Here is a 50,272-nt window from a genome sequence, read left to right as displayed (position 1 = left end):
GGCTGGGCTATCAGGATTCGAACCTGAGAATGGCGGGATCAAAACCCGCTGCCTTACCGCTTGGCGATAGCCCAACAGTGATACAACGTATCAGGGTTCCTTCGGTAGCGAAGGATTGTACTCAACGAGAGGATGGTGGCTATAGCGGGACTTGAACCTGCGACCCCGGCATTATGAGTGCCGTGCTCTAACCAGCTGAGCTACATAGCCATGTACTTCCTCGTTGGGAACGCGGCGTATTATGCTGAGTTGCCCTTGGAGCGTCAACCGCTTTCCCAGTAAAAAAACACGAAGTTGATTTGTTCGTTGGGAATTTAGACAAGTCTGACAAAAAACGCACTGTCACGTCGATCTGATGGTGAAAAACCGAACGCACAATGATGAAATTTATGGGCAGGCAACAGCATAGGCTGTTGCTTGCCCAATCATTTACAGCATCAACGGTTGCTGATTCAGCGTCAGTTGGCCGTCGGTGAAATTGATTTCGCTGACTAATTCGCCATTTTCACGCTTTAAGTAGCCCGATTGCTCGAAGCCATCAATTTGTGGCGCTAATGGGTGTTGTTCAAACATCGCTTCACTGAAGCCAAGATTGAATTTGGCGCTGATGGCACTGATGATGGCGGGAGTTTGCAGTTGCTCCAAGCTCAGGGCCGGCAGATCAATGGTGCCCTTGCTGTGGTAGTGGCCATTGATTTTATCGCCACTGCTGCTGAGGCTCAGCTCACCATCAATTTGGTCAACCGTGAGCAGCAACCCTTGGGACAACAGGCTGTCGAGGTGCTCCATTATCACCATCAGATCCGCTTGATTGCTTTTGGCCAGGGCAAAGTAACTGGCGGACGGCAGCTTACTTAAGGTCAGATCAAAGTTGCTGTTATTGAGCTCCATCTGCTCGTCACCATCAACAAAGTGGAGGCTGTCGATGTGATTGTTGCTGATCACGGAGGTAAAGCCTTGCTCGTGGTTGACGCTGCTGTTCATCAGCAGATTGGTTACTTTGGCTTTGCCGCCGGTGCGCTGAGACATGTCGCCATTGGCTAAATGCAACGATGAGTGGCTGATGTCGTAGATCCCTTCGGTCAGCACCAGCTGCAGATCGGCACTGAGCTTACCGGCCGTTATGGTGATCTCATCATCACTAAAGCCGAAGTGGGCGAGGCTGATCAGGCTGTTGTGATGGCTTAGATCTAAATTGAAGTCGCCTGTGGCGGTGAGATCGCCCACCGTTAGCTCGGCGTTGTCTTGGGCGGCATTAACACCATTTAGCCGGTATTGGTAGGTGGCGAGGCCGGTGAAGACATTGGCTTGCCACTGGCCTTGATCCGACAGCGGCTTGGCGAGCTTTTGGTTAAGCGCTTGCCATTGAGGGGTATCAAAATTGAGTTGGAAGTTGCCTTTGATGATTCCGGGTAAAAAGTTGACCCGCTGTTCAAACACCAATTCGAATGCATCATCCGCTTGCCCCATTGGGGCATAGCTGATCAGGTAGCGTTCGGTTTCGCCAAATAGCCCTTGTTCACTGGTGTTCAGTTCGATGGTCAGCTCTGGCCCATACTGCAGTTCAGTTAAGGCGATGCTTTGTTGTAAGTAGCTTTGGTATTGCTGGCCGCTGTACCAGGTCGCAGCCAAGCAGCTGCTCAATACAATGGCCGATAATGCGGCGACTTTGGTGAATCCGTTCACTGATGCATCCTAATGTTGTTGGAAAGCTAACCACTGTGGCACAGACCGTAGCTACAAAAAAGCCCAGCATGAAGCTGGGCTTAGTAAAAAAGATAACGCTTACACGTTAAACAGGAAGTGGATTACGTCGCCGTCGGCTACCACGTAACCTTTACCTTCAGAGCGTTTCTTACCCGCTTCTTTGGCGCCGTTCTCGCCCTTGTACTGGATGAAATCGTCGTAGGCCACCACTTCGGCACGGATGTAACCGCGTTCAAAGTCGGTGTGGATCACGCCGGCGGCTTGCGGGCCGGTGGCACCTACTGGCACGGTCCAAGCGCGCACTTCTTTTACGCCGGCAGTAAAGTAGGTCTGCAAGCTCAGCAGTTCATAGCCAGAACGAATCACGCGGTTCAGGCCCGGTTCTTCGATGCCTAAGTCTTCCATAAACTCGTCGCGCTCTTCGTCGTCCAGTTCGGCGATTTCAGATTCAATTTCAGCGCAGACTGGTACCACAACTGCATTTTCATTGGCGGCGATGGCGCGAACTTGATCCAGGTATGGGTTGTTTTCAAAGCCATCGTCGTTAACGTTAGCGATGTACATGGTTGGCTTGAGTGTCAGCAGGCCCATGTATTGGATCAGTTTCTTCTCATCGACGGTCAGTTCTACTGAACGGGCCATGCCACCGTTTTCCAGTACAGGCAAAATCTTGTCCAGCACCAGGATCTCGGCTTTGGCGTCTTTGTCGCCGCCTTTGGCGCGCTTAGCCAAACGCTGCAGAGCGCGTTCTACCGCGTCCATGTCAGCCAACGCCAGTTCGGTGTTGATCACGTCGATGTCGTCGGCAGGGTTAACGCCGCCGGCAACGTGAACGATGTTGTCGTTTTCAAAGCAACGCACCACGTGGCCGATGGCGTCGGTTTCGCGGATGTTGGCCAAGAACTTGTTGCCCAAGCCTTCACCGGTGGAAGCGCCCTTTACCAAACCGGCGATGTCGACAAACTCCATAGTGGTTGGCAACACGCGTTGTGGGTTTACGATTTTGGCCAATGCGTCCAGACGCGGATCGGGCATTGGTACCACACCGGTGTTTGGTTCAATGGTACAAAACGGAAAGTTAGCCGCTTCGATGCCCGCTTTGGTCAGCGCGTTAAACAGGGTGGATTTGCCTACGTTTGGCAGGCCCACGATGCCACATTTAAAACCCATGGTAGTGTTAACCTTTATTCGTTAATTAGGCCGGTTGGGCCGAGAAAGTGTGGAGACGGCTTTGCGCCTTGGCGATGCCATCGCGCAGCAAAATGTCGATGCAGCGACTGGCTTCGTCAACGGCCTCATCCATGGCCTGTTGTTCGTTGGCTGGGGCTTTGCCCAACACATAACCGGACACGCGGTTGCGATCACCAGGGTGACCAATACCAATACGCAGCCGGTAGAAATCTTTGTTATTGCCCATTTTGGCAATGATGTCTTTCAGGCCGTTGTGGCCACCGTGGCCACCGCCTTTTTTGATGCGCGCGATCCCAGGAGACAAGTCGAGCTCGTCGTGGGCCACCAAGATCTCTTCAGGGGCGATGCCATAAAAGTTGGCGAGCGCCGCTACGGACTTGCCGGAGAGGTTCATGAAGGTGGTGGGGATCAACAACCGCAGATCGTTACCGCCACTTTGTATGCGGGCGGTTAAGCCAAAGAACTTACTTTCGGCTTTTAGACTGACGTTATGCATGCGGGCCAGTTCATTGACCAGCCATTCACCCGCGTTGTGGCGGGTTCGAACGTATTCGGGGCCTGGATTCGCCAGGCCCACGATTAAACGGATATTACTGCTCACCGTTACTCTTTACTCTGCTTCGCCTGATTCGGCAGTTTCTGCTTCGTCGCCGTCTTCGCTGCCGCCTTTCGGAGGCTGAACGCTAACAACAGACAGGTCGTGGCTTTCTTCGCCTTTGCCCAGCTCGGTTAATTCAACGCCTGCTGGCACGATAATGTCATGCAGGTGCAGTGAATGGCCGGCGTCTAGGCCTTGAATGTCGACTTCAATGAACTCTGGCAGATCCGCTGGCAGACATTTCACTTCCACTTCATTCAATAGGTGCACAATGGTGCCACCGGCTTTGGCGCCCAAGCAGGTATCTTCGTTTAAGAAGTGCAGGGGCACGGTGGTGGTCAGCGCGCTGTTTTTAGAGACGCGCTGAAAATCAATGTGCATCAGCTTAGGCTTGTATGGGTGACGTTGGATCGCTTTGACAATCACGTCTTCCTGTTTGCCTTCCACGTTTAGGGTTAACACGTGGCTGTAAAATGCCTCTTTTTCCTGCGCCATGTTAACGGTGTTATGCGACAGCGTTAGGGCAACAGGTGGCTTGTCGCCGCCATACAGAATGGCTGGCAACTTGTCAGCATGACGCAGGCGGCGGCTCGCTCCGGTCCCATGGTCATGACGAACATCGGCATTAAAGATAAAATCGGACATGTAGGTGTTTCTCCAAATTGTGGTGTCTGGGTGCTTCCACTGCTGCGATATGCGCATCTACTGCATGAGACGTTCGCGACCAAACGGCTCTGACTCGCTACCGACAACCAACAACGGGCCCTGTATCTTTAGACAAAGGCGCCGCAGTTTACCACCTAAACTGCGGCGCGCTCAAATGTCGCCGCGATGCGGCTTGGCGATTGCCTTGTTGTGGCTAGGGGGCGGTTGCCACTTCGCAGCCTTCGCTGTTGTTGGAATTGATGAAGGTCAGTTCACCCGCAGGGGCAAAACTGGCTACATCAACACTGCCGCCTAGAGCGTTTTCTAAGTAATCGGCCAGCACTTGGGCATCAACAAAGCCAGAGTCAATCACCCCGTCAATGGCCGGATAACCGTCCCCACCGCTGGCGCTGAAGCTGGGGATGGAAAACACGTAGTTGGCGTTTACATCAAAGGCAGCGCCACCCAATTCGCTGATGCTGACGCTTTGATTGGCGCAGTCGATGGTCATGTTGATCCCCGCAAATTGCGGGTAACCGCCGTTTTCCCCAAAATTGGCTTGGCTGGCCACCTGGCCCAGATAGGTAAGCAGCTGGCTGCCGGACATGCGGGCTTCGGCCACGGTATTGCCAAAGGGTTGCACGGTTAACACGTCCCGATAGGCGATGTCGCCCGCCGCGATAGAGGCGCGCACGCCACCGGAATTCACGATGCCAAACGCCGCCCCTTGGATCACCGAGGATTGAGCGGTGGCGATCAAGCGGCCCAAATTGGTTTGCATGCTACGCACCACTGCTCGATCGCCCTCGAGCTTGCCATTGGAGCTGGCAATCACCACATTGAGTTCTTCCCCGCCGGCATCTTGATATGGCTGCAGTGCCGCGAGGACATCCGGATCCTCGGCAATGGCGGCGCCGATAAGCTGGTCATCACCATCGAGCAGATTCACTGGCACCAGGCCATAGCTGGTCATGGTGAGGTTGCCGTTTAGGTATTCAAAATCGGCGCGGCCAACATAGCGCCCCCATTCGTGGGCTTGCATGATGTAGGTGCCGTTTTTCATGTCGGGCATGCAGTCATCGCCAGGGGTAAAGTCGCTGTAGCTGCCATCCGCTTCAACGCACACCGGGTTTTGTGAGTGGCCACCAACAATCACATCCAGCAAGCCAGCATCCAGCGATTCCGCTAAGGCGACATCGCCGGGGGCATTGTTGCCGCTGTTGCCGTTGGCGTAATGGCCCATGTGGGTTACCGCAAACACCAGATCGGGGCTTTCGGTTTCAATCAATTGGGGCAGTAAAGTGGCGGCTTCGGTTTTGGGATCGCGAAACTCTAAGCCGGCAACATAATCGGGGTTGGACTTAATGGGGGTGTCTTCGGTAGTAAACCCCACCACGGCGATTTTTAAGCCGTTAATGGTGAACAGGGCATGGCTGTCAAACAGGCGCACGCCAAAGCGGTCATCGTAGATATTGGCCGACAGAAACGGAAATTCAGCCAAGGCTTGCTGGGCTTGCAGCACCGAGCGGGGGTTGTCGAATTCGTGATTGCCTATCGCCATGGCGTGGTAGCCCAGCAAGTTCATGCCGACAAAGTCGGGTTCAGCATCAAGCAGATCCGATTCTGGCACACCGGTGTTGATGTCGCCGCCAGAGAGCAATATGACTTCGCCGCCCGCTTGTTCAACTTCTGCGCGGATCTGATCAATTAAGGTTTTGCGGGCGGCCATGCCGTATTCGCTGTCGCGGTTACGCCAAAAGCGGCCGTGGTGATCGTTGGTGTGCAGCAGGGTGAATTTAACCGGTTGTTCTATTACCGGGGCGTCATCGTCGTCATCGTGGCAGCCACCGATGAACGTGACCGCAATACTGAGGCCGATAAGCGGAATGAGGTTGGTGCGTTGCATGGCTTTCTCCTTTTGCGTGCAGGGCGAAATATAGAGTAGCCAATGGGTTGAGTATTGTTGGGTGGAGGCAGTGGAATAAACCGACAGTGTTTCAGTTTACAAGGGCGGCGTTGTGGTGCTGAGGATGGATACGAGTTGCGCCTGATAGCCGAGCGATTGCGGCTGGACTGAGTTGTCGCAAGGTTCGAGGTTATGATTAGGCTAGCAAAATAGTTTCAAGAGTTAATTTTGATACACCATAAAAAACGGCCTCCGAAGAGGCCGTTAAGTCACCCTTTAAGTGTGATTGAGCTTATTCGGCGCTAGCAGAACAACCCGTGGTGATGTCGGAGTTGATGTAAGTGATATCGCCATCGACTGGCGCAAAATCAGTTACGTTGATTACGCTCAGCTCTTTCATGAAACCGTACATTACGTCAGCGTCTACATAACCAGTTTGTACCGCATCATCCAGAGCGGGGTAACCGTCACCGCCGGCAGCGTTGTAGCTTGGCACAGTGAAGCTGTAGGTATCGGCAGCGTTAAAGGTTTTGCCGTTGATTTCATGAATTTCAACGCTTTGCGCATCACAGTCGACAGTCAGCTTGATGCCAACAAGCTGAGCGTATGCACCAGAACCACTGGTGAAGGTAGCAACGGTGTTTAGGTATTCAGTGATTTCAGCGCCGGTCTTAGTCGACAGGGTTACCATGTTGCCAAATGGCTGTACGGTCAGCACGTCACGATAGGTTACATCACCTGCTTCGATGGAATCACGTACGCCACCAGAGTTCATTACGGCAAAGTCAGCATCCACTTTATCGGCGTGAGCAGAAGCAATCAGGTGACCCAAGTTGGTCTGTTGGGCACGAACAGTGTTTCGATCGCCTTCCAGCTTGCCGTTGGTTTCAGCAATTTTTTCATCCAGCTGCTCTTGGCCTGCCAGTTGGAATTCGTACAGCGCAGTACGAATTTCTGAATCTTGGGCGATCTCTTCGCCAACCAGAACTCGGTCGCCATTCTCATCTTTTACTTTCAGGTTTACTGGTACCAGCTTGTAATCAGCTAAGTGCAGTTCACCGTCGTAGTATTCGAAATCAGCACGGCCAACGTATTTGCCCCATTCATGAGCTTGCATGATGTAGGTACCGTTTTGCTGATCGGGCTTACAGTCGGAACCTGGAGCGAAGTTCTCGTCGTAAGACTTGCCATCTTCTGCCATACAAACAGGGTTTTGCGAGTGACCACCAATAACTGCGGCCAGCTGGCCTTCTTCCAGTGCGCGAGCCAGAGCGACATCACCAGGAGCGTTGGAACCGCTCGCACCATCGGCGTAGTGGCCCATGTGTGTGGTAGCAAATACCAGATCGGCGCTGCCAGCTTCTTCAATTTCTTTAATGACCTTTTTGATCTCTTCCTTTGGATCGGTAAAGGTCAGTTCAGAGATGTACTCAGGGTTACCCAGTTTGGCAGTGTCTTCGGTGGTCAAGCCCACAACCGCAATGCGTACGTCACCTACGAAGAAGATTTTGTATGGCTTGAAGTAGCGATCGCCATTTTTGTCGTAGATGTTGGCAGCCAGCATTGGGAAGTCAGCCCAATCACGCTGGTTCTCTAATACTGATAGTGGATTATCAAATTCGTGGTTACCTACCGCCATGGCGTCGTAACCAATCAGGTTCATGCCGATGAAATCTGGCTCTGCGTCTTGTAAGTCAGACTCTGGCACGCCGGTGTTAACGTCGCCGCCGGACAACAACAGAGAGTAGCCGCCGTTGGATTTTACTTCAGTACGGATCTGGTCAATCAGGGTTTTACGAGCGGCCATGCCGTACTCGCCGTATTTATTTTCCCAGAAACGCCCATGGTTATCGTTGGTGTGCAAAATGGTGAACTTGGTACATTCAGCAGCAGCTTCACAGCCTTCTAATACAGGGTCGTTATTTGAATCGCCATTACAGCCTGCTAGTGCAAGTAATAAAGAAGCCGTAATCAGGGAATATTTTGTTTTCATTATCATCATCTCATCTGGATTATTTGCCCACCAACCTCTGTGAGCGTTCGTAAGACTAACAAGTGAGTTCTCTGAGACGAGCCAATTTGTGATGGTGTGTGACTCGGGTCACATTAAAAGTCGGGCTTGGCTTGAAGTTTTGTGAAGATTGAAATTGAAGTGAATTCAGTTTCAGCTAAATGGTTACAAAATCGCATAAAAAAACGCCCCGCAGGGCGGGGCGTTTTCACAAAACTTATCAGCGTAGGGCGAGGCTTAGTGCTCGAACATGGCCGAGATAGACTCTTCGTTGCTAACGCGACGAATGGCTTCAGACATCACACCAGACATGGTCAGCTGAGTTACTTTGCCGGTGGCCTTGATCTCATCACACAGTGGGATGGTGTCGGTCACAATCACTTCATCAATCACGGATTCAGCGATGTTCTTAGCGGCATTGCCAGAGAACACAGGGTGAGTGGCGTAAGCAAATACGCGACGGGCACCGTGGGCTTTCAGCGCTTCAGCAGCCTTACAGAGGGTACCACCGGTATCGATCATGTCATCAACGATGATGCAGTCACGATCTTTGATGTCACCAATAATGTGCATGACCTGCGCGACGTTAGCGCGAGGGCGACGTTTATCGATGATGGCCAAGTCGGTGTCATCCAGCAGTTTGGCAACCGCACGAGCACGGACGACACCACCGATATCAGGGGAGACAACAACGGGGTTATCCAGTGCTTTCGCGCGCATGTCTTCCAGCAATACTGGTGAGCCAAACACGTTATCTACCGGTACATCGAAGAAGCCTTGGATCTGCTCGGCGTGCAAGTCACAGGTCAGCACGCGGTCAACCCCAACGCTGGACAGGAAATCTGCAACAACTTTGGCGGTGATTGGCACACGGGCGGAACGAACACGGCGGTCTTGGCGGGCGTAACCAAAGTACGGGATCACCGCAGTGATACGGCCGGCAGACGCACGACGTAGTGCATCAACCATTACAATCAGTTCCATCAGATTGTCGTTGGTTGGCGCACAAGTAGACTGGATGATGAAGCAGTCGCTACCGCGAACGTTTTCGTTGATTTGAACACTGATTTCACCGTCTGAGAAACGACCGACTTCGGCATGACCCAAAGAACAGTACAAACGATCGGCGATTTTCTTAGCAAGTTCCGGTGTGGCGTTACCGGCGAAAAGCTTAATGTCGGGCACAGGAGTGAACCTCTGGCTGATTGGGTGTGGGGCAGGTCGGTGCATCAAGCTGGCCTGCTGCCCATGTGCTGGATTATTCCAGTCATTAGGGTACAAAAGGTAGTATCTGTTTAGCCGAGCACAACGCAGAACAAGGTTCCAACGCTCGCTACGCCTTCCAATCCCTGAAGCGGTGGGATAGTTAGCCTAAAAGATGGCTGGGCTATCAGGATTTGAACCTGAGAATGGCGGGATCAAAACCCGCTGCCTTACCGCTTGGCGATAGCCCAACATTTTTTACTAGTCGAACAACGCTAGTAGGGGAGAGCGATTACAGCCTTTCGCAACTGCAGCCTTCCACCCTTTGGGCATCTTCGCCCGAGCAGCCTCAGCGTTGATTTTTGAAGCGAATTGCCCAAAAACACAACAGCCGGTGCCGGTCATTTTTGACGGCGCATATTCTAACAACCACGATAACGAGTTTGCAACTTGAGGATAGCGGTCGCAAACGAGTTGTTGGCAATCGTTTTTCCAATGCGCAGGCAGATGTTCTAAATCGGCAATTTTGGGGGTATCGCGAGGCAGTTCGGCGGCGTTGAAGATCGCCGCCGTGGACACTTCCACATCGGGCACCACCAACAGATACCAAGGTTGTTCTACCGTCACCGGACGCAACTGTTCGCCAACGCCATCGGCCATGGCCGCCACGCCGCCAATAAACACCGGCACATCGGCACCCAGGGTTAACCCCATTTGGGCCAAAGTGGCGTTATCAACGTTGGTTTGCCAGATGGCATTCAGCGCCACCAGTGTGGTGGCGGCATCCGACGAACCGCCGCCAATGCCACCGCCCATCGGCAGGCGTTTATCGAGGATGATGTCGACCCCTTGTTGGCAGCCACTGTGTTGTTGTAGCATCCGCGCCGCTTTCACAATTAAATTGCTGTCGCTGGGCACCCCCGGTAACGGCGGCGATAAGGTGATGTTACCGTCGCTGCGCGGCCGAAATTGCAGGTAGTCGCACCAATCGATGAATTGAAACAGGGTTTGCAACTCATGGTAACCGTCGGGACGACGGCCATTGATGTGTAAACATAAGTTCAGTTTGGCGGGGGCAGGCCACCATGTGTCGGCTGAGGTTGGCATTACAACTCCGGTTGCCACGATTTGATCGCCAATTTTATGCGTTGTTGCTGTTGGTGCAACTCAATTTGTTTGGGCACCTTGTAGCCCGCCAATTGTTGCCAACCACGGTAGTGCAGTTGCGATTTTTGACCGGTACGAGGGTGAGTTAATTGCACTGACGCTAATTGATTGTTCGCATCGGTTGAAATTTGTTCGGATCCGGTGGTTTGCCCTAAAAGGTATTGTCCTAATTGTGACAAAGGCAGTGGCCAACCGGTTAATCGAACTATTAGGCTATCAGCATCTTTTCCAGTGTAGGTTTTGCCGTCCATGGTGATGCTCGCAAATCCTGGAAAAGCACTCAGGCTCAATACGTTACGCCCTAGAGGTCCGGTCAGTCGCAGTTCATCTTTGCCGCTACTGGCCAGATGACGCCAATGCAGATTGGCGGAAACACGTTCCTTCGGGCTAATGAAGGCCAGTTTGCCGGTGATGGTCCAGTCATTAGACTGCACCGTTTTGCTGTTGCTGGTGACGTCTTGATAAGTGGCGCAGGCGCTCAAGGTGAGCGCAAGGAGCAACAACAGGATCAGTTTTACGGGTTGGGTGAACATTTTTATCCAACTTTTGTGCACATGGCCGCAATCATGAATGGAATTGCGGGCAAATGGCCGATACTTATTTCGCTTATGCGCTGTTCCGCATAGAATTGCCGGCGCATAGGAAACATCATGAAAAACGGGGCGAAACAAGTTACAAAGCCATGACGTTAGTTGCAATTGGGATCAATCACAAGACTGCCAGCGTAGCCCTGCGCGAAAAAGTGGCATTCGGACCAGACATACTTGATGAAGCCTTGAAGAGCTTGGCCAGTGCCAGCAAAACCAACGAGGCCGTCATTGTATCTACTTGTAACCGCACCGAGTTGTACACCAACAACGTGGATGCGGAGCAGGCGATCCATTGGTTAAGTGAATTCCACAACCTTGATGAAGCGGAGTTGCGTAGCTGCATCTATCTGCACCAAGGTGAAAAGGCCGTACAGCACTTGTTGCGCGTCTCCGCTGGCTTAGACTCGTTAGTCTTAGGCGAGCCGCAGATCCTCGGTCAAATCAAAAAATCCTACTCCGACGCCAAAGCGGTTGGCACGGTGTCGCACACCATCGACCGCTTGTTCCAACACACCTTCAAAGTGGCTAAGCAGATCCGTACCGACACCGACATCGGTGCCTCGGCGGTATCGGTGGCGTTTGCAGCGGTTAACTTGGCTCGGCATATCTTTGAGGATCTTGGCAGCGCCAAGGTGCTGCTGATTGGTGCCGGTGAAACCATCGAACTGGTGGCGCGTCACCTTGGTGAGCAAGGGGCAACCGACTTAATTGTGGCCAACCGCACCTTATCTCGTGCTGAAGGCATGGCCGATGAGTTTGGGGCCAAAGCCATTACCTTGGCACAGATCCCCGATCATCTGCCTACGGCCGATATCGTGATCTCCTCGACCGCGGCGCCGTTGCCAATTTTGGGCAAAGGCATGGTGGCCACGGCGCTGAAAAAACGCCGTCAGCAGGCGATGCTGTTGGTGGATATCGCGGTACCGCGCGACATCGAAGCGGAAGTGGGCGAGCTGGAAAATGCCTACCTGTACACCGTGGACGATCTGCAAGGCATTGTGCAGAAGAACATGGCCAACCGCTTAGAAGCGGCGGAGCAGGCAGAAGCCATTGCGTCGGCTCAGGCCCATGATTTTGTCGAATGGCTGCGCGGTTTGGACTCGGTGGATACCATTCGCCAGTTCCGCAGCCAAAGCGAAGCGGTGAAAAAAGAAGCCTTGGTGGCCGCGTTGAATAAGCTGCAACAGGGCAGCGATGCCGAAGCGGTCTTAACCGAGCTGGCCAACAAATTAACCAACAAACTGATCCACGCGCCAACGCAGTCGTTATCAAAAGCGGCCAGAGCCGGAGATTTAGAATCGTTAGAGATCTTGCGTCGAGCACTGGGTATCAACGACAATTAGCCCAAGTTTGTTCTCACCTCTTAATTGAACGGCCCCTTTGTGGGCCGTTGCTGTTTATCTAAGGTAGCCATGAAAGCCACTGTTTACGCCAAATTGGAAGGTCTCGTTGAGCGCTATGAAGAAGTTCAGGCGCTGCTCGGCGAGAATGAAGTTATCAATGATCAAAACCGCTATCGTGGTTTGACCAAAGAGTACGCCCAGCTCGAAGAGGTAGTAATCGCGTTTCAGGCCTACCAAGCCGCGCAAGACGACATCGACACCGCCCAAGAGATGCTGAGCGATCCCGATATGGCCGAGATGGCCAAAGAGGAGTTGGTTGACGCCAAAGCCAACAGCGAGCGCTTGGAAGACGAATTGCAGATCTTGCTGCTGCCGAAGGATCCGAAAGACGATAACGACGCCTATGTGGAGATCCGTGCTGGCGCTGGCGGCGATGAAGCGGGGATCTTTGCCGGTGATCTGCTGCGGATGTACAGCAAATACGCGGAAACCCGCGGCTGGAAAGTGGAACTGATGTCGTCGAACCAAGGCGAGCATGGCGGTTACAAAGAGGTGATCGCCAAGTTTTCTGGGGAAAGCGTGTACGGCGTGATGAAGTTTGAATCCGGTGGCCACCGCGTGCAGCGGGTACCCGCGACCGAATCCCAAGGTCGAATTCATACCTCGGCCTGTACCGTTGTGGTGATGCCAGAAGTGGAAGCCGCCGAAGCGATTGAGATCAATTCAGCCGATCTGAAAGTGGATACCTTCCGCGCCTCTGGCGCCGGTGGTCAGCACGTAAACAAAACCGACTCCGCCATCCGCATTACCCACTTGCCATCGGGCACCGTCGTCGAATGTCAGGATGAACGTTCGCAGCACAAGAACCGCGCTAAGGCGATGGCGGTGCTGGCGGCGCGGTTGGAAGCGGCAGAAGAGGAAAAACGTAAGCAGGCGGAAACCGATACCCGCCGCAGCTTGGTGACCTCGGGCGATCGCTCCGAGCGGATCCGAACCTACAACTACCCACAGGGGCGGGTGTCGGATCACCGCATTAACCTGACCATCTACCGTTTGAACGAAGTGATGGAAGGGGATCTGGCCGCCTTGATGGAGCCTATCTTGCAAGAACACCAAGCGGATCAGCTGGCAGCGTTGGCTGAGGAATAAGCCGCGTGCGTCTTGATTCTTGGTTAGCGGCCGCCTGTGCCCAACTGCCGGACAGCGACAGCGCCCAATTAGATGCGGAGCTGTTGCTATTAAAGCGGTTAAACAAGCCCCGCAGTTTTGTGTTTACTTGGCCAGAACACCCACTGGATCCGCCGTTGTTGGCGCAGCTAGAACAAGATCTGCAGCGCCGCATTCGCGGTGAGCCCATCGCGCACATTATTGGTGAACGCGAATTCTGGAGCTTGCCGCTGCAGGTCAATGCCAGCACCTTGATCCCTCGTCCGGATACCGAATCGCTGGTGGAAGCCGCCTTAGCCTTGGCGTTGCCCGCCAACGCTCGGGTGGTTGATTTGGGCACGGGCACCGGCGCCATCGCGCTTGCGCTGAAAAGCGAAATGGCGCAGTGGCAGGTGCAAGCGGTGGAATACAGCGCCGAGGCCGCGCAGTTAGCGCGCACGAACGCCAAGGCACTGCAGCTGGATGTTACTGTGGCACAAGGCAGTTGGTTTGAACCGCTCGCGCAGCAGCGGTTCGATCTGATTGTGTCCAACCCACCGTACATCGACCCTTGCGATCAACATTTAAGTCAAGGGGACGTGCGCTTTGAGCCGTTATCGGCGTTGATTGCCGCCAACCACGGTTTGGCCGATATTGAGCACATCGTCGCCGCAGCGCGGCACCATCTGAATGACGGGGGCTATTTGCTGATCGAACACGGTTACGATCAAGGCTCAGCGGTGGCCGCCATCTTCACTCATGCGGGCTTTAATGGGGTTACTGTTGGTCAAGATTATGGCCAACGTGACCGGTTTACCTGCGGTCAGTGGCGCGGGGAGTGTCAGATCCCACAAAAGCGCTAACAATCGATTCCGTTTCCAGTATTTTTACTATTCAATCAACGATTCTTAACAAAAACTAAGGAAAGTCCATGCCATACGAAGCGTTAAAGCACATTCACTTTACTGTTATCGGTGCCAGTGTGGCGCTGTTTGTGTTGCGGTTCATTTGGGTGATGAAAGGCTCAGCGATGATGGAGCAAAAGTGGGTTAAGTTTGTGCCCCACATTGTTGATACCGTTTTGATCCTTTCTGGGGTGGCGTTAATGATGAACACCGGCTTCAGCCCAAGCAACAGCCCATGGCTATTTGAAAAAATGGTGGCGCTGGTGGCTTATATTGTTCTTGGTGTTTTCACTCTTAAGCTAGAGCGGGGCAAACTGTTCCGCACCTTCGCCTTTTTAGGGGCGATGGGCTGGCTGTTCTACATGGCGAAATTGGCGCAGACCAAGATGCCTATTCTATTTATGTAAGTGCTCGCTTACATAACAATAAAAATACTGGCACCTCGATGTGCCAGTTTCTAATTTTGGAGGTTCAATGACCGACGTGTTAATCACTAACCAGGCATCTGTATTTGGGATCCTGATGATGGTCTTAGGCGGGGTGTTCTACACCGCCCACAGCGACAACCCGATTTGTCGTAAATTCTACAAATACGTACCAGCCCTGTTGCTGTGTTACTTCATCCCCTCGTTGCTGAACACCTTTGGCATCATCGATGGCAGCGACAGCACCCTGTACTATGTGGCATCACGCTTCTTGCTGCCAATGGCATTGGTACTGCTGACCCTGAACTTGGATCTGAAAGCGATCGCCTCGTTAGGGCCAAAAGCGATCGTTATGTTCTTAGCCGGCACCATGGGCATTGTGATTGGCGCGCCAATTGCGCTGCTGGCCACCTCGGCGGTATTCCCCGAGCTGATCGGCAACAATGGCCCAGAAGCCGTATGGCGTGGCATGACCACCCTTGCGGGCAGCTGGATTGGCGGTGGTGCCAACCAAACCGCAATGAAAGAGATCTACGAAGTAGGCAACGGCATCTTCTCGTCGATGATTGCGGTAGACGTGCTGGTGGCGAACGCGTGGATGGCAGTACTGCTAACCATGGCACCGCGCGCCAAAGAGTGGGACGCCAAAATGGGCGCCGATACCACCGCCTTAACCGCCCTGCGTGAAAAAATGTCTAAGTGGCAAGAGGAAAACGAAGTGATCCCAAGTCTCACCAACATCATGGTGATCTTGGCGGTTGGTTTCGGTGCCATGGGCATTTCCCACATGGGCTCAGACATTTTAGCGCCATTCTTTAAAGCCAACTTCCCAGAGCTGAAGCGTTACAGCTTGCACAGCGGTTTCTTCTGGCTGATTGTGATTGCCACCACCTTGGGCGTGCTGTTGTCGTTCACTAAGGCGCGCAACTTGGCCGCCTGTGGTGCCAGCAAAATCGGTTCAGCGGGGATCTACGTACTGGTTGCTGCCATCGGCATGCACATGGACATTTCGGCCGTTGTTGATGCGCCGGTATACTTCCTGTTGGGTGGCGTTTGGATGCTGGTACACGCGGCGATCATGTTGATCACCGCGCGCTTAATTAAAGCGCCGTTGTTCTACATGGCAGTCGGCAGCCAAGCGAACGTGGGTGGTGCAGCCAGTGCTCCTGTGGTTGCGGCCGCTTTCCACCCGGCATTGGCGCCGGTTGGCGTGCTGTTGGCGGTATTGGGCTACGTGCTGGGTACTTACATGGCGTGGTTCTGTGGTCAAATTTTGCAAACGCTGGCGGCCTAACGCCGGCGTAATCTGTGTTTAAGTGAGGAAGCGATGAACGCGATCACCATTAACGTTGGCAACACCAACGTTGCTAACGACAAACCGTTTGTGTTGTTTGGTGGCATGAACGTGCTGGAGTCTCGTGACTTGGCGATGCAGATCGCTGAGCACTACGTACAGGTGACCGAGAAATTGGGCATTCCGTACGTATTTAAGGCTTCTTACGATAAAGCCAACCGCAGCTCGATCCACTCTTACCGTGGCCCGGGCATGGAAGAGGGCTTGAAGATCTTTGAAGAGATCAAGGCCACTTTCAATGTGCCGGTGATCACCGACATTCACGAAATTGAGCAAGCGGCCCCCGTGGCGGAGATCTGTGACGTGATCCAATTGCCGGCGTTCTTAGCACGGCAAACCGATCTGGTTGAAGCGATGGCGAAAACCGACGCGGTGATCAACGTGAAGAAGCCGCAGTTCTTAAGCCCTGGGCAGATGAAGAACATCGTCGAGAAGTTTGCAGAGTGCGGTAAGCACGAAGTGATCCTGTGTGAGCGTGGCGCCAACTTTGGTTACGACAACCTGGTGGTTGATATGCTGGGCTTTCGCACCATGAAAGAGTGCTCTGGCGGCATGCCAGTGATCTTTGATGTGACGCACGCGTTGCAGTGTCGCGATCCGCTGGGGGCAGCTTCTGGTGGGCGTCGTCACCAAACTGTGGAACTGGCTAAAGCCGGTTTGGCTACTGGGTTGGCGGGGCTGTTCTTAGAAGCACACCCTAACCCAGCCGCGGCAAAGTGCGATGGCCCATCGGCGTTCCCACTGGATAAGCTGGAACCGTTCTTGGCACAGATGAAGGCGTTAGACGATCTGATCAAGGCCCAACCGGATCTGGGTATTGAGTAACGTTTAATGCCATGAAAAAAGCCCGCAGTTGCGGGCTTTTTTGTGCCTAACCTTAGCGGTTGGTCACCGTTTGGTTAGCGCTGGGAGCTATCGCGGCCAAAGTATTTGTCAGACTCGTACAACGCGATCACTTTGCTTAATTCGATGTCGTCGTTATTGGCCAGCAGTTTATGAGTTAAGGCGCTGAGCTTAATCAAGATGTCTTTACACTCCACGCGGGTGGTTTTTACTTCTCGTGATGCCATCCACAGGATCTGCGCGTACAGCTTTGATGGGCGACGTACTAGGCTGCCAGCGATGTTGATGCACACTTTAAACAGCAGATCGGTGTTTTCACCTAAGGTGTTGTTGTCGCGACGTTCACGGAACTCATTTTCTGACTCGGTAGGGACAAAAGAGATGATCCAGCTGTCGTAATCCGCATCACCCAGCAACATATTGGCGCGACGAATAAAGCTGCGTTCGTTTAATAACGCGCGGATCTTATCTTCGGCTTCGCAATCTTCCGCCAAGTCAGCCTGTTCGATGATCTCATTACTGGCGCCAACCATAGCGTGAAACTCTTTCAGTAAGGCTACGTAGCCAGAGTTGATGCTGTCGTGAGCTTGGCCAATTTCAGTAATGTCTTTGCTTAACGCTTCTAGGAAGGCGTCACCACCGGGCAGAGAATCCAGTACCGGCACCAATGAGTAACGGCGTTTCTGGATTGATTCGTAATACACATCAACGCCACTGCGGATGGTTTGCAGCTGTTCGGTCAGCTGATCAATGACCTCTGGGCGGCTTTCAACGTAGCTTTCTAACCGTGCCAGCGGCGTCTCGCTATCGGCATTGATGCGGCGACGAATTGGGCCTTCAAAACGAGCGCAAGCCTGCACCAGATCGTTAAATGAAGTTTCAAACTCGCTGAGGATAGTTTGTACCTTTTCCAACGACACCACTCGGGCTTGTTCGTTGATGCCAAGGCGACGCTCTTTGGCGGCACGGCGACGGCTTTCCCAAAACCAAGACGCCAGTGCCCCGATAATGGTGACGCTGGTGGCAATATCGAAGCCCAGTTGCACTTCTTGGGTTAGCAGTTCATCAATCATTTAACTTCCTTATTTACAGTCTTATAGCGCTAACTTTACCTGCTTAGATTACTCGCTTTAGTGGCAAGAGCAATGGCGAGTTTGGCGGTATAGTTAAAGCCCACGGCTGCTACAGCCAACGTCTTACTTGGCTAAGGTAATCTTGATAAGGCTGACCAAAATGATGACTGAGCGCCTGTTCCTCTGGGATGATTTGAAATCGGCTGATAAACAGCACAAAAACACTGCTGGTCAGCAGCCCATACAGCGGTGTTTGCAGCCACAAACCCGCCGCGAATGGCAATTGCGCCATGGCCAGGTACATGGGATTACGGCTAAAGCGATAGACGCCATGGGTGATCACCTGCTTGGTTTGTTCTGGGGCAAACGGGTGCACGGTGGTGTGCTGGCGTCGAAACTGCACCACGGCAGTGATGGCCAGTAACAGAGCCGCGGCCACCAGCGCGAGCGCCAACGCGGGCAATAAAGGGTGCTGCAGTTGCCACGGCAGCGGCCAGTAAGTACGTAATGGCCACACCAGAGCGGCGCAAGCCAGTGCCACTAATGGCGGCGGTAACTTCAATTCAAACCAGTTCATCGGGGTGTCCTTGCTGCAGATATTGTTTCGGGCTTTGGCCAAACCAGCGCTGCACGGCGCGGTTGAGCGAGCTTTGTTCGCGGTAACCTAGGATTGAGGCGATCTCAATCAATTTACTGTGGCCAACCAGCTGGCTAAAACGGCGGCGGCGTTCCCAATCCAGCAGCTGCTCAAATTGGGTTTGTTCCTGTTTTAGCCGCCGTTGCAGTGTGCGCGGACTCAGATGAAACAACGCTGCAGCGCGGTTGAGGCTGATCTGATTCAAATCGGTTAGCTCGGTGAGCAGTTGCTTAATCTGGCTGGTCCAACTGGGGCGCAGTGCCAACCGCTGCAGTTCCGTTTGCGATGCCTGCTGCAGTAGCTGATGCACCCGCTGATTGTGCTGATTAACGGGGTGTTGCAACAGTTCGGCTGGGGCGTAGATGGCATTACTGTCGGCGCCGACTTCCACAGCGCAGCCGAACCATTGGGATAACTGTTGCTGCTGCTCTGCTGGCCAAGGTTCGACCAACGACAACTTCAGCGGCGGCAGCCGTTGTCCCAACAATTGCCACGCCATGGCGATCCAGCCGGTCATATTGCGTAAGACTAACTGAGCATTGGGTTGGGCAAAGGGCGTCCAACGGCTGATGATGACGTTATCGTGCAGCTCAAATTCCATCTGACCAATGTCGGCCACTAACGCATCGAAGCGGCGCTGGGCGTCGATCACCGCCGCAAAGTCGGGGCAGGCAGCGATAAGGTGGCCAAGTAAGCCATAGTCCTGTTGTTCAATGGTTTGGCCAAGGTAGAAGCCAAACAGCGGCATCTGCAAACGCTGGGCGCCAAACTCCAGCAACGCCAGATATTGCGATAAGGGGATCCGCTGTTCCGGCTGCAGCGGCAGATCGATGATCCCCTGATATTCGTGCTGTTCCACCTGATGGTGGTTGAGGAAACGCAGCACGCCTTGCAGGTAGTAATGGGCACAAGTGGGGCAAGACTGGCGCATAAAGACAAACTCTTGTCGCGTAATGACAAGTCTAAACCTGCCTGATTGCCTAGGTTGTGTAAATGTTAATGTGTAAATATCGATGGAGATCGGATGTCGACTTTAGTTGATCTGCAACTGCCGTTGGCTGCACCACCGCAACAGGTGATGGCCACGTTATTGGCGCACACGCAATTATCGCGATTTTTCTCGGCGCAGTTTGAACTGGTGCGGGAAGCGAAAGTAGGGCAACCCCGCGGTGGCGTTGGCGCCGTGCGGCAGGTAACGACCATGGGCAACACCTTTAATGAAGAGGTGCTGCATGCCGACGACGCCTTGCTGAGTTATTGCATTGTGGGCGAGGGCCCTCTGGTGGATCACCTGGGCGAGATCCGGCTAACCCCAACAGCCACCGGCTGCCAACTGCATTACCGCATCAAGGGGCGATCGGCAACGTGGGTGCCAACCTGGTTGGTGGCGCTGGTGCTACGCCGTCAAATTGCCGCAGCCATGCACAAATTGCAGGAGCATTTTCATGCCGATTGAATATATCCAACTGGCGTTGGGACCAATTTTTGTGGCAGTGATTGCCTTTGAATACTGGCGCCGTCGTGATCGCTTTAATGGGAAAGATTCGCTCAATAACTTTATTTTGGCGATCACCTTTCAGATCGCAGAGATGCTGTCGCTGCTGCTGATCTTGCCGCTGTTCTATTGGCTGCATCAACACCGCTTGCTGGAGATCGAACTCACCGCCGTCAATCTGCTGTGGGCCTTTGTGCTGCAAGACTTCCTCTATTACTGGTTTCACCGTGCTTCGCATCGAGTGCACTGGATGTGGTCGGCCCATGTGGTGCATCACAGCTCAGAATTAATGAACTACTCCACCGCTTTTCGCCAAAGTCTGTTCTACCCGCTGGCGGGCATGTGGCTGTTTTGGTCGCCGATGGTGTGGCTGGGGTACGATCCCAAGTTGGTGTTCGCCATTGTTGGCTTGAATCTGGGCTATCAGTTCTTTGTCCACACCCGTTGGACGAAGCGCATCCCCATTGTGCAGTTTTGGCTGAATACGCCATCGCATCACCGTGTGCACCATGGCACCAACCCGCAGTACATCGATAAAAATTACGCTGGGGTGTTGATGATCTGGGATCGGCTGTTCGGCACCTTTCAAGCGGAACTGGATGAGCAACCGGTGCGCTTTGGGGTGGTCGGCTTTATGGAAAAACAGCGCTGGACGGTGATGGTTACCCATCAGTGGCTGCACATGTTTCGTCAATGGCGCCAGGCCAAAGGCGTTAAAGCGAAGTGGCTGGCGTTGTTTGGCCCGCCGACTCATCAGCGGCACCGCACCCGCGCCGAGGGAGCGGACGCGGTTCAGCCCAGCCGCTAATGGCAGCAACCGTGGCCGTCGGATGAGCGAAATGCAGGTTAGGTGGGGATTTTTACCGCACAGCGCGTGCCGAGCACCCACTTGAATGAATCTAACTCATGTTTCGTCGGGGTTGTTAACGCACTGTTAATTCGATGGTGCCCAATCGCAGCCAACGCGCCCTCTTTTCGAGGGCGCGTTTTTTGTTGTCGGGCCAATGGGCTCGTTGTTGTCTTATCAGCAGCCCAAGGGCACTCAGAGGCTGAGGGCGAACGGGGAAGGGGCTTCAAGCATCCCTGCCTGATCCGCTGAAACGCCGTCATATCGGGCTCTGTGTTCGAAAACGGTTGCTGCTGCGGTTCGGCGCAGCAACCGTGCGGCACGGTGCTGAACCGTGCCCAAATAACGAGGCGCGATCGCAAATTGGATTGATATTTGAACACGGCATCAATTTGGCCAAATGACTGGAGCCGCTATGTAAAAATAAAGTACACTTTGCCATTAGAAAAACTAATAAAGTGATCGCCATGTCTAGACGCTTACCCCCACTTAATGCGCTGAAAGCGTTTGAAGCCGCTGCGCGCAACCTCAGCTTCACTCGTGCTGCCGAAGAACTTTTTGTGACTCAGGCCGCAGTCAGCCACCAAATTAAGGCACTTGAAGAGCACTTAGGCTTAAAATTGTTCCGCCGCCGCAACCGCTCTTTGCTGCTGACCGAAGAGGGGCAAAGCTACTTTCTCGACACCAAAGACGTGTTTACTCAGTTGGCCGATGCGACTGAACGCTTATTGGCGCGCACCGCGACCGGCTCGTTAACCGTTAGCATGACTCCCTCCTTTGCGATCCAATCGTTGGTGCCCAAGTTGGCGCGCTTTGCTGAGCTGCACCCAGAGATTGATGTGCGGATCAAAGCGGTGGATCAAGATGAAGAGTCGCTGACAGAAGACGTGGATGTGGCGATCTACTTTGGCCGAGGCCACTGGCCGGGGTTGCGGGCGGATAAACTGCGGGCCGAGTGCTTGGTGCCGCTGTGTTCGCCGCGGATGCTGCAAGGCAGTAAGCCACTGCGAACCGTGGAAGATCTGGCCAAGCACACGCTGCTGCACGACATGACCCGCCACAACTGGAAGGCGTGGGCGAAGCAGCATGGGCAAGGCTTGGTGAACGTGAATACCGGGCCGATCTTTAGCCACTCAAGCCTGGTCTTGCAGGCAGCGATCCACGGTCAAGGGATCGCGCTGGGATCCTCGGTATTGGCTCGCCCAGAAGTGGAAGCGGGGCGGTTGTTGTGTCCGTTTGATGTGGTGCTGCAAAGCAAAAGCGCCTACTACCTGGTGTGCCATGAAAGTCAGGAAGACTTGGGTAAGATCCAAGCGTTTCGCGACTGGTTGCTGCAAACCTTTGCCGATGAAGCCCACAGCGATCTGATCCCCAATGCCGAATAATCCCGAAAGCGCATGGCCGTCGTTACTGCGCCGTGATGGCGGCGAGCGGGCCCAAGCAGTCGTGCTGTTGGCGCACGGTGCCGGCGCCGGCATGGATCACGACGTGATGGCGCAGCTGGCGGTGGCCATTGCCACGCCGGAAGTGCTGGTGTTGCGATTTGAATTTGATTACATGGTGACTGCGCGGGCGAACGACAAACGCCGCCCACCGGATCGGCTGCCCAAGCTGACCGACTGCTACCAACGCTGGATAGCCGCGGTGCAGCAACGTTATCCCGAACTGCCGCTGTATGTGGCGGGCAAATCGATGGGCGGACGAGTGGCCTGTGTTTGTGCCAGTTCAACCGCACTGGCCGGCGCCTTTGCGCTGGGCTACCCGTTTCACCCGGTGGGCAAAACAGAGCCCGAGAAGTGGCGTTGGCAACCGTTGCAACAAGCGCAGGTGCCGGTGCTGATCATTCAAGGCAGCCGCGACGCCTTTGGCAGCGCCGCAGAGTTGGCTGAACACTCGATGCCAGCGGCCGTGGACGTACGCTATTTGGCGGATGGCGATCACAGCTTTAAGCCACGAAAAAGCAGTGGTTTTAGCCAACAACAACACATTGAAACCGCCGCCGAATGGATCCGTGCTGCTATTTTAAAGGGACGCTAGGACACAACATGACAAGCAGAATTTACGGCGTAATCGCCGCGTTATTGGGGCTGTTGGCCACGGCGCTTGGCGCCTACGGTGCCCACGGTTTACCCGGTAAGGTCTCGGCCAGTTTATTGGCCAGTTTTAATACTGCAGTGCAGTACCAATTTTTACACGCACTGGCACTGTTTGGGGTGGCGTTAGCGCTGCGCCTTGGTGTTGGTGGACGTCTACTGAGCGCCGCCGGAGCTTGCTTTATTGCTGGCATGGCCGGTTTTAGCGGCAGCATCTATATGTTGGTGTTTGGCGGCAGCAAAATTTGGGGGCCAATTACCCCCATTGGTGGACTGACTTTAATGATCGGTTGGGGGCTATTGGCCGCCGCCGTGTTTGCTTGGGAGAGAATCGATGAATAAGGTCCTGCTGCATTGTCGGCCTGGCTTTGAAAAAGAGTGTGCCGCTGAAGTGCAAGAGTTAGCGGCAGAGCTCGAGGTGTACGGTTTTCCTCGAGTGATCAACAACTCGGGTTTCGTATTGTTTGAAGGCTACGGCCCCGAAGACGGCAACCTGCTGATGGAAAAGCTGAACTTTGCTGAGCTTATCTTCGCCCGAAGCTGGTTTGTGGTGCAGGCTGAATTGAGCGACATGGATCCGAACGATCGGATCAGCGCCATCATGCAGCACGCCGAGTTGTTGCCGAAATCCGGCAAATTGTGGGTCGAAAGTGGCGAAGGCGACGAGTACCGTTCGCTGTTGTCGTTCTGCCGCAAGTTTACCGTGCCGCTGCGCCAAGCAATGCGCAGCACCGGTCTGTTGACCAAAACCGAGCGCGACAAAATGCCGCGCATCCATCTGTTCTTAACCGACAGCGGTAACGGTTACTTGGGTTACAGCCGCTCTGATAACGGCTCGCAGTATTACATGGGCATTGAACGACTGAAGTTCCCATCCGATGCCCCAAGCCGTTCCACCCTAAAGCTGGATGAAGCGTTTAGCGTCTTCCTGACCCCAGAAGAGCAGGAGCAACGTGCTCATTCGGGTTTGAAAGCGGTGGATCTGGGCGCGTGCCCCGGCGGTTGGACCTATCAACTGGTGCGCCGAGGCATGTTTGTTGAAGCCATTGATAATGGTGAAATGGCCGCCAGCTTGATGGAAACCGGACAGGTGACTCACTACGCGGTGGATGGCTTTAAGCACGAGCCAATCCACAGCAACAACCACTGGCTGATCTGCGACATGATTGAAAAACCAGACCGTGTTACTGGTCTGATGACGCGCTGGTTTATCAATGGTTGGTGTAATGAAGCCATCTTTAATCTGAAGCTGCCGATGAAGCAGCGTTACACGATGGTGTCAGATTGTTTGAATCAGCTCTCCAGTGCCCTACGTCATGCTGGTGTTCGCCATGAAATCAAGGCAAAACATCTGTATCACGATCGGGAAGAGATCACCGTCTACGTGCATCGCCGGAAATAGCGTGCTGATTGCCAACGCCTCGCTTAATGCGAGGCGTTTCTTTTTGTAATGAATTCAAATAGGTTAACGGCAACATCGACAAAAGGACTTACGATGAAGCCAACCATAAGTGCCGTGGCGCTGCTCTTGCTGCTGGGCAGCGGCGGTGTTCAGGCCGCCATCTATAAATGCGTGACCGCGAACGGCAAAGTGGCGTTTCAGGATCGCCCCTGCGCCAACAACCAAACCCGAGAGCCACTGGCGTTAAAAGCCAATGTCACCAACGTGGCCAGCTTTGGTGAAAGTGCCACGGCCGCAGTGGTTGATGACAGCAGCCAAACCGATCGCGTGATTGGCCGTTGGCATGCAGGAGGCGCCCACAGTCAGGTTGATGCTGATGGTGGCCTGAGTTACACCACCGTTGCAGGGGAAACCGTCACGGGAAAATGGTTTAGGCTTGGGGAAGAGTACCGCATCGCGCTGACCTACGATGGCGTGCCGGTGCCCATGGCGATGCAGTATCGAGCTGCGGAAGATCAGCTGCTTTTAAGTGAGTTAGGTAGCCCAGAGCAACTTATCGTGTTTCTGCGGCAAACCCCGACCTCGAAGGTGTCTTTGCCGGCGTTGATGCCCGCGGCCAGCAACAGCCCGATGCTGCCCCCTTCGCCCAACGCCAACCGTGACAACAGCACCGGGCAGCGCCAAGGTAAGAGCAAGCCGACGGTTAACCCGCTGGAGAGCCGCGGCGCCATGCCAGTGGAGTCCGCCGCGGTGAATTCAGAGGTTCGAAACCAGTAAGAGGTTGTGATGAACAGTGCCAATGACGTACTTGAATTTTGGTTTACGCAGTGCACGCCAGCGCAATGGTTTGCGAAAGATGTGCAATTTGATCGGCTGATCCAGCAGCGTTTTGGCGGCTTACACCAGCAAGCGCAAGCCGGTGAGTTGTTTCAATGGCGCAGCAGCAGTGAAGGGCGCTTAGCAGAAGTGATCGTGTTGGATCAGTTCTCGCGTAACCTGTATCGCGATCAAGCGCAGGCGTTTGCCTGTGATCCGATGGCGTTAGTGTTGGCGCAACAAGCGGTGGCTGCTGGGGCGGACAGCCCGTTAACGCCACAGCAACGCGGCTTCTTATACATGCCTTACATGCACAGTGAATCGGCGTTGATCCACCAGCAGGCCGCGCTGCTCTACCAAGCCAAGGGGTTAGAGCACAACCTGCGTTATGAACTGCAGCATAAACAGATCATCGATCGCTTTGGGCGTTATCCCCACCGTAATGCGATATTAGGCCGAGCATCAACGGAGCAAGAGTTGCAGTTTCTCAGTCAGCCGGGATCGAGCTTTTAACGGCTTGCGTCGATGCGGGCTGCGGCAACAGATACACCAACAGCGACGCCAAAATCAGCCCGCAGCCGCCCAGCTGCCAAGGGCTGATCTGTTCGTGCAGCACCGTCAAACTGAGCAGCAAGGTCCAAATCGGCTCCAACAGCATAATGGCGGCGGCCACCGTTGGCGTTAGCCGCCCTTGGGCATTGGTTTGGCTCCAATAGCGCATCGCCGTAGCAAAGCCGACACTGACCGCAAACCACTGCCATATTTCGTTACTGACCGGCACCGCGAGCAACGACCACTGGCCTTGATACCACGCCACCGTTAAGCCCAAACAGCCTCCGGCAATCAATTGCAGTGCCACCGATGCCAGCGAAGGCAGCGCCACCGTTGCGCGTTGATTGCAGGTGAAGTGCAACGACAACATCAGTGCAGCGGCCAAAAACCACAGCTGATCCGATTCAAATTGAAAGCCGTTGTTGGCCATCAACGCCAGCAACCCCAGCAGCGCGATGGGGGCGCTGAGCCAAAACTGGCGACTTGGGCGCAGCCCAAACAGTAACCACGCCAATGGCGGCACCAACAGCAGCGACAAACTGGCGATGAATGCCCCTTCGCCAATGCGATTTGAGTGGATGATCGCTTGCACCCACACCAGCAGCCCAGCCCCCAGCAACAGCCCCAACAGTAAGCCTTTGCGGATCTCGCTGGCCTTGGCCTGCTGCAAGGCACGACGGCAGCGTGGCAGCAACAGCAATAACCCACCGGCCAACAGAAACCGCCAACCGATAAAGGCGGTGGCAGGCAGCTGCGCCACAATCTGCTTTGAAGCCAACCAGCCGAGCGAGGCCAGCATGGTGGCCAACACCAGAACTCCTTCCCCACGTTTTAACAACGGCAATCTCCTTTGTGTTCTTTAGCGAGAGTACTGCATTTACCGATGGCGGCGGCGGATAAGCAACGGGCTCATTGCCGTTGCTTATCGGCGGATTACTCAGGGCAAAAAATCACCGGCGCTAATAGCCTAATGCGAATAATGTTACGCTTTTTAATGGAATAATGTTGCCAGGATTGTTTTGGATCAAGTTTGCCTGAAAGGGCGGTCGCACCGAAAAATTGGCGTGGGTACACTGCGGCAACCCTTTATTGAGCCTCGGTAGTAATGTCAATTAAGCGCTTCTGGAATACGATCAAGAATAACGTGTGGGCGCTGTACTGGGGTATTGCGCTGTTCAGTTTCACGTTGTTGATCTACAGCATGGTCGTAAGTTGGCACGACACCCTATCCCAGCGCTATCAACAACTGGCGCAGTCGGCGCGGTTGGTGTCGCGCAGCACCAATTCGGTGTTTGCCAATAAAGAGATGCTGCTGGATGTGCTGATTGGTGAATTGGATCTGCAGCCGCAGCTGACTCCGGAAAACCTGCAGCGCATGAACGCGCTGTTTGACCGAATGATGGCCACCAACGGCGACATCAATGGTTTTGGCTTGGCTGGAGTAAACGGCCGCATGGTCAGCGTGAGTGACAACATGCAGGGCAAGCCGATGCACAACCTGGCCACCCATAAAGACACGGCGGCCACCTTTGCACAAACCTTACAGTCGGACGCGATGGTGGTTGGGCGCACCTATTTCCATCAAGGGTTGCAAGGGCTGATCATCCCGATCCGCAAACGCATTGTGGGGGCGGATGGCGAGGTGCTGGCGGTGATCACCGCGGGGATCCGCGTTGGCTCACAACAGCGTTTCTTCGAGCCGGGGATGTGGGGGGACGATGCGATTGAAGTGGCGATGTTACGCACCTTCGATCGCTACTATCAGCTGCATTCTGGCTTTGCTGATAACGAAAGTGCTTACACGCAGCCCATCAATTATCAGGCGTACCTCGACAGCGCCAAGATGGCCACTGAAACCATGTCCAAAACCGTGGCAGAGCTGCGATCCAGTGATAACGCCGTCTTTTATGAACACCAGCAAGACAACGGCTTATTTATCGCTGCGGCGTTATTCGATCGCCGCTATCAGCTGTGGTCGATCGTGAAACACAACAAGTCGGCCATCGTGGAACAGTTTTGGTATCGAGTGTGGTACTACCCGGTGTTCTTTATGCTGTTTTTGTTGGTGTTGTCGCTGTTGTTTCGCGCCAGCATTCGAGTGCAGCAACAGCAACAACAGCTGCTGCTTGATAAAGCCAACCACGACAGCTTAACCCGTTTGCCCAATCGCAATTATCTGGAAGACACCATGAGCCAGATGATGTCTGAGCCAGCACAGCCATTCAGCTTGTTGTATCTGGACATGGATCATTTCAAGAGCGTTAACGACAGTTTCGGTCATGAGATTGGCGATAAGGTGTTGCAGCAGTTAGGCGCGCGCTTATTGCAGCAGCTGCCATCAGGCGGCAGCGCGGTACGGTACGGCGGTGATGAATTCATCCTGTTGATCCCAACCGATGTGGTTGCTCAGGTTGAACCGCTGTGTCAGCAACTGGTGCAACAGCTGTGCGAGCCCGTAATTGTGGCCGGGATCCATTGTCACCTTGGGGTCAGCATTGGCGTGGCTTCCTACCCAACCCACGGCACCAACATGGATCAGCTGTTGCGTTCCGCCGACATCGCCATGTACGAAGCGAAAAAATACCGCAATCGCATCTGTTTCTTTGAACCGGCGTTGCAACAGTGCTATTTGCACCGCATTGCCGTAGAACGGCAACTGCGTTCGGCGTTAGATAAACAAGAGTTGTATCCGGTGTATCAACCCCAAGTGGATGCCGAGGGGCAGATCTATGGGGTGGAGGTACTGCTGCGTTGGCGTAACGCCGAGCTGGGCATGGTGCCACCGAATGAGTTTATTGGGGTGGCGGAACGGGCTGGGCTGATGTTAAAAATTGGCCAATTTGTGATGGAGCGATCGCTGCAACAGTTGGCGGGGCTGCACTGCCGTAATGGCCAGCCGCTGCAAATCGCCCTGAACATTTCAGTCTGTCAGTTTGTTGAGAAAGCCTTTATCGAGCAGCTGTTAGAGGCCATCAACCGCAATGGCATTGAGTGTGGCTCGCTGACGGTGGAGATCACCGAAAATCTGTTCATTGAAGATGTGCAACAGTTGCTGCCGTCGCTGCAGCAACTGCGGTCTCATGGCATTAAAATCTCAATGGACGATTTTGGGACCGGTTATTCATCGTTAAGTTTGTTGCGACAGTTGCCACTGGACGAGCTGAAAATCGACAAAAGCTTTATTGATGAATTAGGGGCGCAGCACAGCGCGGCGTCGTTGGTGAAAAGCATCATCGACATTGGTCGCAATCTGGAATTAACGTTGGTGGCCGAAGGGGTTGAAACCCAGCAACAGTGGCAGCAGCTGCAGCAGCAAGGCTGCAGCCACTATCAAGGCTACCTGTTTGCGAAACCTCTAACTTTTCACCAGCTTAGCCAACATCTTTCGGTGGATTGAGCAACATAAGTTGGCTCAATGTTGACCTTGAACTGTGGTTCTTTGCCAATAGGTAAATAAACTGCAACTTTAATGTCGCGACTAGCTGTTGGCGGTAAAAAGTGCGTGATCTTGCCTGCAAAATACCTCTTTTAAGTGGCGCTGCTATGGAGCTGTCATTACACTCTGCGGCCATTTTTTGCTCGGCAACGAGTGAAATTGTAAACAGCAGCGTAAGGCACACTCTTCATTGGCATCGTTTCGGCAAAACATCTGGGCCCTCTATTGGGGCATCCTTCTCTTTAGCTTCGCATTGCTGAGCTACACCTTAGCGGTGCAATGGCAAAACACGCAGGCGCGAGAATACGATCAGCTCAGTAATACGGCAAAAATGCTGTCGCACAGCGCCCGTTCGGTCTTTCGTAGCAAAGAGATGGTGCTGGATCTGTTGGGTGTTGAACTGATTGATAATGATGGGCTATCCCCAGAAAATCTCAGTAAAACCGTGCGCGCACTGGATCGCATTCTTGAGTTTAATGAAGAGGTTGATGCGTTAGCGGTTATGGGCGTGGATGGACGCTGGTTAGCCGTAAGCAGCAATCTGGATGCGGCAAAATTGCCCCATTTGCCAACGGATCCGCTTACGGCGGCATCTTACGCCCGAGCGTTAACCCAAACCAAGATGGTGTTGGGACGCACCTATGCCCACCCATCGATGCAAAGTCGGTTGGGGATCCCCTTTCGCAAAGCCATTCGAGATCCTCAGGGGAACGTGCTGGCGGTCTTGGCCGGTCGCATCACCCTAAGCAGTAAATTTCTCTACTTCAGCGCCGATTTTCATTTAGAGCGGGATAACGAGATCAGCTTTTTACGGTCACAGGATCAGTATTATCAATTGCGTTTGGCGTTGGATAGCAGCGCCGATGATTATCGTTTCCCGCTCAATCTCGCTGAGATCAATCGCATCGTGTTTGCCAGCAGTAACGGCCAATACGCCACCTTGGCCGAGGCCGAGCAGCATAATGCCCTGTTAACCTTCGAGCGGAAACAATCACTGGGCCAATTTTTAGTGGCTTCGGCCTACGACGCCCGTTACGAACTTTGGGCGTCGGTAAAAAGCAATAAAGCCTGGTTGTTGCAACATTACTTCCAGCACATTTGGTTCTACCCATTGTTTTACGTCAGCTTTTTGCTGGTGCTGTTTTACCTTTTCCGTTTGGTTGGCACGGCAGAGGATGAGCGGCGGCGGGCGTTGTTACAGCAAGCGGTGTACGATCCGTTAACAAGCCTACCCAATCGAACTCACTTACACCGCAGCAGCAAACGCTGGATGGCGCGGCGCGACAGCTTTTCATTGCTGTACATCGATCTAGATCATTTCAAAAAAGTGAATGACGGTTTTGGCCATCAGGCGGGGGATGCGGTCTTGAAGCAAACGGCTCAGCGGCTGCTGCAGCGTCTGCCTAAAGGGGCGCGGGCCTGCCGTTATGGCGGTGATGAGTTTATCGTGTTGCTGCCCCAGAACACCGATATACAGCGGTTGTGCGAACAACTGGTGCAAGATATGGCCCAACCGATCTCACTCGATGGCTTGCACTGCGAGCTGGGCGCCAGTATTGGCGTAGCGCACTACCCCGAGCACGGCGAAACCTTAGATGATCTGCTGCGCGGCGCCGACATTGCCATGTACGAGGCGAAAAAATACCGCAACCGCAGCTGTGTGTTCAGCAGCAAAATTCAGCAAGATCACGCCCGCCGTTTAGGCATGGAGCGGCAGCTACGATTGGCATTAAGCGCCAATGAGATGTACCTGATGTATCAGCCCCAAGTGGACAGCAACGGCCAGATTTATGGGGTGGAAGCCCTGCTGCGGTGGCAAAACGCGGAGTTTGGCTTGGTCGCGCCGGATGAATTCATTCCGTTAGCCGAGCGTTCGGGACAGATGTTGGCGATTGGCCAGTTTGTGATTGCCACCGCACTGCACGAGATTGGCCAGTTACAGCAGCACTTGCCACAGCCACTGAAGTTGTCGATTAACATTTCGGTGAATCAATTCATGCACGAGCATTTTTTGGCTGAGCTGGAACAAGCGATAACCGACAGCGGCGTGAACCGTGCGGATGTGGTGCTGGAGATCACCGAGAACCTGTTTATTGAAGATGTGAATGCGTTATTGCCGCTGCTTAATCAGTTGCATCAACGGGGCATTAAAATCTCGATGGATGATTTTGGCACCGGATTTTCATCGCTAAGCCTGTTGCGGCAGCTGCCGGTGGATGAGTTGAAGATCGACAAAAGCTTTGTTGATGACATCCTCGAACAGGATACCGCCCGCACCATGGTGAAAAGCATTGTGGATATTGGTCGTAACTACCAGATGACGCTACTGGCAGAAGGGGTTGAGCAGCCGGAACAGATGGCGTTATTACGCCAATTCGGTTGCCAATGTTTCCAAGGCTACCTGTTCTCTAAACCGGTCAGTGTGGCGCAGTTGCTGCCGTTATTGCAGGGCCAATACGCATTGGCTACTGAGGCGCCGCCCAAGACGGAAGCCGCTGTTCGCCGCGTTAACGTTGCCTAACGTGACCGGCAGCGATCCCGTCGAGTTGGGGCGGGAACAAGGGCAGACAAAGCAAGTCGACGTTGGCCCAGCAGCAACCAACTGCGGCCATTAAGCCAATAAAAAACCCCGCAATGGCGGGGTTTATGCGAGTGCCGTGGCGCGCTTACAAGCGAGCGATAATGGCGTCGGTAAAGGCCTTGGTGCCGGCGTTGCCGCCCAAGTCTTTGGTCACGCATTCGCCAGCGGCGATGGTGGCCTGCACCGCGGTGCGGATGGCGGCGGCTTTGTCGGCCATACCCAAATACTCCAGCATCTGGATCGCGCCTAAAATCAGTGCGGTTGGGTTCGCCAGATCTTGGCCAGCGATATCAGGCGCACTGCCGTGTACCGCTTCGAAAATGGCGCTATTGGCGCCAATGTTGGCCCCTGGGGCCATGCCCAAGCCGCCAACCAAACCAGCACATAGATCCGACAGAATGTCACCAAACAGGTTTGTGGTGACCATCACGTCGAACTGGCTTGGATCCATCACCAGCTTCATGCAGGTGGCATCCACAATCATCTCTTCCGACTGAATGTCGGGGTAACGCTCGGCCACTTCACGGGCAACCTGCAGGAATAAGCCAGAGGTGGTCTTCATGATGTTGGCTTTGTGAACGGCGGTAACTTTCTTACGGCCTTCTTTACGGGCTAATTCGTAAGCAAAGGTACAGATCCGCTCGGCGCCTTCACGGGTGATGATGCTCTTCGCTTCCGCAATTAAGCCATCTTCGCTCATCACCTGACCGGCACCGGAATACATCCCTTCGGTGTTTTCACGTACGGTGATGATATCCACGTTATCGTAACGGGCTTGGGTGCCTTTAAGAGACAGCACCGGACGCACGTTGGCGTACAGGTTGAACTGCTTACGCAGGCTCACGTTGATGGAGGTAAAACCGGTACCGATTGGGGTGGTCAGTGGGCCTTTCAGGGTAGCGGGGTTTTTCTCGATCAGCGCCAGCGTGCTTTGTGGCATCAACTCGCCGTGCTTCTCTAATGCGGCTAAGCCCGCATCGGCATGGTCATAAGTAAAGTTACAGCCCGCCGCATCAAGCACTTTCAAAGTTGCTTCAACAATATCGGGGCCAATGCCGTCGCCAGGAATAACGGTGATGGTAGTAGTGGACATATCAACTTCCTTCCACGTGGTCGTGTTTGAGTTGCCTCCCTCTTATTCCTGTGACAGGACTGGGGGGCTTTGTTAGCATTATGCGGCGAGTAGCATACCGACTTTTACACTGTTCTTACAGTTGATTTGTGCGGCATCACGAAAATGGAATTATTGCGAGGCTGGCGTGACAAAAGGATTGGTTAGATTTCTCACCTTATTAACATTCATGGGGTTGGCCGTTACGGCCACAGCGAAACCGGTCACCCCTGCGGTGGTGATGGACTTCGAAAGTTTGACGGCACCGCTGTTGTCGGACAATGGGCAAACCCTTGCCTATGTGGCGCAGCCGGATCGCGGTGATCCCAGCGGTAAGCTGCAGCGCATCGGCGGTAATTTGTTTACCTTGCCGGGCGCCAGCAAACCGATGCTCAGTGCCGATGGCCAATTTGGGTTATTTGTGTTGGCGCCGGATCTGCTTAGCCGTGAAAACGCCAGTGGCAAAGCCAAAAAACAGTTGAAGTCAGATCGACTGTTAGTGAACAGCCAAACTGGCCAGCAAACCCATTTCGAGCGGGTAAAACAAGCCTGGTTTAGCCACGATGGCAAGGTGCTGGTGTTATTGCATGAAAACGCCGCTGAGCCAGATAAGAAAGAGAAAAAAGCGCCGCAACCCGCCGAGAAAATCGATAACGACGACGCCAATAGCAGCGGCACCTCGTTAACGGTGCGGGATCTGCAAACCGGTCGTACTCGGATCATCAGCCACGTATGGCAAGTGGCGGTTGCCGCGGATCAATTTGGGGTGGCGTACAGTACGCGCACCGCAGACAACAGCAACAATGGCGTGTATCTGCTGAATGACGACCTAAGTTCTGTGCTGGTGCACGCTGAAGCGGATCACATCAGCGGCGCCATTCGCTTCAGTAAAGATGGTCAGCGGTTGGCGTTCAGTTGGGGCAAGGTCGATACCCCTAAGCGTCAGCGCAGCCATAAAGTGGCTCTGTATGAAGCCGAGGAAGAGATCCGCTGGCAAGATCTTAACCATGCGGATTTCTTAGTGAGCGGGTACAGCGAGCTGACCTTCTCGAAAGACAACCAGCGCCTGTTTATTGGCCGCCAAGCCCGCCGACCACAGGTCAGCAAGCCCAAGGACTTTGCCGATAACGCCGCCTTAACCGATCCGAAGCAGTTGCAAGCCAAAGCGGGTTTAGTGCTGTGGCATGGCGACGACAAACTGATTAAAAGCCACGAACAAAAGCGCTTTAAAGAGGAGTTTAAACGCCAATATTTAGGCGTGTGGCAGCTTGAAAGCGACGACTTTGTGCAGCTGGCGGATCCGCAATTGGATGGGGTGGAAGCCAGTGACAACAGCCGCTACTTGCTGGGTTACAGCAATCGCCTGTACCAAAAGATGATCTCTTGGGCGGGCTTCTACCGCGACTGGTACCTGATTGACATGAACAACGGCAGCCGCCGGTTGTTGGTTACCCAAACTTTGAATGCCGATAAGCCCACACTGGCCGCCGATGGCAGTGCCGTGGCGTGGTACGTGCGTGGTGAGCTGTTCTGGCACGACGTGGCGCGTAATCAAACCAAGAAGGTGGGCACTGGCTTTGCCAATGAAGATCACGATTACCCAAGCCCAGCGCCAAGCTATGGCTTTGGCCCGTGGTTGGGCGACGGCAATGGCGTCATCGTTTACGACAAGTACGATCTGCATCAACTGCGACAGGGCAAGTTGACTCCGCTGACCAAAGGGCGCAGCCGCCGCACGATCTATCGGGTGGTGGAACAAGACAGCGAGCAGCTGTGGCACCCCGCCCAGCAGCCCTTGTTACTGCACAGCGTAAATGAACGGGATCGCAACGAAGGGCTGCACCGCTTGCAGCTGGCTACCGGTACGCTCACCCCGTGGCAACAACAGCAAGGCCGATTGCGCTTTGTGGCCAAGGCGAAGCGCAGCCGTGCCGCGATATACCAACTGGAACGCTACGATCAATTCCCTGACTTGTACCTAAGCAACGGCACCGAAGGCCGCCTTGAGCGGGTGACTTTTCTCGGCGATCAGCTTTCCGAGTTGGATTGGGGTCAAGCGCGGATGGTGAACTGGCGCGACAACAACGGCACGCCATTGCAAGGGGTGGTGATCACGCCGCCGGGTTGGGATGGCAATACGCCGCTGCCAACCATCATCTATTTCTATCGCTTTATGAGCGACCGCCTGCACAAGTTCCCCCAGATGGCTCTGAACCATCGGCCTAATCTGCCGTGGTTCTCCAGCAAGGGCTACGCCATCTTCTTGCCGGACATCCGCTTTGAGATTGGCCAGCCGGGGCAATCCACTCAAGATGCTTTGCTGCCAGGGGTAGAGCGCTTAGTGCAACTGGGGATCACGGATCGCAGTAAAGTGGGGTTACAGGGGCACTCTTGGGCGGGTTACCAAAGTGCACAACTGGTTACGCAAACGGATGCCTTTGCTGCGGTGGTGACTGGGGCGCCGGTATCGAACATGACTTCGGCCTACACTGGGATCCGCTTAGGCAGTGGCTTAGGGCGTCAATTCCAGTACGAAACGGGGCAGAGCCGCATCGGCCAAAGCCTGTATCAGGCGCCGCAGCGGTATATTGATAACAGCCCGGTGTTCCATGCCCAAAACATCAATACGCCGATGCTGATCATGTTTGGGGATCGCGACGATGCGGTGCCTTGGCAACAAGGGGTCGAACTCTATCTGGCGATGCGCCGTTTAAGCAAGCCGGTGGTGATGCTGCAATACCAAGATGAGCCCCATCATCTGAAGAAGTACCCCAACAAACTGGATTACAGTTTGAAGATGATGGCGTTTTTCGATCATCACTTGCAGAACAGCCCGGCACCGCAGTGGTGGCTTAATGGCCAACCGTGGCGTCAGCCGGATCCAAAGTCCTAGCGGGCATTGATTCGGCGCCGGTGGCGCTCTCGGTCAGTGCATTGGTGATGATCAATACCGATGCACTGACCGTGCGGGATGATGATGGCAGTAGAGAGTAGGGGGCTTAATGATTTTGTTGTTGGTTGCGGCTAATGGCAAACTTGGCCGCTGCGGTTTCGCCCCACTCCACTAACTTACCGTTTTTAAACAGCAGCGGTGTGGTTTCATCAAGGCTGGTAAAGCCGTCGTTAGAGCGATGGTGAGTACGGTAGCGCAGCAACAGCCACTGTTGACCAAGCTGATCAGTATGGGCGTCGGTGAAATCGGCGCTGCCCAATTTGTCGAGAATATCCAGATTGCCCTTACCGTATTGCAGCTGAGCGATCAGAGCGGCGTTGCGCTGTTGCAGTTGCAGCCAATCCAGAGGTTCAGGGGTAGGTTGCTGCTGGCGCCAGATCCCATACAACAGGCTGAGCAGCAAAAGCGCCAGCAGGGCGAAACTGACGCCTCGGGTTAAATCAAATAAGTTGAGCTTTTTCATCGCTCTATTCTATCCAATCCTATTGTTATGCTGGCGCTCTAGCCCCCATCGCCAGCAGCGGTTTAGCCGCTGTTACCCAAGGTTAACTTCTGCAGCGCAGCGTCGCCCCAACTATTGAGCGTGCCATTACGAAACACCAAGGGGGTGGTTTCGTTAAAGGTGGTTTTGCCATCGCCTTCGGTGCGATGGGTGCGATAACGCAAAATTTGGATCAGATCGCCACTGGGCTCAGAGTAGGCCTCGCTAAAGGTCGGGCTGCCTAACTTCAGCACCACTTGATCCACCGATACCCCCGGTTGCAAGGTCGCGATCTGCTGCAAATTGTGGCGTTCGCGATCTTCCCAGTCTAAGTCGTCTGGGGTCTTCTCACTTGGCTCCCACACCATCACCGTCGCAATAACGAAGATTAAGTAGGCACCGACGGCACCGAGCACCACTGGCAGCACCCGACTACGCTTTTGGGACATGTTGTTGCACCTTTGTTGTGTTTTTGACTAACTCTATCAGTGTGCATTGTTGTCGGCCAGTTGGGTTTTTTAACAAAGGGTGTCAATTCTTTTCTAAAGTGGATTAAACGTAGACGCTCTGGTGTAAAAGTTGCTAAAACGGCGTAATAAGCAGCGAGTTGTGCTGTGATTAAAACGATAAGACCACAAGTGAAGTAAATTGATGAATCAACTCAAGAGTATTTTTATTCAGCTTGCCCAAGGCAGCCTGGTTAAGCAGATCCTATTCGGCCTAATGGCAGGCATTGCGCTGGCGGCGTTGGCCCCCGAATCCGCCCAATCTGCGGGTTTGCTGGGCAACTTTTTCGTGTCGGCACTGAAGGCGGTGGCCCCCATATTGGTGTTCATTTTGGTGGCTTCCGCCATTGCCAATAAGAACCCGGAGCAAGCCACCAATATGCGGCCGATCATCGCCTTGTATCTGCTGGGCACCTTGGCTGCGGCCATTGCGGCGGTGGCCATGAGCTTTCTGTTCCCAACCACGCTGGCGCTGACCGCCGATGCGGTAGCGGCGAACCCGCCCGAAGGGATCGCTCAAGTACTCAATACCTTGCTGTTTAAAGTGGTGGATAACCCGATCAATGCACTGATGACCGGTAACTTTATTGGGATCTTAGCCTGGGGCATCGCCTTGGGGTTATCGCTGCACCGTGCCAGCAGCGCCACCAAAATGGTGTTTAAGGACGTGGCCGACGGCATCACCAATATCGTGCGAGTGGTGATCCGCTTTGCCCCTGTGGGGATCTTTGGTTTGGTGGCCAGCACCATTGCAAATACCGGCTTTGAGGCGCTGTGGGGGTACAGCCACCTGTTGGCAGTGTTGCTTGGCTCAATGGCGCTGATCGCCTTAGTGTTCAACCCCGCCATCGTGTTTTGGAAAATTCGGCAAAACCCTTATCCGCTGGTGTTCCAGTGTTTGCGTGAAAGTGGGGTAACCGCTTTCTTTACCCGTTCATCGGCGGCAAACGTGCCGGTTAATATGGCGCTGTGCAGTAAGTTGGATCTGCACGAAGACACCTATTCGGTTTCGATCCCTCTGGGCGCCACCATCAATATGGCCGGTGCGGCCATCACCATTACCGTATTAACGCTGGCGGCGGTGCACACGCAAGGTGTGGTGGTGGATCTGCCCACGGCGCTGCTGTTGAGTGTGGTGGCCGCGGTGTCAGCCTGCGGTGCCTCGGGCGTTGCTGGCGGCTCGCTGCTGTTGATCCCACTGGCGTGCAGCCTGTTTGGGATCAGCAACGACGTGGCGATGCAAGTGGTGGCAGTGGGCTTCATTATTGGGGTGGTGCAAGATTCGGCGGAAACGGCGTTGAACAGCTCCACTGATGTGCTGTTTACGGCGGCGGCAGACATGGCCGCGAACCGTTAACTCTTTGGCGGCACCACGGTGTTACTCAAGCCCGCAGCCGGTGCTGCGGGCTTTTTTGTGGCTGTGTATTAGTTAACTGTTGGCGTTGCTGCGCGGTAGCTATTGTCGCCTACGGCGAGCTTCGATGGCACTGCTTTCATGTGGTTCTGTCGCAGTGGCGACGGCACCCAAAGGGATTCTCCCTTTGGGATCCCATTGCCTTAGCACAGCTCAACTTTCGCTCCTTGCACTGCGCCATTCGGTACTGCATCGATGCGCCATCCATGGCTTAGCGATGCACTCGCAACATCCTGTTGCTCAACCTCATTTTGCAGTACACCGCTCAACGCTGTGATGCGGCAGTAAAGCCGGTGCAGCGTATCTGTCACGGCTAAGTAATCATCTGGCGGTGATAGCTTTCTGCCGACTTGGTGACGCCGAGTGCAGCAGTGATGAAGTAAAGCCGAAGGCAGGATGCCGCAGAGGCCAGTTAAACCATGGATGGCGCATCTGGCCGTTGCTGCAACGCAATGCTGCGAGAACGAGGGGCCGTCGTCACCTCGGAGGCGCTCGGGATTGCAAAGGGACTCGTCCCTTGCCCGCCGCCGGGCGGTTCCGGCAATGATCTTTATGCCGCAGCGGGTCATGCACAATAAGTTCAACAGCTCATTGGTACACAGCCCTTTTTTGTGGCTGCAGCCTTTAACTTAAATCCGTTACTTGTAAGGCGGAGCGAACCAAATTGGTTTTACAGAAATTGTGGCCAGATAAGTAAGCCATCATGTCCTCTTTACCAAGCAAACGCTTTACGATTTGCGCCAGTGGTAACCCTTGTTGTTGCAGCGATTGGGCGTGACTGCACAGCTGACGCATGTTATCGAGCTTGGTTTGCAGGGCACGATGACCTTGCTCTACTGGGCCACGATGGGGGCACAGCAGGGTGTCGAAATCCAATCGCAATACGGTGCGTAAGCTGGCCATTAACTGGCTGAGATCCTCATCAATGCGGAAGTAGCGGATGGATTTAGACAGGTACAGATCGCCACTGAACAGGTAGCCCTGCTGCGGTAAATGAAAACAGGTGAGATCTCGGGCGTGGCCGGGGGTATGAACCGGGATGATTGGGCTGCCATCAGCCAGTTGCAGGTGCGCCGGAAAGGCTTGGGTGACAACGGGCTTGGGTTTGCCCCACAGCAGTTGCTGGATCCATGGGGTGGGGTAGCCATCGCGCAGTTTATTCAGCGCCTGAGTTGGCGCATAAGGGGTAAGGCCATACTGGGCGGCAATCGCCGCCGCATTGGCGCTGTGATCTTCATGGTGATGGGTGATCAGCAGTTGCCGGATGGGCTGCTCGGCAATAAAGCGCGCAACCTCTGGCCACTGGTTGGATGGGCCAGTATCGAACAGCGTATCGCCGATGCGATAGACAATGAAAGTGGTGTTGATCCCCAGATTAAAGCGGCCAACTCGCATCCCTTCGGCGCAGCCATGTTGGTAGCGTTTCCTTGCTGGCATAGCGCCCTCAGTTAAATTCAAACAAGTGTTTAATATACTGACCGCATCGGCGCTTAGCAATTTGGTTACATGTGGGGAGAATTTGCGCGAACTTTGCCGTGCTGGTGCTGGTGCTGGCTTGGATTAGCGATTGAACGGTTAACGGCTGAAAGATTGGCGGCGGTTACAAGCCTTGGGGGATGAAACGGTCAATGGACGCTGGAACAAGATCCCAGCGGGGTTCGATGTCGATGATGATCGTGGCAGAGCCAAGATCAGCACTCAACGCACCGCTAGCGGCATAGTCTGTCGTCGTGTTGCTGGCTACGGCCACGGTAGGGCTGGATAAAAACCGCAGTCGAAGCGCCTTGTCGGTGGGGGCCAGCGGCAACAAACGCTGCGGTTGGCCAAAGGATGATCCCAGTGATGGGCAGCGCGGTTGTTGTAACGGTTCTCTTGGTGGCGAGAGGCGGCCATCAGTGACGGTTTCCAGCTGCAGCTGGGTTGCCTGATTAGGCCAAATAAGTGACTGAGCATCAGCAAGCTGGAATCGGCTCACACGGCAGTGGCTGTAATGGCGCTGTTGTTGCAAATTATCGGCAATCACATCGTGCTGCTGCGTCATAAAGTGATTCAGGGCTGCGCTGGACTGCCACAGGCCAATGATCAGTGCTTGTTGGCCGCGTGGTTGGCGTTGTTGATGAGGATGTTGTTGCCAACCGCCAAACTGACCGAGAAAACCGGGGCAGTCGACCAACGCCGACCAGCCCCGTTGACTGTCGCTAAAAGCGCGTTGCTGCTCTTGGTTTACGTTACAGCGGATCAGTTTGGCGATCATGGATGCGCCTTTAGTTGCGCTGGGATGGCGGTGTTACCACGCCAGTTCGCGGCCATCGTAGTTACGGAACTCACCGCTGGTTTGGATGGTAAGCGCATCAATCACCTGAAGCATGCCGCTGACCGAGGTGTGGGTGTCGATCAGCGCATTGGGGCCGCCCATCTCGGTTTGCACCCAGCCTGGGTGCAGTAGCATCACCGCAATGCCGCGTGGGGCTAAGTCTTGCGCCAAGCTTTTGCCGATGGCGTTCACCGCCGATTTAGAGGCGCGGTAGAAATAGGCGCCGCCTTTTTGGTTGTCGCTGATCGAGCCCATCATCGACGACAGAATCGCCACCTTACTGCTGCGGCCCAGATTGTCGGCTAACGCCTGCACCAGCAGCACTGGCGCTAATACGTTTACGTTCATCACTTCGTCAAACCCTTCTGAGTTGAGCGAGCCAAAGGCAACCCCTTTGGGGCCGTAAACGCCGGCGTTATTGATCAGCGTATCGATGCGGCGCTCGCCCAAATAGGCTTGCAGCCCCTGCAACTGCTGTGGTTGCGCCACATCCAACCCCACCAGTTCCAGTTGGTGCGGATGGGCGGCAGCGATGGCACTGAGCTCGGTGGCGTGTTCTGGGTTTCGGCAACAGGCGATAACCTGATCGCCACGATTAAGCAGCTGGCGAACAAATTCTAAACCGATGCCGCGGTTAGCACCGGTGATTAAGGTGGTGTGGCTCATGAGGCTTCCTTATTGAGTCGGAATTGGCTCAGATTAATGTTTAATTCAATGTTGCGGCGCAGGCGCACCAATTGGTAGCTCAGGCGGGCATTGGCTTTGTGCTCAGCCAGTTTTTGCCCCAACTTGCCTTCGGGTAAGTCGTTGGCGTAGATCGCGGCCAAACTCGGTTGTTGCTGCAACAGTTGTTGGGCGGTTTTCTTGCCGATCCCGGGCACGCCGGGAATGCCGTTGCCGCTGTCGCCAGCCAGCGCCCAAAAGTCCAGCAGTTGCGATTGCGGAACGCCCACCTTTTGTTGCAATAATTCGGCATCAATGGCGTGGCCGCTGAAATGATCCCACTGGCTAATGTGGCTGCTGTGCAGCTGGCCAAAGCCTTTGTCGGTTGAGAGGATCAAGACATGGCCGCCGCGGCTGGCGACTTTGCTGGCCACGGTGGCGATGATGTCGTCGGCTTCGATGTTGTCTTGCTGCACCGATTGCACCCCTTGTTGTTCTAAGGCTTGGCGTAACTGACTGAGGTTATCGGCCAAGTCTTGGGGCATCGGTTTACGCTGGGATTTGTAATCGGGGTAAATGTCGCGGCGCCAACTGTGTTGGTGGCCGCCATCCCAGATCAACATGGCGTGGCTGGGTTGGTGTTGGCGGCGGGCTTTGGTCAGTGCTTGTTGGCAGCGTTCAAACAAGGCGTTGGCGTCGCCAGCGGGCACGGCCGCATGGATGCGGCGGATCAAATTCAGGGCGTCGATTAGCAGTAAGCTGGTGCTCATCCGTGTTGGATCTCGTAACAGGGTTGGTAGTGGCCTTGCAGTTTCATCCGCCCTTGGGCGACAAACGCGGCAAGTAGGTGGTCCATGCGTTTCATCATGGCAGCGTCACCGGTTAATTGGAATGGACCGTGTTTGGCGATCGCTTTAATGCCGCTGCCTTTCACGTTACCGGCAACAATGCCTGAAAAGGCTTTGCGTAAGTTGCCCGCCAATACCGCGGTGTTGTTGCCCGGTTGCAGGGCAAGGTTGGCCATCGCTTCGTGGCTGGGTTCAAACGGCAGCTGAAATTCAGGTTCTATCTGCAAGCTCCAGTTAAAGGCGAAGGCGTCGCCGGTACGCTGGCGAAACGCTTTTACTTCGGCGGTTTGCTGCTTGATATGGCGAGCAACGGCCACGGGATCGTCAATGATAATGCGATAGCGACTTTGCGCTTTGGGGCCCAAAGTGGTTGCGATAAATTGATCTATTTCATCAAAGTAGGCGCGACTGGCTGCGGGGCCGGTTAAGACCACCGGCATCGGTTCATCGCGATTGGCGTCGCTGAGTAAGATCCCCAACAGATACAGCAACTCTTCGGCGGTGCCAACGCCGCCGGGAAAGATAACGATGCCGTGGCCTAGGCGAATAAAGGCTTCCAGCCGTTTTTCAATGTCGGGCAGGATCACCAGTTCGTTGACAATCTGATTAGGTGGTTCGGCGGCGATGATGGACGGTTCGGTCAGCCCTAAAAATCGACCGTCTTTGATCCGCTGCTTGGCGTGGGCAATGGCTGCGCCTTTCATTGGCCCTTCCATTGCGCCGGGGCCGCAGCCCGTGCAAATGTTGAGATCCCGCAACCCCAATTGAAAACCCACTTCACGGGTGTATTGGTACTCGACGTCGTTGATGCTGTGGCCACCCCAGCACACCACCATATTGGTTTTGCCGCCGGCGCTGATCGCTTTGGCGTTGCGGACAATTTCGAACACCACGTTGGTGATGTGCTTGGCGTTGGACAGATTGATGTGGGCGAGGTTTTCGTAGCGATCGTTGATGTAAAGCAGATCGCGCAGAACGGCAAACAGGTGCTCGCGGATGGAGCGCATTAAGCGGCCATCCACCAGCGCATCGCTGGGGGGATTGTGCAGTTCCAGCATGACGCCGCGTTCTTGCCGTAAGACTTTTATCTGGAAATGTTGATGCTGGCGGAAGAGTTCGGTGCTGTCGTCGCATTCAATGCCTGCGGCCAGCACCGCCAAACTGCAACTGCGAAACAGTTGGTACAGATCGGAATTGGCGCTGTCGCGCAGACGTTCTACTTCCAGTTGCGACAGCTGATCCAAGCTGCCTTTAGGACGCACTTGGATCTGCATGCGCACTCTCCTATTGGTCGAGTTCTACCCGGTTACGGCCGTTGCGCTTGGCTCGATATAGCGCGGCGTCGGCGCGTTCGAAGGTTTCTTGAATGGTTTCGTTTTCGCCCACTTGAGCCGCCCCGATGGAGACGGTAATGCTTAAGCGTTCGCTGCGAAACTTAAACGGGATGGTGCGGATCTTATCGCGGGTGCGATTGAGGATCTGCAGTACCTGTTCTTGGTTCACCTCTGGCAATAATAGAACAAACTCTTCGCCGCCGTAACGGGCAACAAATTCTTCTTTTCTAAGGGAGTTTTTCAATGCCATCGCCACCACCTGCAGGGTTTTATCGCCGGTGCTGTGACCATAACTGTCGTTCACATTCTTGAAGTGATCAATGTCGGCGACCGCCACCCACAGCTTGCTGCCGTAACGGCGCACGTTGCGGTATTCGCGTTTCAGGTGTTCATCTAAGGCGGCACGGTTGGGCAACTGGGTCAGGGTATCGACCATGTTCAGTTTTTGCTGCTCGACCAGTTTTTCTTTGTAGCCGCTGGCTTCATTCCCCAAGGTTGCCAGCTCTTTACGCATTGAATCCATTGAGTTTTTTAAGCGTACGAAGTCGCTGTGTTGCTCGGATTCTCGTTGCTTCAAGATTTGTCGCAACGCCAGCAATTCGCTGCTGATGTGGCGCTTTAGGTCGTCCAGTTCAGTGGCGTTACGAACGTGATCGCCCAGTTCGATGCATTGGTTGCTGATCTGGCGATTGCTGTCACGCTGGTGACCAAAGTTGCGTACCGTTACCGCCCAGTTGTCGTTAACCGAGTCGCGCACCACATTCAGGCACTCGTTAATGGCACTTAAAAATTGGTGGCTGCTGTTTTTCTCGCGCACGATTTCGCCCATCAGCAGGTTGAGCACCTGTTGGTAGGCTTGCAGCAAGCGTTCAACCGTTACCGAGCCGGCCAGTTCGGCCTTCAGTGCGGCAATGGGATCGCGCTCTTCGGGGCGAAACTCCAGATCGGATAGCAGGTGGGCCAGTTCGTGAGCCAGCTGCTGGTGTTCGTTGGTGGCGGGGATTGGCTCGCCTTTTTCGATCCGTTCCATCAACAAGCTTTGGTAGAAACCGGTGAGCTTGTTAATTTTCGGCAGATGATCCCAAACGCTATAGGTGGGGCGCGAGAGCTCTTGTTGGAAGTAAGTGAGCTCACGCTGCATCTGATCGGGGATGTCATCGATAATGGCGATGTTGCGAGCCAGACTGGCCATGGCGTCTTGGCTGCTTTTTAGCTCAAGTTGACCCTGCTCGGAACGGTCTTGCAGCACTTGGCATAATTCGGCCAGTTCTGGCAGCAGCGCTTGCACGTTGCTTTCGCTGGTAAGTCGCGATCGCAGTTTAGCAAGGCGGGTATCCAGTTCCAGATCTTGGCCCTTGCAGCTCAAGGTGAGTTGCTGAACGCAATCAAGTAAACCACGGATCTGCGCCTGATTGGCTTCAACCAGGGTCAGCAGTTTACGTTGCGATTGTTGGGCGGCCACCAATTGTTGCTCGAGCAACTCTTGGGTGCTGGCGGCGGGGGTGTTATCGGTCATGCAAACCTCACCGAAACTACTGCAAACAAACAACAACCTCCAAAAAACACCGTGCCGCGGTTTAGGTTAACCAGCGGCATACTTCAATTGTGTTATTTATACCATAAATGGCATTACTGCCCTATGTCAGCCTGATTGCTTTCCGTTGCGATTGGCGTGATCCGAGTCTCGTTTTCTGGGGTTGACGATTGCGGCCACAGAATATCATCGCTGTTGTGATTGCTGCAGCAGCGGATCACACCGTTGTTGATGCACTTATTTGCGCTTTGGTAGATGGCATCGGGTTTCAACAGCGGCGCATTCAGTGCCACCGGTTGCAGTAACACATAACAATGATCTTGATATTTATGTTGTTGTTCGATGGCACCGGCCAGTGCCAGCTGTGCCAACTGCAGGCTGCACTCTGCCGGTAGGTGCAGCATGGAACCCGGCTGGAACGGCAATTCAATGGCACCAATGGCGACATGGGCACCGCCACATTGTTGCAGCAGTGGCCAAGAGCCTATCCGTTTTTGCAGCGATTCAATCCAATCGAGATCCTGCTTATTGGTGACCGTCATGGCAAACAAGCCGGGGCTTACCTCGTACAGGCGCACCAGCCCCTCTTGGTGGCCCAATCGAATGGCAATTTGCTGGCGTAAGCGGTTGAACTCTTTACTGCCGATCTGCAATTCCCAATTGGGCAGCTGCCCCAGTTGCAGCAACAGCATCATGCCGTTGTGCTCGGGGATCGCCTCCATCAAGGCGGAACGGTTCGGTAAGCTGCTGTCGCTGTGGTGATAGGCTTGATGCCGTAGCAAGCGGCCGTGGCGTTCTGATTTTCCGCGCTGACGCATGTTCCATAACAGGGCCAAGGTTAATAGCAGAAACAGCGGCAACGCCACATAACGTTGGTCGGTTAGGATCCCCACTTGGGTTTGCAGTTGCTCTTTGGCGCGTTCTTCCTGCTGCAATTGTTGACGCAATTGCTGTTCCGCTAAAACACGAATGGCCACCTGATCGTTTTTCGCTAAGGGCTGCAGTTGAATGTCGGCATGCTGTTTCAGTTGCTGCCACGCCAGTTCGCTGTCGCCATTAGCCAAATTGGCTTTAGACAGCAATAACAGCAACGCTTTGCGCTGCTTAGAACGGTAGCTGTCCAGCTGTTGTTGCAGCGGGGCCAATACCTGCAGTGCGCGTTCTGGGGTGGATAAGCGTAAGTAGGCCTGCGCTATCTGCATGCCATTTTCAAACAGGTAGCGTTTGTGTTGGCGCTGTTCAAACACGGCTTGCGCCAGTTCGAGGTAACCCAACGCTTTGGTAAAGTTGCCCTGTTGGTTGTAACTGCGGCCTAGATCGAGTTGAGCCGATGCGGTGGCTAAAGTGGACTGCACCGGCTTGAGCGCGTCGATGGTCAATAAGTGGTAATAGATCGCTTGGTTAAAATCGGCTTTGGCTTCGTGGATGTAGCCCAGCTCTGACAAGGCATTGGCGTGCAGGTGCTGCAGCTGCATTTGCTGGCTCATTTCGGCGGCACTGTGGGCGTAATGTAGGGCACTGTTGTAATCGCCATTATCGCGGAACACTTGGCCAATATAGAGCTGCAAACGGGTGGCGAGGCTGTCGTCATCCACCTGCGGCGCCAGACTTAATGCCGACTGAAAATATTCCACCGCCAGCTGAAAGTTGCCCATGGAACGATTGAGTCGGCCCAGCTGTTCATTCAACAACGCGATGCGGGCGTTATCGGCAATGGCCAAGGCGCGCTTGCGGCCATTTTTAAGGGTTTGCTCGGCGTCTTCATACCGCTGCAGATAGCGCTGTAAGGAGCCGCGCTTAAGCAGAACGTCGATGTGCAGCCGCACCGCATTCGGTGACGACAGCGGCGCCAATTGCATGCTGGCTTGCTGGAAGATCTCCAACGCGCGCTCAAATTGGCTGTGCATCGAGCCGGTCAGGATCCCATCAAGTAAGCCAAAATGGCCCAACTGCACTGGCGTCAGTTCCCGTTGCGATAATTGGGTAAGCAGTTGCTCGGCGTGTTGCTGCTGACCCAGCTTGATCTGAGCGTGGGTGAGTGCCAGTAATCGATCCGATTCAATTTGAGTATTGTTGCCACGCTGGGGCAACAGGGCATCCAGCAACTGCTGTGGCTGCTGTACAAATTGCTGTTTGGTTTCGGTGAGTTGCTGCTGGGTTAGGGCTTGCGTGGAGGCAGTCAATAAAAGCAGACAGCTGACGAGCACACGCAACATAGGAGACCCTAATCAAACGAAGTAAAGAGCTTGTATACTGCCAGCGAGACAACATGATAACAACAACATTTCGGAAAGGATTCGCTATGAAATTGAACCCGTTAATTACGCTGACGGGGCTGCTGTGGCTGCCTTTGGCGCAGGCACAAGTAGACTACAACATCGACATCAACGATCCGGTGCATCACAGCGCCGATGTGAATGTGGTGTTGAACCACAACGGCGTTGAGCCGTTAACGGTGCAGCTGCCCAACTGGCGCACCGGCAAATACACCATCTTACCGTTGGCCGATGGCATTCGGGATTTCGCCGCCACCGACGCGAATGGCCAGCCGTTGCCGTGGCATAAAAGTGCTCGGGGCCAATGGCAAGTTGCCGCCGGTTACCAAGGGCCGGTGACAATCAGCTATTCGGTTACCGCCACAGAGCTGGGGCAGCGCAGCCGCCACATTGACGACAGCCACGCATACCTTGATGCTTCTGGGGTGCTGATGTACAACCCAAAGCAACGTGACGAGGCACTGACTGTGTCGTTACAGGTGCCGCCGTCGTGGCGTTCGGTTTCGGGGTTGCCACGGTTGGGTGAGCACCAATTTAAGGCCGCCAATTACGATGTGCTGATCGACAGCCCGATTGAAACCGGCATTCACCAAAGTTTCAGCTTTAAGGTGGATAAGCGCGATTATGAGCTGGTGATCTGGGGGGAGGGCAATTACGACACCACCGCGATGGTGGCAGATCTGAAAGCGTTGGCTGGCGCAGCCGGTGAGTACTTTAAGGGCGAATACCCATACGACTACTACCTGTTTATTGTGCACGCCACCAGCGGCGCGCGAGGCGCCACCGAGCACCTCAATTCAACGGTGATCCAGCGCCCCCGTTGGAGCTTTGCTAAGCGCAAAGATTACCTGAGCTTTATCGCCACCGCCGCCCACGAATTGGTGCACACCTGGAACGTGAAAGCGTACCGGCCACAAGGGCTGATCCCCTACGATTACCAGCGTGACAACTACACCGATATGCTGTGGTTTGCGGAAGGGGGCACCAGTTACCTGCAAAATATGTGGTTACTGCGTGGTGGCGTCATGACCACCGAAGAGTATTTAGCGGATGTGGCCCGGCGCATCACCGAACACCGCCGTCGCCCAGGGGTGGCGAAACAAACCGTGGCGCAGGCCAGCTTTGATAACTGGATTGCTCGCGGTGGCGATTACGGCTTTAACAACAGCGTGTCGATCTACTCTGAAGGCTACATGGCCAACTGGTCCTTGGATCTGTGGTTGCAGCAGCAGGGACAATCGATAGCGCAATTACACCAAGGGCTGTACCAACAACACCGGATCCCGGTGGGGTATAACGCGTCGCAGATGCAAACCCTGATCAACAAAATTGCCAATAAAGACAGCCAGATGTGGTGGCAACAGCACATTGAACAGCCGCTTAATCTCGACTTTGAGGCGATGTTGGCGCAGGTGGGGCTAACCATGAAATGGCCAACCAAGCAGATCCTAGATATGGGCGTAAGCATCGACGATGACAATCGCTTAACCAAGGTGGCGCGTGGTGGCCCAGGGTGGCAGGCAGGGTTAACCGCAGGGGATCAGATCCTCGCCATTAACGGCTTGCGCTTTGATGGCAAAACATGGCCACAGCAGTGGGCGCAATTGGCTGATAATCAAAGCGTTACGCTCGATCTGTTTCGCCGCGACAGCTTAATGAGTGTGAGCGTAACCCCAACAAAAATTGCCGATGGCAAGTTGAAGCTGGTGCCATTAGCTGGCGCCACTGCCGCACAGCAGGCGGCGTTTACCGCATGGACAGGAGCGGCGTTTCCCCAAGCGAACCCCGCCGCCGAGGCAGAGTAAACGATAGCGTTGCTGTGGGTTAGCGGCTTTACAATCGAAAACGCCAGCGCAAATGCGCTGGCGTTTTTTCTGGGGCTAAGCTTGGACTTAGGCAGCCTTAAATGGTGTCGTCAACGCCACCCATGGCATCCAGCAGGTTCGGCCACATCTTTTCAAACTCACCGCACATCAATGCAAAATCCGCATCCAGTCGAGCGGCCAGATCTTCTTTGTCGATGTCTTCGTTTTGTTCTTGCAGCACATCGGCAAACTTTAAGCGCTTTAGCGACAGATCGGAATTCAGCACAAAACTGATGCTTTCCGACCAATCCATTGCCAGCTTCGAAGCCAGCAAGCCGCTGTCGAGGTAAGCGCGCACTTCGTCGCTGTCCAGCGGCAGATCTTTCAGTTTCACGCTGCCACCGGCTTCGGCCAAGCTTTTTAGCTCAGTTTCATCTTGCACTTCAAAGTGGTTGCCAACGCGGCCAGTGCGAACCCAATCGGTCATCGCTTCTTCTGGCAGGGTGTTTGGCATCAACGGTGCCACCGGCAAAGAACCGATGGCTTGGCGCAGCAGCGACAGCAGCTCTTCAGCGCGGTTGGCGCTGGAGCAGTCCACCAAAATCAATTGCTGTTTCGGCATGATCAAGGCGCGTACCTGCTTGCGGCGGCTGAATGCGCGCGGCAGCAAAACGGCGATGATGTCCTCTTTCAAGGCGTCTTTTTCAGCCTTACGTGCCGGACGGCCTTGTTCGGTTTCCAGCGCACTGATGCGTTCGTCCAGCTCTTCGCGGATCACCGATGCGGGCAGCATCTTCTCTTCTTTTTCGATGGCAATAAGCAGGTTGTCGCCCGCGGCATGCACCAAGCTTTGCCCCGCTTTATTCCCCAGCGCCTTCACAAAGCCCAGCTTGCTGATCTCTTGGCTGGTGGCAGGGGTAAAGCAATAAGCTTCAAGCTGCTGCTCTAACTCTTCCACCGGCCAGTTGATGGCTTTGGTAAGACGGTAAGGTTGGGCGTTTTTAAACCACATGTGAGTACCTGATTCGATTGAAGGGAGTGCTGGTGCGGCAGTGTAGGGAAAACCC

The 50,272-nt window shown here is 54.3% G+C and carries 43 protein-coding genes and 3 tRNA genes; 19 read left to right on the top strand and 27 right to left on the bottom strand.

The features are described from left to right. Positions 1–2: 2 nt before the first annotated feature. From Q0796_RS02535 to lolB, 12 genes are all read right to left on the bottom strand, one after another. Positions 3–74 (bottom strand) — tRNA-Gln (locus Q0796_RS02535). A 59-nt stretch (positions 75–133) separates the two neighbouring features. Further along, a tRNA-Met gene (locus tag Q0796_RS02530) sits at positions 134–210 on the bottom strand. Between the two features lie 219 nt (positions 211–429). Further along, on the bottom strand, positions 430–1,686 hold the full coding sequence (locus Q0796_RS02525) for a DUF945 family protein (RefSeq protein WP_298439962.1): 1,257 nt from the start codon (positions 1,684–1,686) through the stop codon (positions 430–432). A 99-nt stretch (positions 1,687–1,785) separates the two neighbouring features. Continuing rightward, positions 1,786–2,877, bottom strand: a complete 1,092-nt coding sequence (ychF, locus tag Q0796_RS02520) for a redox-regulated ATPase YchF (protein ID WP_298439960.1) — start codon at positions 2,875–2,877, stop codon at positions 1,786–1,788. Positions 2,878–2,902: 25 nt separating this feature from the next. Further along, positions 2,903–3,499, bottom strand: a complete 597-nt coding sequence (gene pth, locus Q0796_RS02515; protein WP_298439958.1) for an aminoacyl-tRNA hydrolase — start codon at positions 3,497–3,499, stop codon at positions 2,903–2,905. A gap of 9 nt (positions 3,500–3,508) precedes the next feature. After that, positions 3,509–4,141: a 50S ribosomal protein L25/general stress protein Ctc gene (locus Q0796_RS02510; protein WP_298439956.1), complete on the bottom strand. Its 633-nt coding sequence runs from the start codon at positions 4,139–4,141 to the stop codon at positions 3,509–3,511. A 214-nt stretch (positions 4,142–4,355) separates the two neighbouring features. Then, the gene (gene ushA, locus Q0796_RS02505) at positions 4,356–6,047 is read right to left on the bottom strand and encodes a bifunctional UDP-sugar hydrolase/5'-nucleotidase UshA (RefSeq protein ID WP_298439954.1); all 1,692 of its coding nucleotides are present in this window, start codon (positions 6,045–6,047) and stop codon (positions 4,356–4,358) included. A gap of 292 nt (positions 6,048–6,339) precedes the next feature. Further along, positions 6,340–8,040, bottom strand: coding sequence for a bifunctional UDP-sugar hydrolase/5'-nucleotidase UshA (gene ushA, locus Q0796_RS02500; RefSeq protein WP_298439952.1), 1,701 nt, complete (start codon positions 8,038–8,040; stop codon positions 6,340–6,342). 255 nt (positions 8,041–8,295) lie between these two features. Further along, positions 8,296–9,243 carry a ribose-phosphate pyrophosphokinase gene (locus Q0796_RS02495; protein ID WP_298439950.1) on the bottom strand — a complete coding sequence of 316 codons (948 nt, stop codon included), beginning with the start codon at positions 9,241–9,243 and terminating at the stop codon, positions 8,296–8,298. 194 nt (positions 9,244–9,437) lie between these two features. Continuing rightward, positions 9,438–9,512 (bottom strand) — tRNA-Gln (locus Q0796_RS02490). Between the two features lie 10 nt (positions 9,513–9,522). Continuing rightward, positions 9,523–10,368, bottom strand: a complete 846-nt coding sequence (ispE, locus tag Q0796_RS02485) for a 4-(cytidine 5'-diphospho)-2-C-methyl-D-erythritol kinase (protein WP_298439949.1) — start codon at positions 10,366–10,368, stop codon at positions 9,523–9,525. Continuing rightward, complete coding sequence (gene lolB, locus Q0796_RS02480; RefSeq protein ID WP_298439946.1) at positions 10,368–10,961, bottom strand: lipoprotein insertase outer membrane protein LolB; 594 nt, start codon at positions 10,959–10,961, stop codon at positions 10,368–10,370. The genes ispE and lolB overlap by 1 nt, the downstream gene beginning before the upstream one ends. Positions 10,962–11,110: 149 nt before the next feature. Here lolB and hemA point away from each other — a divergent pair, with 149 nt between their 5' ends. From hemA to kdsA, 6 genes are all read left to right on the top strand, one after another. Then, the gene (hemA, locus tag Q0796_RS02475) at positions 11,111–12,361 is read left to right on the top strand and encodes a glutamyl-tRNA reductase (RefSeq protein ID WP_298439944.1); all 1,251 of its coding nucleotides are present in this window, start codon (positions 11,111–11,113) and stop codon (positions 12,359–12,361) included. 69 nt (positions 12,362–12,430) lie between these two features. Further along, positions 12,431–13,510: a peptide chain release factor 1 gene (prfA, locus tag Q0796_RS02470; RefSeq protein ID WP_298439942.1), complete on the top strand. Its 1,080-nt coding sequence runs from the start codon at positions 12,431–12,433 to the stop codon at positions 13,508–13,510. A 5-nt stretch (positions 13,511–13,515) separates the two neighbouring features. Further along, a complete protein-coding gene (prmC, locus tag Q0796_RS02465) occupies positions 13,516–14,370 on the top strand; it encodes a peptide chain release factor N(5)-glutamine methyltransferase (protein ID WP_298439940.1) in 855 nt (284 codons plus the stop codon). 68 nt (positions 14,371–14,438) lie between these two features. Further along, entirely contained in the window at positions 14,439–14,819 is a 381-nt protein-coding gene (locus Q0796_RS02460) for a SirB2 family protein (protein ID WP_298439937.1), read from the top strand. A gap of 67 nt (positions 14,820–14,886) precedes the next feature. Next, positions 14,887–16,131 (top strand): DUF819 family protein, encoded by a 1,245-nt coding sequence (locus tag Q0796_RS02455; protein ID WP_298439935.1) that lies wholly within the window; start codon positions 14,887–14,889, stop codon positions 16,129–16,131. Between the two features lie 33 nt (positions 16,132–16,164). Continuing rightward, positions 16,165–17,016 carry a 3-deoxy-8-phosphooctulonate synthase gene (gene kdsA, locus Q0796_RS02450; RefSeq protein WP_298439934.1) on the top strand — a complete coding sequence of 284 codons (852 nt, stop codon included), beginning with the start codon at positions 16,165–16,167 and terminating at the stop codon, positions 17,014–17,016. A gap of 74 nt (positions 17,017–17,090) precedes the next feature. Here kdsA and Q0796_RS02445 read toward each other — a convergent pair whose 3' ends face one another. The 3 genes from Q0796_RS02445 to Q0796_RS02435 form a co-directional block, all read right to left on the bottom strand. Continuing rightward, positions 17,091–18,107 carry a hypothetical protein gene (locus Q0796_RS02445; protein WP_298439932.1) on the bottom strand — a complete coding sequence of 339 codons (1,017 nt, stop codon included), beginning with the start codon at positions 18,105–18,107 and terminating at the stop codon, positions 17,091–17,093. 109 nt (positions 18,108–18,216) lie between these two features. After that, complete coding sequence (locus Q0796_RS02440) at positions 18,217–18,684, bottom strand: isoprenylcysteine carboxylmethyltransferase family protein (RefSeq protein WP_298439930.1); 468 nt, start codon at positions 18,682–18,684, stop codon at positions 18,217–18,219. Continuing rightward, positions 18,671–19,675 (bottom strand): AraC family transcriptional regulator, encoded by a 1,005-nt coding sequence (locus Q0796_RS02435; protein ID WP_298439928.1) that lies wholly within the window; start codon positions 19,673–19,675, stop codon positions 18,671–18,673. Before Q0796_RS02435 ends, Q0796_RS02440 begins: the two co-directional genes overlap by 14 nt. A gap of 93 nt (positions 19,676–19,768) precedes the next feature. On the opposite strand from Q0796_RS02435, the gene Q0796_RS02430 reads away from it, so the two are divergent. From Q0796_RS02430 to Q0796_RS02395, 8 genes are all read left to right on the top strand, one after another. Continuing rightward, a complete protein-coding gene (locus tag Q0796_RS02430; protein WP_298439926.1) occupies positions 19,769–20,200 on the top strand; it encodes an SRPBCC family protein in 432 nt (143 codons plus the stop codon). Continuing rightward, entirely contained in the window at positions 20,190–21,047 is an 858-nt protein-coding gene (locus Q0796_RS02425; protein ID WP_298439924.1) for a sterol desaturase family protein, read from the top strand. The genes Q0796_RS02430 and Q0796_RS02425 overlap by 11 nt, the downstream gene beginning before the upstream one ends. Positions 21,048–21,553: 506 nt before the next feature. Further along, positions 21,554–22,471: a transcriptional regulator GcvA gene (locus Q0796_RS02420; RefSeq protein ID WP_298439922.1), complete on the top strand. Its 918-nt coding sequence runs from the start codon at positions 21,554–21,556 to the stop codon at positions 22,469–22,471. Continuing rightward, positions 22,461–23,123 (top strand): alpha/beta family hydrolase, encoded by a 663-nt coding sequence (locus Q0796_RS02415; RefSeq protein WP_298439920.1) that lies wholly within the window; start codon positions 22,461–22,463, stop codon positions 23,121–23,123. Before Q0796_RS02420 ends, Q0796_RS02415 begins: the two co-directional genes overlap by 11 nt. An 8-nt stretch (positions 23,124–23,131) precedes the next feature. Then, on the top strand, positions 23,132–23,521 hold the full coding sequence (locus Q0796_RS02410; protein ID WP_298439919.1) for a DUF423 domain-containing protein: 390 nt from the start codon (positions 23,132–23,134) through the stop codon (positions 23,519–23,521). Then, on the top strand, positions 23,514–24,581 hold the full coding sequence (gene rlmM, locus Q0796_RS02405; protein WP_298439917.1) for a 23S rRNA (cytidine(2498)-2'-O)-methyltransferase RlmM: 1,068 nt from the start codon (positions 23,514–23,516) through the stop codon (positions 24,579–24,581). Before Q0796_RS02410 ends, rlmM begins: the two co-directional genes overlap by 8 nt. Positions 24,582–24,674: 93 nt before the next feature. Further along, positions 24,675–25,358 (top strand): DUF4124 domain-containing protein, encoded by a 684-nt coding sequence (locus Q0796_RS02400; RefSeq protein ID WP_298439915.1) that lies wholly within the window; start codon positions 24,675–24,677, stop codon positions 25,356–25,358. A 9-nt stretch (positions 25,359–25,367) separates the two neighbouring features. Next, positions 25,368–25,910, top strand: coding sequence for a DUF924 family protein (locus Q0796_RS02395; RefSeq protein ID WP_298439913.1), 543 nt, complete (start codon positions 25,368–25,370; stop codon positions 25,908–25,910). On the opposite strand, the gene Q0796_RS02390 is transcribed toward Q0796_RS02395, so the two are convergent. Next, complete coding sequence (locus Q0796_RS02390; RefSeq protein WP_298439911.1) at positions 25,885–26,787, bottom strand: DMT family transporter; 903 nt, start codon at positions 26,785–26,787, stop codon at positions 25,885–25,887. The two genes, Q0796_RS02395 and Q0796_RS02390, sit on opposite strands and share 26 nt — an antisense overlap. A 267-nt stretch (positions 26,788–27,054) precedes the next feature. On the opposite strand from Q0796_RS02390, the gene Q0796_RS02385 reads away from it, so the two are divergent. Next, on the top strand, positions 27,055–29,346 hold the full coding sequence (locus Q0796_RS02385) for an EAL domain-containing protein (RefSeq protein WP_298439909.1): 2,292 nt from the start codon (positions 27,055–27,057) through the stop codon (positions 29,344–29,346). 229 nt (positions 29,347–29,575) lie between these two features. Continuing rightward, positions 29,576–31,906 (top strand): EAL domain-containing protein, encoded by a 2,331-nt coding sequence (locus Q0796_RS02380; protein ID WP_298439907.1) that lies wholly within the window; start codon positions 29,576–29,578, stop codon positions 31,904–31,906. 145 nt (positions 31,907–32,051) lie between these two features. On the opposite strand, the gene Q0796_RS02375 is transcribed toward Q0796_RS02380, so the two are convergent. Further along, entirely contained in the window at positions 32,052–33,059 is a 1,008-nt protein-coding gene (locus Q0796_RS02375) for an isocitrate dehydrogenase (protein ID WP_298439905.1), read from the bottom strand. Positions 33,060–33,267: 208 nt separating this feature from the next. Here Q0796_RS02375 and Q0796_RS02370 point away from each other — a divergent pair, with 208 nt between their 5' ends. Continuing rightward, entirely contained in the window at positions 33,268–35,970 is a 2,703-nt protein-coding gene (locus Q0796_RS02370; RefSeq protein WP_298439903.1) for a prolyl oligopeptidase family serine peptidase, read from the top strand. A gap of 106 nt (positions 35,971–36,076) precedes the next feature. On the opposite strand, the gene Q0796_RS02365 is transcribed toward Q0796_RS02370, so the two are convergent. After that, positions 36,077–36,493 (bottom strand): DUF3192 domain-containing protein, encoded by a 417-nt coding sequence (locus tag Q0796_RS02365; protein WP_298439901.1) that lies wholly within the window; start codon positions 36,491–36,493, stop codon positions 36,077–36,079. Between the two features lie 62 nt (positions 36,494–36,555). Further along, the gene (locus tag Q0796_RS02360) at positions 36,556–36,960 is read right to left on the bottom strand and encodes a DUF3192 domain-containing protein (RefSeq protein WP_298439899.1); all 405 of its coding nucleotides are present in this window, start codon (positions 36,958–36,960) and stop codon (positions 36,556–36,558) included. 202 nt (positions 36,961–37,162) lie between these two features. Between Q0796_RS02360 and sstT the strand changes: the two genes are divergently transcribed. After that, positions 37,163–38,374 carry a serine/threonine transporter SstT gene (gene sstT, locus Q0796_RS02355; protein ID WP_298439896.1) on the top strand — a complete coding sequence of 404 codons (1,212 nt, stop codon included), beginning with the start codon at positions 37,163–37,165 and terminating at the stop codon, positions 38,372–38,374. Between the two features lie 681 nt (positions 38,375–39,055). Here the strand turns inward: sstT and Q0796_RS02350 are convergent. The 7 genes from Q0796_RS02350 to Q0796_RS02320 form a co-directional block, all read right to left on the bottom strand. Next, entirely contained in the window at positions 39,056–39,868 is an 813-nt protein-coding gene (locus tag Q0796_RS02350) for an MBL fold metallo-hydrolase (RefSeq protein WP_298439894.1), read from the bottom strand. A gap of 163 nt (positions 39,869–40,031) precedes the next feature. Further along, complete coding sequence (locus Q0796_RS02345) at positions 40,032–40,685, bottom strand: DUF4937 domain-containing protein (protein ID WP_298439892.1); 654 nt, start codon at positions 40,683–40,685, stop codon at positions 40,032–40,034. 33 nt (positions 40,686–40,718) lie between these two features. Next, a complete protein-coding gene (locus Q0796_RS02340) occupies positions 40,719–41,411 on the bottom strand; it encodes an SDR family oxidoreductase (protein WP_298439890.1) in 693 nt (230 codons plus the stop codon). After that, complete coding sequence (gene xni, locus Q0796_RS02335) at positions 41,408–42,178, bottom strand: flap endonuclease Xni (protein WP_298439888.1); 771 nt, start codon at positions 42,176–42,178, stop codon at positions 41,408–41,410. The genes Q0796_RS02340 and xni overlap by 4 nt, the downstream gene beginning before the upstream one ends. Further along, positions 42,175–43,530: a nucleotide 5'-monophosphate nucleosidase PpnN gene (ppnN, locus tag Q0796_RS02330; protein WP_298439886.1), complete on the bottom strand. Its 1,356-nt coding sequence runs from the start codon at positions 43,528–43,530 to the stop codon at positions 42,175–42,177. The genes xni and ppnN overlap by 4 nt, the downstream gene beginning before the upstream one ends. Positions 43,531–43,540: 10 nt before the next feature. Then, positions 43,541–45,106, bottom strand: coding sequence for a GGDEF domain-containing protein (locus Q0796_RS02325; protein ID WP_298439884.1), 1,566 nt, complete (start codon positions 45,104–45,106; stop codon positions 43,541–43,543). 113 nt (positions 45,107–45,219) lie between these two features. Next, a complete protein-coding gene (locus Q0796_RS02320; protein ID WP_298439882.1) occupies positions 45,220–47,307 on the bottom strand; it encodes a tetratricopeptide repeat protein in 2,088 nt (695 codons plus the stop codon). A gap of 119 nt (positions 47,308–47,426) precedes the next feature. On the opposite strand from Q0796_RS02320, the gene Q0796_RS02315 reads away from it, so the two are divergent. Next, positions 47,427–49,205 carry a PDZ domain-containing protein gene (locus tag Q0796_RS02315; protein WP_298439880.1) on the top strand — a complete coding sequence of 593 codons (1,779 nt, stop codon included), beginning with the start codon at positions 47,427–47,429 and terminating at the stop codon, positions 49,203–49,205. Between the two features lie 97 nt (positions 49,206–49,302). Here Q0796_RS02315 and rdgC read toward each other — a convergent pair whose 3' ends face one another. Next, positions 49,303–50,217 (bottom strand): recombination-associated protein RdgC, encoded by a 915-nt coding sequence (gene rdgC / locus Q0796_RS02310; protein WP_298439877.1) that lies wholly within the window; start codon positions 50,215–50,217, stop codon positions 49,303–49,305. Positions 50,218–50,272 lie beyond the last annotated feature (55 nt).

The organism is uncultured Ferrimonas sp., assembly GCF_947489035.1.
Taxonomy (GTDB): Bacteria; Pseudomonadota; Gammaproteobacteria; order Enterobacterales; family Shewanellaceae; genus Ferrimonas.
The sequence above is the reverse complement of the archived record's forward strand: the minus strand, read 5'-3'. Positions and strand labels throughout refer to the sequence as shown.

Excerpts from the sequence above, each read along its gene's own strand:
- Q0796_RS02400 (WP_298439915.1), top strand. The coding sequence starts at position 24,675 with ATGAAGCCAACCATAAGTGCCGTGGCGCTGCTCTTGCTGCTGGGCAGC.
- Q0796_RS02350 (WP_298439894.1), bottom strand. The coding sequence starts at position 39,868 with ATGCCAGCAAGGAAACGCTACCAACATGGCTGCGCCGAAGGGATGCGA.
- Q0796_RS02420 (WP_298439922.1), top strand. The coding sequence starts at position 21,554 with ATGTCTAGACGCTTACCCCCACTTAATGCGCTGAAAGCGTTTGAAGCC.
- sstT (WP_298439896.1), top strand. The coding sequence starts at position 37,163 with ATGAATCAACTCAAGAGTATTTTTATTCAGCTTGCCCAAGGCAGCCTG.
- Q0796_RS02340 (WP_298439890.1), bottom strand. The coding sequence starts at position 41,411 with ATGAGCCACACCACCTTAATCACCGGTGCTAACCGCGGCATCGGTTTA.
- ushA (WP_298439954.1), bottom strand. The coding sequence starts at position 6,047 with ATGCAACGCACCAACCTCATTCCGCTTATCGGCCTCAGTATTGCGGTC.
- prfA (WP_298439942.1), top strand. The coding sequence starts at position 12,431 with ATGAAAGCCACTGTTTACGCCAAATTGGAAGGTCTCGTTGAGCGCTAT.
- lolB (WP_298439946.1), bottom strand. The coding sequence starts at position 10,961 with ATGTTCACCCAACCCGTAAAACTGATCCTGTTGTTGCTCCTTGCGCTC.
- ppnN (WP_298439886.1), bottom strand. The coding sequence starts at position 43,530 with ATGCAGATCCAAGTGCGTCCTAAAGGCAGCTTGGATCAGCTGTCGCAA.
- Q0796_RS02435 (WP_298439928.1), bottom strand. The coding sequence starts at position 19,675 with ATGCGCCAGTCTTGCCCCACTTGTGCCCATTACTACCTGCAAGGCGTG.
- ispE (WP_298439949.1), bottom strand. The coding sequence starts at position 10,368 with ATGCCAACCTCAGCCGACACATGGTGGCCTGCCCCCGCCAAACTGAAC.
- Q0796_RS02360 (WP_298439899.1), bottom strand. The coding sequence starts at position 36,960 with ATGTCCCAAAAGCGTAGTCGGGTGCTGCCAGTGGTGCTCGGTGCCGTC.
- Q0796_RS02415 (WP_298439920.1), top strand. The coding sequence starts at position 22,461 with ATGCCGAATAATCCCGAAAGCGCATGGCCGTCGTTACTGCGCCGTGAT.
- Q0796_RS02385 (WP_298439909.1), top strand. The coding sequence starts at position 27,055 with ATGTCAATTAAGCGCTTCTGGAATACGATCAAGAATAACGTGTGGGCG.
- xni (WP_298439888.1), bottom strand. The coding sequence starts at position 42,178 with ATGAGCACCAGCTTACTGCTAATCGACGCCCTGAATTTGATCCGCCGC.
- Q0796_RS02440 (WP_298439930.1), bottom strand. The coding sequence starts at position 18,684 with ATGAACTGGTTTGAATTGAAGTTACCGCCGCCATTAGTGGCACTGGCT.
- Q0796_RS02315 (WP_298439880.1), top strand. The coding sequence starts at position 47,427 with ATGAAATTGAACCCGTTAATTACGCTGACGGGGCTGCTGTGGCTGCCT.
- Q0796_RS02460 (WP_298439937.1), top strand. The coding sequence starts at position 14,439 with ATGCCATACGAAGCGTTAAAGCACATTCACTTTACTGTTATCGGTGCC.
- Q0796_RS02395 (WP_298439913.1), top strand. The coding sequence starts at position 25,368 with ATGAACAGTGCCAATGACGTACTTGAATTTTGGTTTACGCAGTGCACG.
- hemA (WP_298439944.1), top strand. The coding sequence starts at position 11,111 with ATGACGTTAGTTGCAATTGGGATCAATCACAAGACTGCCAGCGTAGCC.
- Q0796_RS02410 (WP_298439919.1), top strand. The coding sequence starts at position 23,132 with ATGACAAGCAGAATTTACGGCGTAATCGCCGCGTTATTGGGGCTGTTG.
- Q0796_RS02425 (WP_298439924.1), top strand. The coding sequence starts at position 20,190 with ATGCCGATTGAATATATCCAACTGGCGTTGGGACCAATTTTTGTGGCA.
- Q0796_RS02365 (WP_298439901.1), bottom strand. The coding sequence starts at position 36,493 with ATGAAAAAGCTCAACTTATTTGATTTAACCCGAGGCGTCAGTTTCGCC.
- Q0796_RS02430 (WP_298439926.1), top strand. The coding sequence starts at position 19,769 with ATGTCGACTTTAGTTGATCTGCAACTGCCGTTGGCTGCACCACCGCAA.
- ychF (WP_298439960.1), bottom strand. The coding sequence starts at position 2,877 with ATGGGTTTTAAATGTGGCATCGTGGGCCTGCCAAACGTAGGCAAATCC.
- Q0796_RS02345 (WP_298439892.1), bottom strand. The coding sequence starts at position 40,685 with ATGATCGCCAAACTGATCCGCTGTAACGTAAACCAAGAGCAGCAACGC.
- ushA (WP_298439952.1), bottom strand. The coding sequence starts at position 8,040 with ATGAAAACAAAATATTCCCTGATTACGGCTTCTTTATTACTTGCACTA.
- Q0796_RS02325 (WP_298439884.1), bottom strand. The coding sequence starts at position 45,106 with ATGACCGATAACACCCCCGCCGCCAGCACCCAAGAGTTGCTCGAGCAA.
- kdsA (WP_298439934.1), top strand. The coding sequence starts at position 16,165 with ATGAACGCGATCACCATTAACGTTGGCAACACCAACGTTGCTAACGAC.
- Q0796_RS02370 (WP_298439903.1), top strand. The coding sequence starts at position 33,268 with ATGGGGTTGGCCGTTACGGCCACAGCGAAACCGGTCACCCCTGCGGTG.
- rlmM (WP_298439917.1), top strand. The coding sequence starts at position 23,514 with ATGAATAAGGTCCTGCTGCATTGTCGGCCTGGCTTTGAAAAAGAGTGT.
- rdgC (WP_298439877.1), bottom strand. The coding sequence starts at position 50,217 with ATGTGGTTTAAAAACGCCCAACCTTACCGTCTTACCAAAGCCATCAAC.
- Q0796_RS02510 (WP_298439956.1), bottom strand. The coding sequence starts at position 4,141 with ATGTCCGATTTTATCTTTAATGCCGATGTTCGTCATGACCATGGGACC.
- Q0796_RS02455 (WP_298439935.1), top strand. The coding sequence starts at position 14,887 with ATGACCGACGTGTTAATCACTAACCAGGCATCTGTATTTGGGATCCTG.
- Q0796_RS02375 (WP_298439905.1), bottom strand. The coding sequence starts at position 33,059 with ATGTCCACTACTACCATCACCGTTATTCCTGGCGACGGCATTGGCCCC.
- Q0796_RS02445 (WP_298439932.1), bottom strand. The coding sequence starts at position 18,107 with ATGATTGATGAACTGCTAACCCAAGAAGTGCAACTGGGCTTCGATATT.